The organism is Thauera sp. 27, assembly GCF_000310125.2.
GTDB lineage: Bacteria > Pseudomonadota > Gammaproteobacteria > Burkholderiales > Rhodocyclaceae > Thauera > Thauera mechernichensis.
In genome coordinates this window covers 57672-114478 of record NZ_AMXB01000009.1, presented here as the reverse complement: position 1 = coordinate 114478, position 56807 = coordinate 57672, and the positions used below count along the sequence as shown (strand labels likewise).

52 protein-coding genes and 2 riboswitches (2 of these 54 cut by a window edge) are annotated in these 56807 nt (G+C 65.7%); of the genes, 29 read left to right on the top strand and 23 right to left on the bottom strand.

The features are described from left to right. Positions 1 to 1331, bottom strand: the 5' portion of a protein-coding gene (gene putA / locus B447_RS06840) for a trifunctional transcriptional regulator/proline dehydrogenase/L-glutamate gamma-semialdehyde dehydrogenase (protein WP_002938026.1). 2395 nt of this gene lie to the left of the window's left edge; the window shows 1331 of its 3726 coding nt (coding positions 1-1331); it begins with the start codon at positions 1329 to 1331; its stop codon lies beyond the left edge, outside the window. Between the two features lie 176 nt (positions 1332 to 1507). Here putA and B447_RS06835 point away from each other — a divergent pair, with 176 nt between their 5' ends. Next, the gene (locus B447_RS06835; RefSeq protein ID WP_002938024.1) at positions 1508 to 1975 is read left to right on the top strand and encodes an Lrp/AsnC ligand binding domain-containing protein; all 468 of its coding nucleotides are present in this window, start codon (positions 1508 to 1510) and stop codon (positions 1973 to 1975) included. A 106-nt stretch (positions 1976 to 2081) separates the two neighbouring features. On the opposite strand, the gene B447_RS22120 is transcribed toward B447_RS06835, so the two are convergent. After that, complete coding sequence (locus B447_RS22120) at positions 2082 to 3509, bottom strand: aminotransferase-like domain-containing protein (protein WP_198291754.1); 1428 nt, start codon at positions 3507 to 3509, stop codon at positions 2082 to 2084. Between the two features lie 195 nt (positions 3510 to 3704). Between B447_RS22120 and B447_RS22115 the strand changes: the two genes are divergently transcribed. The 10 genes from B447_RS22115 (at position 3705) to B447_RS06790 (ending at position 13666) form a co-directional block, all read left to right on the top strand. Continuing rightward, positions 3705 to 4781: a hypothetical protein gene (locus B447_RS22115; RefSeq protein ID WP_002938021.1), complete on the top strand. Its 1077-nt coding sequence runs from the start codon at positions 3705 to 3707 to the stop codon at positions 4779 to 4781. 105 nt (positions 4782 to 4886) lie between these two features. After that, positions 4887 to 5669: a TSUP family transporter gene (locus B447_RS06830; RefSeq protein ID WP_002938019.1), complete on the top strand. Its 783-nt coding sequence runs from the start codon at positions 4887 to 4889 to the stop codon at positions 5667 to 5669. Next, on the top strand, positions 5666 to 6517 hold the full coding sequence (locus B447_RS22110) for an alpha/beta hydrolase (protein WP_269745237.1): 852 nt from the start codon (positions 5666 to 5668) through the stop codon (positions 6515 to 6517). Before B447_RS06830 ends, B447_RS22110 begins: the two co-directional genes overlap by 4 nt. A gap of 198 nt (positions 6518 to 6715) precedes the next feature. After that, positions 6716 to 8014 (top strand): glutamate--cysteine ligase, encoded by a 1299-nt coding sequence (gene gshA, locus B447_RS06820; RefSeq protein WP_002938015.1) that lies wholly within the window; start codon positions 6716 to 6718, stop codon positions 8012 to 8014. 192 nt (positions 8015 to 8206) lie between these two features. Beyond that, a complete protein-coding gene (gshB, locus tag B447_RS06815; RefSeq protein WP_002931186.1) occupies positions 8207 to 9166 on the top strand; it encodes a glutathione synthase in 960 nt (319 codons plus the stop codon). Positions 9167 to 9246: 80 nt separating this feature from the next. Further along, on the top strand, positions 9247 to 10245 hold the full coding sequence (locus B447_RS06810) for an FAD:protein FMN transferase (RefSeq protein WP_002938012.1): 999 nt from the start codon (positions 9247 to 9249) through the stop codon (positions 10243 to 10245). 25 nt (positions 10246 to 10270) lie between these two features. Next, the gene (locus B447_RS06805) at positions 10271 to 11029 is read left to right on the top strand and encodes a YhcB family protein (protein WP_002938005.1); all 759 of its coding nucleotides are present in this window, start codon (positions 10271 to 10273) and stop codon (positions 11027 to 11029) included. Between the two features lie 131 nt (positions 11030 to 11160). Then, positions 11161 to 12033 (top strand): DUF6279 family lipoprotein, encoded by an 873-nt coding sequence (locus B447_RS06800; RefSeq protein WP_002937999.1) that lies wholly within the window; start codon positions 11161 to 11163, stop codon positions 12031 to 12033. Between the two features lie 103 nt (positions 12034 to 12136). Next, positions 12137 to 13021, top strand: coding sequence for a DMT family transporter (locus B447_RS06795; RefSeq protein ID WP_002937994.1), 885 nt, complete (start codon positions 12137 to 12139; stop codon positions 13019 to 13021). Positions 13022 to 13060: 39 nt separating this feature from the next. Continuing rightward, a complete protein-coding gene (locus tag B447_RS06790; RefSeq protein WP_002931175.1) occupies positions 13061 to 13666 on the top strand; it encodes a 2-hydroxychromene-2-carboxylate isomerase in 606 nt (201 codons plus the stop codon). 8 nt (positions 13667 to 13674) lie between these two features. Here the strand turns inward: B447_RS06790 and B447_RS06785 are convergent, their stop codons facing one another. Beyond that, positions 13675 to 14397 carry a hypothetical protein gene (locus B447_RS06785; RefSeq protein ID WP_002937989.1) on the bottom strand — a complete coding sequence of 241 codons (723 nt, stop codon included), beginning with the start codon at positions 14395 to 14397 and terminating at the stop codon, positions 13675 to 13677. An 86-nt stretch (positions 14398 to 14483) separates the two neighbouring features. On the opposite strand from B447_RS06785, the gene B447_RS06780 reads away from it, so the two are divergent. Beyond that, positions 14484 to 16415, top strand: coding sequence for an ATP-binding cassette domain-containing protein (locus tag B447_RS06780; RefSeq protein ID WP_002937988.1), 1932 nt, complete (start codon positions 14484 to 14486; stop codon positions 16413 to 16415). Between the two features lie 13 nt (positions 16416 to 16428). Here the strand turns inward: B447_RS06780 and B447_RS06775 are convergent, their stop codons facing one another. Next, positions 16429 to 17640, bottom strand: a complete 1212-nt coding sequence (locus B447_RS06775; RefSeq protein WP_037982526.1) for an HD-GYP domain-containing protein — start codon at positions 17638 to 17640, stop codon at positions 16429 to 16431. 199 nt (positions 17641 to 17839) lie between these two features. On the opposite strand from B447_RS06775, the gene thrH reads away from it, so the two are divergent. From thrH to B447_RS06745, 6 genes are all read left to right on the top strand, one after another. Continuing rightward, complete coding sequence (gene thrH, locus B447_RS06770) at positions 17840 to 18451, top strand: bifunctional phosphoserine phosphatase/homoserine phosphotransferase ThrH (RefSeq protein WP_002928719.1); 612 nt, start codon at positions 17840 to 17842, stop codon at positions 18449 to 18451. A gap of 14 nt (positions 18452 to 18465) precedes the next feature. Further along, positions 18466 to 19341 carry a formyltetrahydrofolate deformylase gene (gene purU / locus B447_RS06765; protein WP_002928722.1) on the top strand — a complete coding sequence of 292 codons (876 nt, stop codon included), beginning with the start codon at positions 18466 to 18468 and terminating at the stop codon, positions 19339 to 19341. Between the two features lie 110 nt (positions 19342 to 19451). Next, on the top strand, positions 19452 to 20873 hold the full coding sequence (locus B447_RS06760; protein WP_002937986.1) for an aspartate kinase: 1422 nt from the start codon (positions 19452 to 19454) through the stop codon (positions 20871 to 20873). A gap of 228 nt (positions 20874 to 21101) precedes the next feature. Next, positions 21102 to 22898, top strand: coding sequence for an acyl-CoA dehydrogenase C-terminal domain-containing protein (locus tag B447_RS06755; protein WP_002937983.1), 1797 nt, complete (start codon positions 21102 to 21104; stop codon positions 22896 to 22898). A gap of 63 nt (positions 22899 to 22961) precedes the next feature. Continuing rightward, complete coding sequence (locus tag B447_RS06750) at positions 22962 to 23453, top strand: thioesterase family protein (RefSeq protein ID WP_002937980.1); 492 nt, start codon at positions 22962 to 22964, stop codon at positions 23451 to 23453. 8 nt (positions 23454 to 23461) lie between these two features. Further along, on the top strand, positions 23462 to 23806 hold the full coding sequence (locus B447_RS06745; RefSeq protein WP_002937971.1) for a cupin domain-containing protein: 345 nt from the start codon (positions 23462 to 23464) through the stop codon (positions 23804 to 23806). A 72-nt stretch (positions 23807 to 23878) separates the two neighbouring features. Here the strand turns inward: B447_RS06745 and atzF are convergent, their stop codons facing one another. From atzF to B447_RS06685, 12 genes are all read right to left on the bottom strand, one after another. Beyond that, the gene (gene atzF, locus B447_RS06740) at positions 23879 to 25738 is read right to left on the bottom strand and encodes an allophanate hydrolase (protein WP_002937966.1); all 1860 of its coding nucleotides are present in this window, start codon (positions 25736 to 25738) and stop codon (positions 23879 to 23881) included. Next, complete coding sequence (uca, locus tag B447_RS06735) at positions 25735 to 29337, bottom strand: urea carboxylase (protein ID WP_002937965.1); 3603 nt, start codon at positions 29335 to 29337, stop codon at positions 25735 to 25737. The genes atzF and uca overlap by 4 nt, the downstream gene beginning before the upstream one ends. A gap of 95 nt (positions 29338 to 29432) precedes the next feature. Next, positions 29433 to 30083, bottom strand: coding sequence for an urea amidolyase associated protein UAAP2 (locus B447_RS06730; RefSeq protein WP_002937962.1), 651 nt, complete (start codon positions 30081 to 30083; stop codon positions 29433 to 29435). Positions 30084 to 30094: 11 nt separating this feature from the next. Further along, positions 30095 to 30838: an urea amidolyase associated protein UAAP1 gene (locus tag B447_RS06725; protein WP_002937961.1), complete on the bottom strand. Its 744-nt coding sequence runs from the start codon at positions 30836 to 30838 to the stop codon at positions 30095 to 30097. 10 nt (positions 30839 to 30848) lie between these two features. Then, positions 30849 to 31637, bottom strand: coding sequence for an ABC transporter ATP-binding protein (locus B447_RS06720; protein ID WP_002937960.1), 789 nt, complete (start codon positions 31635 to 31637; stop codon positions 30849 to 30851). Continuing rightward, a complete protein-coding gene (locus tag B447_RS06715) occupies positions 31634 to 32449 on the bottom strand; it encodes an ABC transporter permease (protein ID WP_002937959.1) in 816 nt (271 codons plus the stop codon). Before B447_RS06715 ends, B447_RS06720 begins: the two co-directional genes overlap by 4 nt. Before the next feature lie 97 nt (positions 32450 to 32546). Continuing rightward, positions 32547 to 33623 carry a putative urea ABC transporter substrate-binding protein gene (locus tag B447_RS06710; protein WP_002937958.1) on the bottom strand — a complete coding sequence of 359 codons (1077 nt, stop codon included), beginning with the start codon at positions 33621 to 33623 and terminating at the stop codon, positions 32547 to 32549. Between the two features lie 59 nt (positions 33624 to 33682). After that, positions 33683 to 33782, bottom strand: a riboswitch (guanidine-I (ykkC/yxkD leader). A gap of 351 nt (positions 33783 to 34133) precedes the next feature. After that, positions 34134 to 35360, bottom strand: coding sequence for an ammonium transporter (locus B447_RS06705; protein WP_002928755.1), 1227 nt, complete (start codon positions 35358 to 35360; stop codon positions 34134 to 34136). 117 nt (positions 35361 to 35477) lie between these two features. After that, on the bottom strand, positions 35478 to 35816 hold the full coding sequence (gene glnK, locus B447_RS06700; protein WP_002928757.1) for a P-II family nitrogen regulator: 339 nt from the start codon (positions 35814 to 35816) through the stop codon (positions 35478 to 35480). A gap of 98 nt (positions 35817 to 35914) precedes the next feature. Further along, positions 35915 to 37264 carry an ammonium transporter gene (locus B447_RS06695; protein ID WP_002928761.1) on the bottom strand — a complete coding sequence of 450 codons (1350 nt, stop codon included), beginning with the start codon at positions 37262 to 37264 and terminating at the stop codon, positions 35915 to 35917. Between the two features lie 13 nt (positions 37265 to 37277). Next, positions 37278 to 37616, bottom strand: a complete 339-nt coding sequence (gene glnK / locus B447_RS06690) for a P-II family nitrogen regulator (RefSeq protein WP_002928762.1) — start codon at positions 37614 to 37616, stop codon at positions 37278 to 37280. 63 nt (positions 37617 to 37679) lie between these two features. Next, positions 37680 to 38441, bottom strand: a complete 762-nt coding sequence (locus B447_RS06685; protein ID WP_002928768.1) for a TorF family putative porin — start codon at positions 38439 to 38441, stop codon at positions 37680 to 37682. Between the two features lie 271 nt (positions 38442 to 38712). On the opposite strand from B447_RS06685, the gene B447_RS06680 reads away from it, so the two are divergent. The 3 genes from B447_RS06680 to B447_RS06670 all read left to right on the top strand — a co-directional run bounded on the left by B447_RS06680 (position 38713) and on the right by B447_RS06670 (position 41881). Beyond that, positions 38713 to 38970: an accessory factor UbiK family protein gene (locus tag B447_RS06680; protein ID WP_002928770.1), complete on the top strand. Its 258-nt coding sequence runs from the start codon at positions 38713 to 38715 to the stop codon at positions 38968 to 38970. 89 nt (positions 38971 to 39059) lie between these two features. Continuing rightward, positions 39060 to 40562: a YifB family Mg chelatase-like AAA ATPase gene (locus B447_RS06675; RefSeq protein ID WP_002928771.1), complete on the top strand. Its 1503-nt coding sequence runs from the start codon at positions 39060 to 39062 to the stop codon at positions 40560 to 40562. A 125-nt stretch (positions 40563 to 40687) separates the two neighbouring features. Further along, a complete protein-coding gene (locus B447_RS06670) occupies positions 40688 to 41881 on the top strand; it encodes a multidrug effflux MFS transporter (protein ID WP_002937953.1) in 1194 nt (397 codons plus the stop codon). A 15-nt stretch (positions 41882 to 41896) separates the two neighbouring features. Here B447_RS06670 and B447_RS06665 read toward each other — a convergent pair whose 3' ends face one another. From B447_RS06665 to B447_RS06655, 3 genes are all read right to left on the bottom strand, one after another. Beyond that, on the bottom strand, positions 41897 to 42289 hold the full coding sequence (locus tag B447_RS06665) for a rhodanese-like domain-containing protein (protein ID WP_002928773.1): 393 nt from the start codon (positions 42287 to 42289) through the stop codon (positions 41897 to 41899). Between the two features lie 78 nt (positions 42290 to 42367). Next, positions 42368 to 43093 carry an ABC transporter ATP-binding protein gene (locus B447_RS06660; RefSeq protein ID WP_002937950.1) on the bottom strand — a complete coding sequence of 242 codons (726 nt, stop codon included), beginning with the start codon at positions 43091 to 43093 and terminating at the stop codon, positions 42368 to 42370. Further along, positions 43083 to 43850 carry an ABC transporter ATP-binding protein gene (locus B447_RS06655; RefSeq protein WP_002937946.1) on the bottom strand — a complete coding sequence of 256 codons (768 nt, stop codon included), beginning with the start codon at positions 43848 to 43850 and terminating at the stop codon, positions 43083 to 43085. The genes B447_RS06660 and B447_RS06655 overlap by 11 nt, the downstream gene beginning before the upstream one ends. 322 nt (positions 43851 to 44172) lie before the next feature. Between B447_RS06655 and B447_RS06650 the strand changes: the two genes are divergently transcribed. The 5 genes from B447_RS06650 to B447_RS06630 all read left to right on the top strand — a co-directional run bounded on the left by B447_RS06650 (position 44173) and on the right by B447_RS06630 (position 48870). Continuing rightward, a complete protein-coding gene (locus B447_RS06650; RefSeq protein ID WP_232431560.1) occupies positions 44173 to 45018 on the top strand; it encodes an ABC transporter ATP-binding protein in 846 nt (281 codons plus the stop codon). Then, positions 45018 to 45722 carry an ABC transporter ATP-binding protein gene (locus B447_RS06645; RefSeq protein ID WP_002937942.1) on the top strand — a complete coding sequence of 235 codons (705 nt, stop codon included), beginning with the start codon at positions 45018 to 45020 and terminating at the stop codon, positions 45720 to 45722. Before B447_RS06650 ends, B447_RS06645 begins: the two co-directional genes overlap by 1 nt. 11 nt (positions 45723 to 45733) lie before the next feature. Further along, positions 45734 to 46603: a branched-chain amino acid ABC transporter permease gene (locus B447_RS06640; protein ID WP_002937940.1), complete on the top strand. Its 870-nt coding sequence runs from the start codon at positions 45734 to 45736 to the stop codon at positions 46601 to 46603. Then, positions 46603 to 47550, top strand: a complete 948-nt coding sequence (locus B447_RS06635) for a branched-chain amino acid ABC transporter permease (protein ID WP_002937937.1) — start codon at positions 46603 to 46605, stop codon at positions 47548 to 47550. The genes B447_RS06640 and B447_RS06635 overlap by 1 nt, the downstream gene beginning before the upstream one ends. A 114-nt stretch (positions 47551 to 47664) precedes the next feature. Next, a complete protein-coding gene (locus B447_RS06630; RefSeq protein WP_002928780.1) occupies positions 47665 to 48870 on the top strand; it encodes an ABC transporter substrate-binding protein in 1206 nt (401 codons plus the stop codon). Between the two features lie 95 nt (positions 48871 to 48965). Here the strand turns inward: B447_RS06630 and B447_RS06625 are convergent, their stop codons facing one another. From B447_RS06625 to B447_RS06610, 4 genes are all read right to left on the bottom strand, one after another. After that, entirely contained in the window at positions 48966 to 49694 is a 729-nt protein-coding gene (locus tag B447_RS06625) for an amino acid ABC transporter ATP-binding protein (protein ID WP_002928783.1), read from the bottom strand. Positions 49695 to 49748: 54 nt separating this feature from the next. Then, entirely contained in the window at positions 49749 to 50846 is a 1098-nt protein-coding gene (locus B447_RS06620) for an amino acid ABC transporter permease (RefSeq protein WP_002928785.1), read from the bottom strand. A gap of 15 nt (positions 50847 to 50861) precedes the next feature. Continuing rightward, complete coding sequence (locus B447_RS06615) at positions 50862 to 52046, bottom strand: amino acid ABC transporter permease (RefSeq protein WP_037982510.1); 1185 nt, start codon at positions 52044 to 52046, stop codon at positions 50862 to 50864. Positions 52047 to 52135: 89 nt separating this feature from the next. Beyond that, on the bottom strand, positions 52136 to 53164 hold the full coding sequence (locus B447_RS06610) for an amino acid ABC transporter substrate-binding protein (RefSeq protein WP_002928790.1): 1029 nt from the start codon (positions 53162 to 53164) through the stop codon (positions 52136 to 52138). 509 nt (positions 53165 to 53673) lie between these two features. Between B447_RS06610 and B447_RS06605 the strand changes: the two genes are divergently transcribed. The 3 genes from B447_RS06605 to metH all read left to right on the top strand — a co-directional run. Then, on the top strand, positions 53674 to 54168 hold the full coding sequence (locus tag B447_RS06605; RefSeq protein ID WP_002928792.1) for a hypothetical protein: 495 nt from the start codon (positions 53674 to 53676) through the stop codon (positions 54166 to 54168). A gap of 18 nt (positions 54169 to 54186) precedes the next feature. Continuing rightward, positions 54187 to 54843: a hypothetical protein gene (locus tag B447_RS06600; RefSeq protein ID WP_002937927.1), complete on the top strand. Its 657-nt coding sequence runs from the start codon at positions 54187 to 54189 to the stop codon at positions 54841 to 54843. Between the two features lie 198 nt (positions 54844 to 55041). After that, positions 55042 to 55116, top strand: a riboswitch (S-adenosyl-L-homocysteine riboswitch). Positions 55117 to 55192: 76 nt separating this feature from the next. Then, a protein-coding gene (gene metH / locus B447_RS06595; RefSeq protein ID WP_002937924.1) for a methionine synthase crosses the window boundary here: on the top strand, positions 55193 to 56807 show its beginning. Its footprint extends 2135 nt past the window's final position; 1615 of the gene's 3750 nt are visible here — the first part of the coding sequence; it begins with the start codon at positions 55193 to 55195; the stop codon falls past the right edge of the window.

Genomic DNA, 56807 nt, shown 5'->3' with positions numbered 1-56807 from the left:
CCGGGTTGCCAGGCACGGCCGTCGGCGGCGGCGAGGTGAAAGATGGCCGCCAGCGAGTGGGCATTGTGGGTGGCGAACTGAGGGTAGATCGCGTCGCGCGCGGCGAGCAGCTTCTGCGCGCAGGCGAGGTAGGCGACGTCGGTGTAGACCTTGCGCGTATAGACCGGGTAGCCGGCCAGGCCGTCGATCTGCGCGCGCTTGATCTCGGCGTCCCAGTAAGCGCCCTTGACCAGGCGCACCATCATGCGCTGGCCGCTGCGCCGTGCGAGGTCGATCACGAAGTCGAGCACGAAGGGCGCGCGCTTCTGGTAGGCCTGCACGACGAAGCCCAGCCCGCTCCAGCCGGCGAGTGCGTCGTCGGTAGCAAGCGCTTCGAGCAGGTCGAGCGAGATGTCCAGGCGCTCGGCCTCCTCGGCGTCGATGTTGAGGCCGATTTCGTAGCCTTTGGCGAGCAGGCACAGCGCCTTCAGCCGGGGCAGCAGTTCGCCCAGCACGCGTTCGCGTTGCGACCAGGTGTAGCGCGGATGCAGGGCGGAGAGCTTGACCGAGATGCCGTTGCCGTCGACCACGCCTCGGCCCTTGGAGGCCTGGCCGATGGCATGGATGGCGCGCTCGTAGTCCTTGAAGTAGCGCTCGGCGTCGGCGGCCGTCATGGCGGCCTCGCCCAGCATGTCGAAGGAGTAGCGGTAGCCCTGTTTCTCGTGTTCGCGGCCGCGCTTCAAGGCCTCGTCGATGTCGCGGCCGGTGACGAACTGTTCGCCCAGCATGCGCATCGCCAGGTCCATGCCCTTGCGGATCAGTGGCTCGCCGCCGCGCGCCACCAGGCGGGTGAGCGCTGCGGACAGACCTTGCTCGCTGCTGGTCGATACCAGCCGGCCTGTGATCAGCAGGCCCCAGGTCGCGGCATTGACGAACAGCGAGGGGCTGTTGCCAATGTGCGCGCGCCAGTCGCCGTCGGCGAGCTTGTCGCGGATCAGGCGGTCGGCGGTGGCCTTGTCGGGCACGCGCAGCAGGGCTTCGGCCAGGCACATCAGTGCCACGCCTTCCTGGCTGGAGAGCGAGAACTCCTTCATCAGGGCGTCGACGCCGGACGAGCGCGTACGCGTGGCGCGCAGGCCGGTGACGAGGTCGTGGGCGAGCGTATGCACCGGCTCGCGCAGCGCGTCGGGGAGACGTGCGGCGGCGATCAGGGCAGGCACGCAGATCGGTTCCGGCTGGCGCCAGGCGGCATCGATCCGTTCGCGCAGCGCACTGCGCCGGGTCGCGGGCAGGGCCGCGGCAGCGCACGATTCGGGAGCCAGCTGGGGGGGCGACGAGGGCAGCGAGGTCACGGCCGGATACTCCTGGGAAGGCGTCCGTATGGGGTGGGGAGGGGCGTTCGGGAGCCCGTTGAGCTGGAGCGAATTTTTTGCCAAAAACAAAAGTTAATGGCTCCAAAATTCGCGTTTATAAAGTCATAATTCCCGTTTCAACCAGCCGATGCAGGCGAATAGTCTGCTGCACTGCAATGGATCGTATCGATCAGAAGATCCTCGTCGAACTGCAGGCCGATGCGCGCCTGTCGATCGTCGAGCTGTCACGCCGCGTGGGGCTGACGAAGACGCCTTGTGCCGAGCGCGTGCGCAGGCTGGAGAAGGCGGGGGTGATCCGCGGCTACCACGCCGACCTCGACCCCGATGCGGTGGGTGCTGGCCATATAGTCGTTGTCCAGGTCCTGTTGACCAGCACCGCCGAGCTGGATCTGCGCCGCTTCAACGACGCGGTCCGGCGCATTCCGGAGATCGAGTCCTGCCACATGATCGCGGGCGATTTCGACTACCTGCTCAAGGTGCGCACCCGCGACATCAACGAATACCGCCGGGTGATGGGCGACCAGATCTCGGGGCTGCCGTGCGTCAAGCAGACGCATACCTACGTGGTGATGGAGGTGGTGAAGGACGAGCGCAACCTGCCGGTACGCCCTTCGGCTGTGTGAGCATCAGGGCGGCCGGTATTTTGGTGGTGAGGTGAGAGCTCTATCTATCCGAGTGGCTCTCTCTGGATTGCATGCTGAACTTCCGAGCCCCATCTGGCACCGATGTTCAGCAATCTTGACAAAGCTGTCCAACCTTCGATATTGCCCTTCTACGCTCGTCATCTAGCGGCCAGCCGCATCCGAGCCGGATGTATGAGTCGAAATACGTAGATGAAGAGAAAATGGCGCCCGGCAGTACTCTGATACGGTTTTCGAGCGCTCTCCGAAAAAGACGGCGAGAGGAGACGCTGGCAGGCAACTTCACCCACATCGACAATCCGGCTCGCGTGTCGTGGACGTAAGTGCCATCCGGAAATGCATCTTTGACAAGTGCGGCAACCGTTTGGCGTTGGCGCCAGATATTCTCGCGGACGTGCTGAATATGGCGGTCATATGAGCCGCTCTCAAGAAATCTTGCGACAACTCGTTGCTGTAGCTCCTCTTTTGGGCGTGACTGCACCATGCTAAGGGCCTCTATAGTCGCATGCCAGCGCCCCCCCAGCATCCACCCTAACCTGAAGCCAGGTGATAGTGTTTTATTGAAAGAACTGCAATAGATAACGATGCCATTGCGATCCCAGTATTTCTGTGGTCTTAATTTCAGTACGTTAGGGTGCAGATCGGCATACACATCGTCTTCGATTAGTGCGATATTATGTGATTCGCATAGTGAGACCAGTCGTTCACGGGCTTCGTTTGGCATTGTACTGCCCGTGGGGTTGTGCAATGTGGGCATATTGACAACGGCAACCACTCGCGATGTTTCGCGCAATGCGAACTCGACTGCCTCGACGACGAGGCCACACTGGGCGCTGGTTGGCAGTTCGACTGAGCGAACCCCAAACGTCTCTAGCAATTGTCGGATGCCATAGTATGTTGGTGACTCAAGCAGAACCGCATCTCCAGGACGCGCAACTGCGCGCAAGGCAAGTGCCAGTCCCTCGCTCGCGCCATGATTGACGATCACGCTTTGCGGAGACACTTGAACACCTCGCTTGAGCATCCGGTGAGCAACTGCCTGTCGAAAGGCGAGGTTCCCTAACGGATGAGCGGACGATGCAAGGATATCTGGTGCCCCCCGCATAACGGCCACCGCGAGCTTACGAAGCTCGCTCGCGGGATAGAGGTGAGGGGCGCAGCTTGCAGCCGAGAGATCGACGTCGACCTTACTGTGCCGCGCAGCAGCCAGAATTGCATCGATCGAGAGAAGTTCATCGAGCTGATCGGTCCGCTCAGTCCCGAGCCCAAGTTCATGAGTCTGATGATGTCCCGCATGGGCAGTGTTGCGGACAAAATTTCCAGATCGCGCGCGGGCCTCAAGCCAGCCTGTTTCTTCAAGAGCCCGACAAGCCTGCACAGCGGTGGACAACGAAATCCCGTGCGCTCGCGTCATCTCCCTCAGCGAGGGAAGTCTCTGTCCCGGTTTGAGTGCGCCAGATTCGATAGCCTCTTGATAGTGGGAAGCAATCTTCTGGTAGAGCGGTTTTTGGTTCATTCTCGTCCTCTGCGTACTGCCCCTGGTCACCCATAACAGATGTGGCCAGACTCGTGCAGTACAGAGCTTGCTGTATCTGCGTGCTGCTGCAATTGTATTGCAATGTGCATATTTCGCGATCGGGATGAGTGAATAATAATTCGCCTTGAGTTCACAACGAGCCTGCGCAGTGGCCATAAACAAGAGCGAAATGTAATGAAAGCTACGAATAACCTCGCTGCCTATGAAGCAGAAATCTCAGAAGCGGAGCACTTGACAGTCAGTTTCAGTGAAGAGCAGGCGGCGCTTCTGAGTCGGTTGTCAAGTGAGATATCCGAGATCGGCGGTATTCAGTCGCCAGGCGCTAAAGAGATCTCGATTCGAGGTGCGAGACAGCTGGCCTCCTGCCTTGATGACGAGCAGAGTAGTCATATTGAGAGGTACAAACAGGGGAGGCTTTCGTCTTTGGCGTTCGAAGGACTGTGTGATGTGAGGCTGTCGCACGCTCCTTCGGTGTTGCCGTCGCCGACAGAACTTAAAACTCATCCATCCGTTCTGATGCTTGGGGCAAGAAACCAGATCCTGCTCAATATTCTGGATCATCGGTCATTCTCATATGATATTGACAATGACGGGGAGCAACTCCGGCTTGTTGCGAATTTCAAGGGAGGTGGGGTGGCAAGGTTGAGCCAAGAAGGCGAGTTTGTGGAGCAAAGTTCTCACTCCGGCCTGTCGCTCGGCCCTCATACTGAAGCTCCGTATTGGTGCTCGAGTAGTGCACAGGGCGGCCACTCTCCGGCCCCGTCAGCTTTGATTCTCAGTGCAATGTGGAATCCTGGAAATGAGCCTACAACAGTTATTCCTGTTGCTCCGATTCTGAGTAATATTGGGCCTACCAATACTCTTTGTCTTACGTCAAGAAGCTTTAATTTCACACGCAGCGATTCGTTTAATGCCGGACAGGGTGAGGGAGGGGGTGGTATATCAATTCTTGAGCTTGATCAGAATCATGGTTTCTCTATTAGATTCAATAGTTACCGCTTCTCTGTTGATGACAGCGCGTCTGGTCTTGTCCAGAGGGCTTACATGGAGTTCTGCAGCGCTGTATCGAGATCGGCCGGATATAAATATGTATTGTCTCAGCAGTCTGCGTTAGTCATAAATAATCTTAGGGCGCTGCACTGCAGGGATGTTGTTAAGGATAATAGGCGATTGCTGGTCAGGGTCTTTGGTTATTCAAAGTATGTAAATCCAATTGTTATAAGGGATGATCCGCTTCTGGTGAAGGGGTAGATTAAAGCAGGATTTGCGGTGGGGGCGGCGAAAATGACCTGAATCTCACTTCGTCACAGTTTTGACTGGTTCTTTGGTTTGTGGTGGGAAAGAAGTCTGCAGAAAATGACATTCGAAATTTTTGTAGTTCTGGGCTTGGTGGCGTTTCTTGCTGGTCTCTTTGATGCCATAGCGGGGGGTGGTGGTTTGATAACACTGCCGGCACTTTTCGTCGCCGGTCTTGATCCGGTGTCCGCCCTCGCAACCAATAAGCTACAGGCGACAGCTGCCACTGTCTCCGCAACTGCAGCCTATTCGCGCAAAGGCTTGATCGATTGGAGATTGGGTAGATGGGTTACTGTCATTCCAATGATTGGAGGTGCTGCGGGGGCCCTGATGGTCAATGCAATCGAAAAAAGATGGGTAGAGGCGGGAATTCCTTTCTTGCTCATTGCAGTGGCTATCTATTTTGCAGTTGCTCCTAGTGGAGAGCGGCTTAAGCGAGTTGCTTACCTTTCTATTCCTGTATTTGCCATAACGATCTCTCCGTTGCTAGGGTTCTATGATGGGTTCTTCGGTCCCGGGATCGGGTCCTTCTTTATGATTGGTCTGATGGCCTTGTGTGGTCTTAACACCATGCAAGCGGTAGGTCTTACAAAAGTCGGCAATGCGTCCTGTAATGTCGGATCGCTAATGGTATTTGTGGCAGGTGGGGCTGTGATTTGGCCTTTGGCTGCCATCATGGCCGCTGGGGCGTTTGTGGGGGCGCAGCTTGGAGCGCGATGTGCCGTATTTGTGGGGCCAAGGCTGGTGAAGCCCATGATCGTTATGGTCTGCTGTGGCATGGCATTCAAGCTATTGAACGCACAGTTCAGTTCACTGTATGCCGCTATTCGGGGCTTGATGTGAGATCGTTGGCTATTGATCCGGGTGCCTGGTCCTCGGTCTCGCGTAGTGTTTCTGAGCCACTCCCACGGGGTGAGACATCATTCTCGCTACGGTGTGGCGAATACTGGTTGCGCGGAAGATTCCTTGATGGGGGGTGTCATCGTATTCGGTCGGTACTGTTCGCTATTCATGGCGCGTGTTCTGATCTCGCTGCGCTTGATCCGATCTTGTATCCTCTTCAGGCTATGGGTGTTTCGAGCCTGACATGTAATCTCAGTGGTCATAACGCTGCGTCACCCATTGCGCTGGAGCAGAGTTGTTTATCGAAGAATTTGAAGGAAGTACTGAAGTTCTATCAGGCTATGTCGGGTTTGAGTGCGGTATGTGGAGTCAGTATGGGGGGGGCTCTTGCTCTCAAGCTTGCTGAAGCACACCAAGATAAGATTGAGAAGATCATCTTGGTGTGCCCGGCGATTTATCCGGAATGTGCCTATGGACCGGCATTTGGTGAGCCATTCCGTCATGCCATAGCCGTGCCATATGGATTCATGGACTCGTCTTCGTTGCTGTTTCTAAGGCGCTTCAGTGGCGCTGTCTTGTTGATTGTAGGTGAGTACGACGGCCTGCGTTCGAGCGACTTCGGACGCGAGCCTGGTCGCTCCGCAGGCCATGTCTTGATAAATGAGAGGCGCGCCTATAGCGCGATTCCATGCGAAGTGATCCGGGCGATCGAAGAAGCTGTACCCCATGGGGGGCTAGAAAAGGTCATATTGCCAGACTGTGACCATGGCATCTCGACATGGCTTGGCTCTGATGAAACGAGACAGAGATGGCTGGCAGAGCAGGTTGTAGATTTTCTGGAGGCGTGATTCGTGGGATGAACGGCGATCTTGGGGGATAGGGTGCCGGGCGGCCTGTGCTGCAGTGGCGGTCTGGTGCCGATGGATTGTCCTTGATGTGTAATGGAGTCACCGGCCGACTAATTGGCGTGGACCATGGTGTAACATTCTGGCCAAACCATTCGCCGCCTGCCGGTCGGTAGCGGCACTTCCAGAGACAGATAATCCATGGTCCCGCACCTCACCACCGCACTCACCGGCCCTCTGCTCGAGCTCGAGCGCCAGTTCCTCGACAATGCCTGCGACATCGAGAAGTGGTTCCGTACCCAGTGGCAGGATCACATGCCCCCGTTCTACGGCTCCACCGACCTGCGCAACTCCGGCTTCAAGCTCGCGCCGGTCGACCTCAACCTGTTTCCGGGTGGCTTCAACAACCTCAACAATGCCTTCATGCCCTTGTGCGTGCAGGCGGCGCAGGCCGCGATCGAGCGTATCTGCCCGGATGCAGGCAAGCTGCTGCTGATCCCCGAGAACCACACCCGCAACCAGTTCTACCTGCAGAATGTCGCCAAGCTGGTGTCCATCCTGCGCCTGACAGGGCTCGATGTGCGCATTGGCAGTCTGCTGCCCGAGATCGCAGAGCCGACCGTGCTCGAGCTGACCAATGGCGCCACCCTGACGCTGGAGCCGCTGCGTCGCCGTGGCGGCCGCGTTGGCCTGGATAACTTCGAACCGTGCGCGGTGCTGCTCAACAATGACCTGTCGGCCGGTGTCCCCGACGTGCTCAAGGGGCTCGACGAGCAGTGGCTGATCCCGCCGCTGCACGCAGGCTGGCACTCGCGCCGCAAGTCCAGGCATGCAGCCGCCTATGACCGTGTGGCGCGCGCCTTCGCGGAAGAGATCGGCATCGACCCCTGGCGCATCAACCCCGAGTTCGGCGTGTGCGGGCAGATCAACTTCCAGGAGCGTACCGGCGAGGAGTGCCTGGCGGCCCAGGTCGATTCGCTGCTCACCCGCATCCGCGCCAAGTACAAGGAATATGGCGTGACCGACCAGCCCTTCGTGGTCGTCAAGGCCGATGCCGGCACCTACGGCATGGGCGTGATGACGGTGAAGGATGCGTCCGAAGTCGTTGGCCTCAACCGCCGCCAGCGCAACAAGATGGCGGTGGTCAAGGAGGGGCTGCAGGTGCACGAGGTGATCATCCAGGAGGGCGTGCACACCTTCGAGACGGTGGAGGACGGGGTCGCCGAGCCGGTGGTCTACATGATGGACCACTACGTGGTGGGCGGCTTCTACAGGGTGCATACGGAGCGCGGCCGCGACGAGAACCTCAACGCCCCTGGGATGCACTTCAAGCCGTTGGCGTTCGAGACCTGCTGCACCCTGCCCGACGCTGCCCAGGGACCTGACGCTCCGCCGAATCGTTTTTATGCCTACGGCGTGGTCGCCCGCCTGGCGCTGCTGGCTGCCTCGGTGGAGATCGAGGAGACCGCGCCGGTGGAGGAGGAAGTGCTGGCCGTGTGATGCTCGCTGGCCCTGTAGGAGCGGCGCCAGCCGCGAGCCTTTTGGCCTGGCTCCGGCTGGCCGCGTCGCCTTCAGAACCTCGCGGCTTGTGCCGCTCCTACAGGGGGCGAACCGACTGTCGCGCAATCGATCGCGGCGCTTGCCGCATCTGCAGCCCGTCGATGGGCAGTGAATGGAACCTGTGATCAAGTCATGACCCGCAAGCTCAAGCTCCTCTTCATCCTCGACCCGCTCGAGGGTCTCAAGGCCTACAAGGATTCCAGCGTTGCGATGATGCGCGCAGCGGCCAGCCGTGGGCACGAGGTGTGGTCCGTGCAGCGCGCCGGACTGGCCTGGCGCGACGGCGTGGTGCTCGGCACCGGCTGCGTGCCGCTCGAAGTCTTCGAGGACGATGCCGCCTGGTACCGCGCCGGGCCGGCCAGGGCACTGCCGCTGGCCGCCTTCGATGCGGTGATGATGCGCCAGGACCCGCCCTTCGACTTCGAGTACGTCACCGCCACCTGGTTGCTGGAGGATGCGATGCAGGCTGGTGTGCGCGTCTTCAACAACCCGCGCGCGATCCGTGACCATTCCGAGAAGCTGGCGATCACCGAGTTCACCCAGTTCATGGCGACTTCGCTGGTCGCGCGCGATGCAGCGGACATCAACGCCTTCATCGACGAGCTCGGCGATGTCATCCTGAAACCGCTCGATGGCATGGGGGGAAGCCAGATCTTCCGCGTGCGCAAGGACGACCCCAACCGCAACGTCATCATCGAGACGCTGACCGGGAACGGTGCGCGCACCATCATGGCGCAGCGCTACCTGGCGCAGATCGCCGATGGTGACAAGCGCGTGCTGATCATCGGCGGCGAGGTTGTGCCCTTTGCGCTGGCGCGCATCCCGCAGGCAGGGGAGACGCGCGGCAATCTTGCCGCGGGCGGACGCGGAGTGGCGATGGCGCTCACCGCGCGCGAGCGTGAGATTGCCGAGTACCTGGCACCGATCCTGTGGCAGCGCGGCCTGCTTATCGTCGGCCTGGATGTCATCGGCGGCCACCTCACCGAGATCAACGTCACCAGCCCGACCTGCATGGTCGAGATTGCCGCCCAGCAGGGCTTCGACGTTGCCGGACTGGTTATCGACAAGCTGGAGCAGGCGTGCGCTTCCTGATCTCGGGAAATAGGGGACAGACCCCAATTTTGAGGAAATTGGGGTCTGTCCCCTATTTCCCTCTTGCATGCGCGCTGCTGGTGCTGCTGTCGCTGGCCGCTTGTTCGCGGTCGGAGGTGTTCCGCCACGAGGCTTTCGTGTTCGGCACGCGGGTCGATGTCGCGGTGTATGGCAAGGACCAGGCCGAGGCCGACGCGGCGGCGGCGGCGGTGCTGCGCGAGTTCGACCGCCTGCATCGTGCCTACCACGCCTGGGAGCCGTCGGAGCTCACGGCGCTCAACGCAGCCATTGCGCGCGGCGAGGCGGCGGAGGTGTCGGACGAACTGGCCGCGCTGCTCAAGGACGCGCAGCACATCGCTGCCGTGGGTGACGAGTTGTTCGATCCCGCGCTTGGCGCGCTGGTCGCGCTGTGGGGCTTCCATACCGACACCTTCGTGCCTACGCGTCCCGATCCGGACAAGCTGCAGGCCCTGCTTGCGGCGCGGCCGCGCATGGCCGACCTGGTGATCGAAGGCAATCGCGTCGAGAGCCGCAATCCGGCGGTGCAGATCGACCTCGGCGGCTATGCCAAGGGCTATGCGCTCGACCGCGCGGCGGCCATCCTGCGCGAAAAGGGCGTGGCCAATGCGCTCATCAACATCGGCGGCAACGTGATGGCACTCGGGCGCAAGGGTGACCAGCCGTGGCGCGTCGGCATCCAGCATCCGCGCGAACCGGCGCCGATCGCGACCTTGCCGCTCTACGACGGCGAGGCGGTGGGCACCTCGGGCGACTACCAGCGCTTCTTCGAACTCGACGGCGAGCGTTATGCTCATCTGCTCGACCCGCGCACTGGCCAGCCTGCGCGTGGCACGCAGTCGCTCACCATCCTGATCACGGCGCAGCCCAATGCCGGCACGCTCTCCGACGGGCCGAGCAAGCCTGCCTATCTCGCTGGCGACCAATGGCGAGAACATACGCGCCGTTTTGGTATCGAACACGTGCTGCGCATCACCGAGGACGGCAGCGTCGAGGTAACGCGGGCATTGCGCGCCCGCTTGCAGTTCGTCGGTTCGGTGGCGCCAAAGCTCATCGATTGAACCAAGAAGAGGGGAGGGAAGAAAAATGACTGCACAAACCGCATGGCTGGTCGCCATCTTTGCCGTGGTGATCACGGGCGTCGTCGGCTTCTTCGTCGGCCGCCAGTTCGGCGCCGGCAAGGCGCGTATCGAGGAGCTCGAGTCCGAGGTCGCGCGTCAGAAGGGCGAGATCGAGGCCTACCGCCAGGAGGTCGCCACCCATTTCGACAAGACGGCGACCCTGTTCGTGTCGATGGCGGGCTCCTACAAGGAATTGTTCGAGCACCTGTCCTCGGGCTACGAGAAGCTGTCCTCGGGTTCGGCGCGCGAGCTGTTCCAGCAGCGCGTGGACGCATTGCTGGTGGGCAATGACCGTGACGGTGGCAGCGACAAGCTGCTGGCTGCTACCGGCCTGGCCGCGGCGGCCGGTGCTGCAGGTGTGGCAGCGGCCAGTGTGCAGACAGGCGAGGCGGCATCGGCCGCGCCTGACGAGGGCTCCGCCCCGGGTGCAGCCGTTGCCGAAGATGCCGCTGCCGAGCCGGTGCCGGTCACCGACGGTGCTGACGAGCTTGTAACTCCGGACCCGAGCGTGCAGCCCGCTGCGGCGGCGTCGCCCGCGGGCGAGCGCGCTGACGACGGCGTGCCGATGGTGGCGGTCGATGTACCTGCCGAGTCGGCGGAGACGGACACGACGGCGGAAGCAAAGCCGGACGCGCAGGCCGAAGCGCCTGCACTCGCCGACGATCCGCTCGCCGAGGAGGTCGTCGGTCATCATGCCGAGCTGCGGCGCGAGGACGTGAAGTAGCCGAGGATCGAGTACGCCCACGCAGGGGCAAGGGCGCGGGCTGGCCCTGTCCCTGCCCCTGAGTGGGCGCGTGGCACCCAGCGCGAGTTGCCGGCCGTGAACTTTGGCGGCGCCCTTGCGTCTGAGCGCACATGCTGTCACTTGCGCGCATCCTGCTTGCCGGACTGTTCGCCGCCTTCGTGCTGGGCGGCTGCAGCGTTCGCATGGCGTATTCCCAGCTCGACTGGCTGGTGCCCTGGTACCTGCGCGACTATGTGATGCTTGATGCCGGCCAGCGCAACCTGCTCGACCGCCAACTGTCGGCGCGTCTCGACTGGCATTGCCGCACCCATCTCGCTGAGTACGCCGCCACGCTGCGCGAGGCGCAAACCACGCTGGCTGCAGACCGTATTGGCAGCAGCGACCTGTTGCCCTATCTCGAGCGTGGCGAGGGGTGGTGGCGGGAGATCCTTGCCGCGCTCGAGGACGATGCCCGCGTGCTGCTGCCGGCGCTGTCCGACGAGCAGGTCGATGAGTTGCAGCAGGCCTTCGAGCGTCGTCAGCGCGAGGCGCGCAAGGCGTTCCTCGGCGGTGACGACTCCGCCCAGCGCGAGGCTCGCATCGCACGCATGGAGAAGCGCTTGCAGCGCTGGTTCGGGCGCCTGACCACCGAGCAGCGCGTGCTGATCGGCGTCTGGAGCGATGCCCTCGAGCCGACGACCGAGGCCTGGCTGGACGAGCGTGCGCGCTGGCAGGCGGACGTGCTCGACGCGCTCCGCGTACGGGCAGATGGGGCAGCGTTCGCTCCACGGGTCGCCGCCTTCATGGCGCCCGTGCAGGACGAGCCCACGCCAGGTTATCGCGCGCGACAGGCGCACAACCGGGATCGCAGCCTCGTCTTGCTTGCCGAGGTGTTCAATACGGCCACGCCGGCTCAGCGCCAGCGGCTGCAGCGTGAGCTCGAAGGGCTTGCGGCGCAGTTCGAGCGCCTGGCATGCGCAGCGCCGCAGGCCGCCGCGGGTTGAGCCGAGCGCGGCGCGCGCCCTCGAAAAGCTCGCGGCTGGCGCCGCGCTCGCCTTTCGAGATCGCCCGGTCGATAATCGCGGGTTCTCATCCTGGCGACTACGCATGCAAAAGACCGAACTCGACCGTCTCGCCATTGGCATGATGGTGCTGTTCTGCACCATCTGGGGTGTGCAGCAGGTGGCGATCAAGCTCGCCAGCACGGGCATCTCACCGGTATGGCAGGCCGGACTGCGCTCGATCGGGGCGACGGTGGTCGTGCTGTTGTGGGCCCACCTGCGCGGGGTGCGACTGGGGGAGCGGGACGGCACGCTGGTGCCGGGTGTGCTCGCCGGACTGCTGTTCGCCGCCGAGTTTGCGTTGATTTTCCTCGGGCTGGAGTACACAACGGCCTCGCGCGGGGTCATCTTCCTCTACACAGCACCCTTCTTCGTCGCCCTCGGCGCGGTCTGGCTGCTGCCGCAGGAACACATGCGCCGGGCGCAGTGGGTGGGCATGGCGCTGGCGTTCGGCGGTATCCTGGTGCTGTTCGGCGAACATCTGTTCATGCCCACCGACCGCGCCTGGATCGGTGACCTGATGATCATGCTGGCGGCGGTGTTCTGGGCCGCGACCACGTTGACCGTCAAGGCCAGTGCATTGGCGCGGGTGTCGGCTGAAAAGACCCTGCTGTACCAGCTTGCGGTGTCGGCGCTGGTGCTGCCGCTGCTTTCGGTCGCGCTCGGCGAGCCCGGCGTGTTCGCGCCAACGCCGCTGGTGTGGGCGAGCCTGTTCTTCCAGACCTTCATCGTTGCCGGGATGTCCTACCTGGGCTGGTTCTGGCTGGTGCGCCAGTATCCGGCAACGCGGCTGTCGTCCTTTTCCTTCCTGACGCCGGTGATGGGCGTGCTCGCGGGCGGGCTGCTGCTGGGCGAGGCGATGACACCAGCCGTGTTCGGTGCGCTTTTCCTCGTGGGGGCGGGCATCTGGGTGGCGAACCGGCCACGTTGATGTTCTATAGTGGCGGAGCCAATCAACGGAGTCAGCGCCATGCCCCGCCCCGCCGTCGAGTTCTGGTTCGAGTTCGCCAGCACCTATTCCTACTTGTCTGTGATGCGCATCGAGCGTGTGGCCGAGGCCGCTGGCGTGGAGGTGGCATGGAAGCCCTTCCTGCTCGGGCCGGTGTTTCTCGCCCTGGGCTGGAACGATTCGCCCTTCAATATCTACCCCCCCAAGGGGCGCTACATGTGGCGCGACCTCGAACGGCTGGCGATGAAGGAGGGCTTGCCCTTCCATCGCCCCAGCCGTTTCCCGCGCAATGGCCTGCTGGCGGCGCGGGTCGCGCTGGTCGGGGTCGAGGCCGGCTGGGTCGCGCCTTTCGCACGCGCAGTGATGACGGCCAATTTCGCCGAGGACCGCGAGATCGGCGAAGCGGCCGTGATCGAGGACATCCTGCGCGCGCTCGGCCTGCCAGCCGATGAAGTCATGGCGCGAGCCCAGGCCGATGCCAACAAGCTGGCGCTGCGTTGCCAGACCGAGCGCGCGGCCGAACTGGGCTTGTTTGGTGCGCCGAGCTTTCGCGTCGGCGAGGAGCTGTTCTGGGGCAACGACCGCCTCGAGGACGCGCTGGCATGGGCGTGCGCCGGAGCGGCCTGAGGTACTTGCTACTTCTTCTTCTGCGCCTGTTCTTCCTCGTAACGCCGCTGGCGTTCCTCGTAGCGGTCGCGGTCGCGTTCGGCTTGCTGCGCGCGGCGGGAGGCCTCCTCGGTAGCGCGCTGGCGCGCTGCATCGCGTTCGGCATCGGCGGCAGCGCGTCGGCGGACCGCGTCGGCCGCAGCCTCCTCGCTGCGCGTCTCGCGCTCGGCGCGAATGCGTTCGCTCTCCGGCGACGGGGCGATGCGGGCATCCGGGCTGGGTGGGGTGGGCTGGAGCGCCGGCAGTTGCGGCAGCGCTGTCGGCGCTTCGGGCGATTGCATGCTGCCGACGGCAGTCGGCCGCGCGCCTTCGGCAAGCAGCGCTTCTGCCGTGCGCTGGCGTTCGGCCAGGGTCAGGCGGCGTGCCTCGGCTTCTACGGCGCGGGCGCGCTGGATGGTCTCGAGGCGCTCCTTGCGCGCCTGGTCGATGCAGCGATTGACCAGAAAACGCTCGTAGCAGGCCGCCTCGGCGGTGGCGAAGCGGGCTTCGGCCTCTGCGCGCAGGGCCTTGCCTTCTGCCTCCAGGGCGCCGATGCGGGCGCGGTCGGCGGTGCGCCGGGCATCGTCGGCCGGCGTCTGGGCGAGGGCGGACAGGGTGGTGGTGCCGAGCAGAGCGGCGAACAGGGCTCGGCGGAGGGTGGAGCGGAGCTCGGGCTTGAGCGTGCAGCGAGCGGGCAGGGTGAGGTGAGTCATGCGCACGGTGTTCCTGAGAGGATTCGGCTGGCGCGTAGAATAGCGCCTTTGCAACTGCCCGCGGCCCCGAAGCCGTGTATCCGTTCGTGATCAGTCTTCGCAATCTGCGCCTCGCTCGCGGCGCCAAGGTCCTCATCGAGGCCGCTACGCTGCAGATCCACCCCGGCTGGAAGGTCGGCCTCACCGGCGCCAATGGCAGCGGTAAATCCAGCCTGTTCGCCATGCTGCGCGACCAGCTCCACCCCGACCAGGGCGACCTCGACATGCCGCCGGGCTGGGTGATCGCCCACGTCGCGCAGGAGACGCCCGGTCTTGCACAGCCGGCAATCGACTACGTGCTCGATGGCGACGCCGAATTGCGGCGGATCGAGGCCGAGTTGGCCGCGGCCGAGGCGGCCCACGACGGGTCGCATATCGGTGAGCTGCATGCGCGCTTGCACGAGATCGGGGGCTATTCGGCGCGCGCGCGCGCGGCGGCGCTGCTCGATGGCCTGGGTTTCCTGCAGTCCGATATCGAGCGTCCGGTCGCGGACTTCTCCGGCGGCTGGCGCATGCGTCTTAACCTGGCGCAGGCGCTGATGTGCCGCTCCGACCTGCTGCTGCTCGACGAGCCCACCAACCACCTCGACCTCGATGCCGTGATCTGGCTGGAGGCGTGGTTGCGCGATTACCGCGGTACCTTGCTGCTCATTTCTCATGATCGCGAGTTCCTCGACGCCTGCGTCACCCATATCGCCCACATCGAACAGCAGAAGCTCGCGCTCTACACCGGCGGCTACTCCGACTTCGAGCGCCAGCGCGGCGAGCGCCTGATCCAGCAGCAGGCGATGTTCGAGAAGCAGCAGCGCGACATCGCGCATATGGAGGACTACATCCGCCGTTTCCGCGCCAAGGCCACCAAGGCGCGCCAGGCGCAGAGCCGGATCAAGGCGCTGGAGCGCATGGAGCGCATCGCCGCGGCGCATGTGGACACGCCCTTCAGCTTTGCCTTCCGTGACGCGCCGCCGGCGCCCGATCCGCTGCTGCAGATCGAGGACGGTGCGGTGGGCTACGGCGACAAGACCGTGCTTGAGCGCATCACGCTGACCCTGCGCCCGGGCGAGCGCGTCGGTCTGCTGGGGCGCAACGGTGCGGGCAAGTCGACCCTGATCAAGCTGCTGGCGCATGAACTGCAACTGGCCCGTGGCCGCCGCCTGGAGGGCAAAGGCCTCGCTACCGGCTACTTCGCCCAGCATCAACTGGAAACGCTGCGCCCGGACGAGTCGGCGCTGCAGCACATGGTCCGCCTCGATCCGCAGACGCGCGAGCAGGAGTTGCGCGACTACCTCGGCGGTTTCGACTTCCGCGGCGATGGTGTGGGCGGGACCTCCACCCCGGCGACCACGCCTTGCGGCCCGTTTTCGGGCGGCGAGAAATCAAGACTCGCGCTCGCGCTGCTGATCTGGCAGCGCCCCAACCTGCTGCTGCTCGACGAGCCCACCAACCATCTCGACCTCGAGATGCGCCACGCGCTGACCATGGCGCTGCAGGACTATGAGGGGGCGATGGTGCTGGTCTCGCACGACCGTGCGCTGCTGCGCGCCACCTGCGACCGCTTCCTGCTGGTCGATGGCGGATGCATCCAGCCCTTCGACGGCGACCTCGACGACTACCGCGACTGGCTCGCAAGCCGTCGCGCCGAGGTTGCCGCCGCAGCGGCTTGTCCCGACCAGGCCGCCGACAAAGCGGCGCGCAAGGCCGACCGCGCGCAGGCTGCGGCCGACCGCCAGGCGCGGCTGGCGGCGCGCCGCCCGCTGGTAAAGGAAGTGGAGCAGATCGACAAGCGCCTGACCGCCTGGAACAAGGAAAAGGCGGAGATCGATGCGAAGCTTGCCGATCCGGCGCTCTACACCGGCCCGCAGGCAGGCGAGGTGCCGGCCCTCAACAAGCGTCAGGCGGAGCTTGCCGAGCGCATCGAGGAGGCCGAGCTGCGCTGGCTGGAGCTCAACGAGGCCCTGGAGGCGATCCCGGCCGATTGAGGCGCGGCGCCGATCATTGCGGCAACCAGCGTACCGGGTCGATCTGCCAGCTTTCGAAGTCCTCGTGGCCGACAATGCGGTCCTGCGAACGGCGCAGGTCGATGTTCTGCGGCTTGAGGTAGTGTCCGGCGGTGTGAAAGATCACCTTGACCACAGGCTGCATCGGCTTGTCGTCGTTCTGCGACTGAACCACCGCCAGGCGGCGGCTCTCCAGCCGCACCAGGGCGCCGGTGGGATAGATGCCGACCGAGCGGATGAAGGCCTTGACCATGTCGGGCTTGAAGTGGCCGTCGGTCCAGGTCAGCAGCTTGCGCAGCGCCTCGGTGGGCGCCATGCCCTTGTGATAGACGCGGTTCGAGGTGATGGCGTCGTACACATCCACGATCGAACCCATCTGGCCATAGAGGCTGATCTCGTCGCCGCGCAGCTTGTTCGGGTAGCCGCTGCCGTCGAAGCGCTCGTGGTGCTGGGCAGCGACGTCGAGGGCGATCTGGCTGATGCCGGGCGAGGCCTGCAGGATGATCTTGCTCTGCACGACGTGGCTCTTCATCTTGTCGAATTCGGCGTCGGTGAGCTTTGCCGGTTTGTTGAGGATCTCGTCGGGCACCTTGGCCTTGCCCACGTCGTGCAGCAGGGCGCCGATCGCGATCTCCCGGATTGTCGGGCGATCGAGTCCGAGGGTGCGGGCGAATGCGACCATCAGCGCACACACCGAGACCGAGTGCTGGAAGGTGTAGGCGTCGTGTTCCTTGAGGCGGGCCAGAGGCGCGAGGGCGTCGGGCTCGCAGAAGATGGAGTCGACGATGCGCTCGACCAGCGGCTCGATCTTCTCGAGCTCGATCTGCTTGCCGAGGCGGATGTCGGTCATCATGTCGCGCACGATGAGGTTGGCTTCGCCCTTGAGCGCGCGTGCGCGTTCGAACTCGCTGCCGGACTTGCGTGCGGCGACGACGACGGCAGGGGCGGCCTCTGGTTGCGGTGCTTCAGGCCTTGCAGGGGCCGCTTCGACAGCCGGTGGTTCGACCGCGACGACCGCTTCGGGGTCAATGCCGCGCTTGATGTCGATGAGGATTTCCTGGACGCCGGTCTCGCGCACGCGGCGTACCGTCTCCTCGTCGCCGACGAGAAAACTGTTGCGCAGGAAATTGTGCTCCAGCCAGCTGCACTTGAGGTCGTGGATGTACACGCCCGGCTTCAGGCTGGAGATGGGGATAGGCTTGATCACGTCATCGCGTCCGCGCGAGTTCTTGTGTCCCAGATTATCCAATACGGGCATGCGTTATGGCACTGGTCCGCAGGGCCCCGATCGAGGAGTATTGCACGGATGCCTTGCGGTCGGCTTGCGATTCGTGACCGGCCGACGTCCCCGTGGCCACACACTGCTAGAATCCCGGATTTCCCGAACCTGTTAGCTGGAGTGCGTGGTGCGTATCGTCTGTCTCGACCTCGAAGGTGTGCTCGTCCCCGAAATCTGGATCGAATTCGCCGAACGTACCGGCATCCCCGAGTTGCGCCGTACGACTCGCGATGAGCCCAACTACGACACCTTGATGAAGTACCGCCTGGACATCCTGGCGCAGAAGAAGCTCGGCCTGCCCGATATCCAGGAGGTCATCGCCAGCATGGGGCCGATGGAGGGGGCGCGTGCCTTTCTCGACGACCTGCGTGACGCCTATCAGGTGGTGATCCTGTCCGACACCTTCTACGAGTTTGCCAAGCCGCTGATGAAGCAGCTCGGCCTGCCCACGCTGTTCTGCCACAGCTTGGAGGCCAACGCCGAGGGCATCCTGGTGAACTACCACCTGCGCATGCCGGACCAGAAGCGCGAGGCGGTCAAGCGCTTCAAGGAGCTCAACTTCAAGGTCGTCGCTGCAGGCGACTCGTACAACGATACCGCGATGCTTGGCGAAGCCCATGGCGGCATCCTGTTCCATCCGCCCGAGAACGTGGTGCGCGAGTTCCCGCAGTACCCGGTGGTGCGCGATTACGCTGCACTGCGCACCGAGATCGACCGCGCATTTGCCCGCGCTGGCTGAGCGTGTTGCCCGATATGCACCGCGAACGCTTCTACACCCTCTCCGCCTCCTGCCCCGACCGTGTCGGTATCGTCGCCCGGGTTTCCGGCTTCATTGCCGAGCACCAGGGCTGGATCCTCGAGACCTCGCTGCATGCGGAGCCGCCGCTGGAGGCGGGTGAGGTTGGGCGCTACTTCATGCGCATCGAGATCAAGGCCGACTCCCTGCCCTTCCATCTTGCCGAATTCCGAGAGCGCTTCCGCCCGCTTGCCGAAGAACTCGAGATGGAATGGAAGATCTCCGATTCGGCGGTCAAGAAGCGGGTCGTGGTGCTGGTGAGCAAGCAGGAGCACTGCCTGTACGACCTGCTCGCGCGCTGGCAATCGAAGGAGCTCGACATCGAGATTGCGTGCGTGGTCTCCAATCACGACACCTTCCGCGGCTTCGTCGAGTGGCACGGCATTCCCTTCCATCATGTGCCGGTGACGGCCGACAACAAGTCGAACGCCTACGCCGAGGTGCGGCGCATCTTCGAAGAGGTGCGTGGCGACACCATGGTGCTGGCGCGCTACATGCAGATCCTGTCGCCCGAGCTGTGTGCAGCCTATCCGGGACGCATCATCAACATCCACCACAGTTTCCTGCCCAGCTTCGTCGGTGCCAAGCCCTATCACCAGGCTTACGCAAAGGGCGTCAAGCTGATCGGTGCCACCTGCCACTACGTCACTGCCGACCTCGACCAGGGGCCGATCATCGAACAGGACGTGATCCGCATCGACCACTCCGATGCGGTCGAGGACATGGTGCGCTACGGCAAGGACATCGAGAAGACCGTGCTCGCCCGCGGCCTGCGCTACCACCTCGAGGACCGGGTGCTGGTGCACGGCAACAAGACCATCGTGTTCCGTTGAAACCTGCGCGCTGTTCGCACCGAGCCCCGCGCGGGGCCTGTCCTTTATTGCGCTGAAACAATACGATAACGGGTTTGGATCGGCCCGCAACCAGAACTGGAACTCACCTCATGCAAAGCCCTGGCAATCAGATGATCTCGGTGGAGAAGATCGGCGGCACCTCGATGTCCGCATTCGGCGACGTGCTGCGCCACATCATGCTCTACGACAGCGCCCGGATCTATGGCCGCATCTTCGTGGTGTCGGCTTACTCGGGTGTGACCAACCAGCTTCTGGAGCACAAGAAGACCGGCCAGCCCGGCATCTACGCCCTCTTTGCCGACGGCGCTGACTACCATGCCGCGCTCGACGGCCTGGCCTTCAGCCTCAAGCAGCTCAACGCCGGCTTTGCCGAGCTGGGCCTGCCGCTCGACGTGGCCGATGCCTTCGTCGATGAGCGCATCGGCGAGGTCAAGAAGTACCTCGACGCGATGCACCATGTGCTCGCCAGCGGCTACATCCGTCGCGAGGACGTGCTGCTGGCCGCGCGCGAGGTGCTGGCCTCCATCGGCGAGTCGCACAGCGCCTTCAACAGCGTCGAGATGCTCAAGGCCAAGGGGATCAAGGCCATCCTGCTCGACCTCGCCGGCTTCCATGACGACGAGGCGTGGACCATCGACGAGCGCATCCACAACAGCTTCAAGGGCCTGGACATCGCCGGCAACGTGATTGTCGCCACTGGCTACACCAAGGGCACGGAAGGCATCATGCGCGAGTTCGACCGCGGCTACTCCGAGGTCACCTTCAGCAAGATCGCGGTCGAGGTGCGCCCGGCAGAAGCCGTCATCCACAAGGAGTTCCACCTGTCCTCGGCCGACCCCAACATTGTCGGCCTGGAGAACGCGGTGGTCGTGGGCGCCACCAACTACGACGTCGCCGATCAGCTCGCCGATGTCGGCATGGAGGCGATCCACCCCAAGGCGGCCAAGCCGATGGAACTTGCCGGTATTCCCATCCGCCTCAAGAACACCTTCGAGCCCGAGCATCCCGGTACGCTGATCACCAAGGACTACGTCGGCGAGCGCGCCCGCGTCGAGATGGTGACCGGCAGCGACAAGGTCACCCTGGTCGAGATTCACGATCCGAGCATGGTGGGCACGGTCGGCTTTGACCTGGGCATCATGGAGATCTTCTGCCGGCACGGCATCTCCTACATCCTCAAGGCCACCAATGCCAACTCCATTGCCCATGTGCTGTGGGAAAGCTCGGTGACGCCGGCGCTGGTCGCCGAACTCGAGGCGCGCTACGAGGTGGTCACCGTCAAGCCGAGCGCGATCGTGTGCGCGATCGGTTCGAACATCAGCATTCCGGGCGTGCTCGCGCGCGCCGCCCAGGCCCTGGCCGATGCACAGGTGAACGTGAACTGCGTGTCGCAGACGCTGCGCCAGGTGAACATGCAGTTCATCATCGAGCGCAGTGACTACAAGAACGCGATCATCGCCCTCAACCACACGCTGTGTGTCAGCCCCGGAGTGCCGGTCCCGCGTGCTTGAACCCCGCACTGCAGCCTGGACTGCAGTGGCAAAGCGGCATGATCGAGGCGACCTGCGGGTCGCCTCGATCGTTTCCGGGGGCGGAGAGTGCAGAGGCAGGCCACAGAGGCGGCAGAGTTCAAACGATCGTTTGACTCGGGCTTATGTACGTATAAAATAAAACGAACGTTTGATTGAGTCTGCCCTCGTGCAGGCCGGTCGCCCGACACCACCCGGAGGAGATACGCAATGCCCCAGTACGCCCCGCCCTTGCGCGACATGCAGTTCGTGCTGCACGAGGTCATCGACGCCGTCGGCCAGCTCCAGGCCTGCCCGCCGCACGCCGAGCTCGATGTCGACACCTTCAACGCCGTGCTCGAGGAGGCGGGGAAGTTCGCCGCCGAGGTGACCTTTCCGCTCAACGTCGGAGGCGACAGCGAAGGTTGCAAGCTCGATCGTGCCACGCACGAGGTGCGCGCACCCGCCGGTTTCAAGGAGGCCTACGCGCAGTACGTCGCCGGCGGCTGGCCTTCGCTGGCCTGCGATCCCGAGCACGGCGGCCAGGGCCTGCCCCTGGTCCTCAACCAGTGCCTGTACGAGATGCTCAACAGCGCCAACCAGGCCTGGACGATGTATCCCGGCCTGTCGCACGGCGCCTACGAGGCCTTGCACGCGCATGGCTCGCCCGCCCAGAAGGCGCTGTACCTGCCGAAGCTGACCAGCGGCGAATGGACCGGCACCATGTGCCTGACCGAGCCACATTGCGGTACCGATCTCGGGCTGTTGCGCACCAAGGCCGAGCCGCAGGGTGACGGCACCTACCGCATCAGCGGCGAGAAGATCTTCATCAGCGCGGGCGAGCACGATCTCGCCGCCAACATCGTCCATCTGGTGCTGGCCCGCCTGCCCGACGCGCCGGTAGGCAGCAAGGGCATCTCGCTCTTCATCGTGCCCAAGTACCTGATCAACGGCGACAGCTCCCTCGGCGCGCGCAACGGCATCTTCTGCGGCGGCCTCGAGCACAAGATGGGCATCCACGGCAATGCCACCTGCCAGATGGTGCTCGAGAACGCGATCGGAACGCTGGTGGGCGAGCCCAACAAGGGCTTGCAGGCCATGTTCGTGATGATGAACGCCGCCCGCCTGGGCGTAGGCAACCAGAGCCTGGGGCTGACCGAGGTTGCCTTCCAGAACGCGCTTGCCTACGCCAGGGAGCGCATCCAGATGCGCAGCCTCACCGGCCCCAAGGCCACCGACAAGCCGGCAGACCCGATCATCGTGCATCCCGATGTACGCCGCATGCTGCTTACCGCCAAGGCCTATGCCGAAGGTGCGCGCGCGCTGCTGTGCTTCTGCGCGGTGCTGTCGGACAAGGAACTGCACCACCCTGACGAACAAGTGCGCCAGGACAGCGCCGAGCTGCTTGCGCTGCTGACCCCTATCGCCAAGGCCTTCGTCACCGACAACGGCTTTGCCGCCACCAACGAGTGCATGCAGGTCTTCGGTGGCCACGGCTACATCAAGGAGTGGGGCATGGAGCAGTTCGTGCGCGATGCCCGCATCAACATGATCTACGAGGGTACCAACACCGTGCAGAGCCTGGACCTGCTCGGACGCAAGGTGCTTGGCAACAACGGCGCCACACTGCAGAAGTTCGGCCGCATGGTGGGCGCGCTGCTGCGCGAAGAGGGGGGCAATGAAAAGATGTCGGAGTTCATCAGCCCGCTCGCGCAACTTGCCGAGCAGATGATCAAGTTCACCACCGAGATCGGCGCCAAGGCCTTGCAGGACCCGGATGAGGCGGGAGCCGCCGCGGTGCCTTACCTGCGCGTGGCTGGGCACCTGGTGTTCGGCTACTTCTTTGCGCTGATGGCCGCGGTCGCGCTCAAGAAGCTCGCCGCCGGCAGCACCGACCCGTTCTACACTGCCAAGCTGCAGACCGCACGCTTCTACTTCGCCCGCCTGTTCCCGGAGACGGCGATGCTGATGCGTGCTGCGCGTGCGGGCAGCGCGGCGCTGATGGATACGGATGCCGCACTGGCCTGATGCCGGGTAACCGGGGGGCATCCGCCCTCCGGCCCGCAGCACTCGAGGAGAGATGGCTTACAGATGTCGAAGAGCACGAGTACAAACGAAAGCCCGGTTCAGTTCGAGCCCGGGTTCATCGCCGGTGTGCGCGAGATTTTCGAGCGCAATATCGCATTCAATGCGCTGATGGGCCTGCGCATCGAGGACATCGATGGCGTACGTGCCACCGGGCGCATCGAGATGCGCCCGGAACTGGTGGGACACTATCTGCACAACCGCATCCACGGCGGGGTCATATCGGCCTGCCTCGACGCCATGGGCGGCCTGGCGGTGATGGGGGCGATCGGCGCCCGTCATCTGGACGAGCCGGTTCTGCAGCGCCTGCACCGTTTCTCCCGTCTTGGAACCATCGACCTGCGGGTCGATTACCTGCGCCCCGGTATCGGTGAGTCCTTCCGCATGGAGGCCGAGGTGCTGCGCCTGGGGTCGCGCGTCGCCTCGACGCGGATGGGCTTTCTCGCCGCCGATGGCAAGCTGCTCGCCACCGGCTCGGCGGCCTACATCGTGTCGTGAGCGGTGCGATGAGTGCGCCTGTTGCCACCATCCAGCGCGGCAAGCTCGCTGCCGCGCTGCCGCCGCCCGCCGGCGGCGAGATCTTCCAGACCCTGTTCGCCAACCCGGCCTGCCGGATCGAGCGCATTGTCTCCCACGGCCATGCAAGCGCCTCCGGCGAGTGGTACGACCAGGCCTGGGACGAGTGGGTAGCGCTGCTCGCTGGCGAGGCTGTGCTCGAGTTCGACGGCGGCGACACGATCGCACTCACCGCAGGCGACTGGCTTGCCTTGCCTGCGCACTGCCGGCACAGGGTGGCGTCAACCAGTGCGGATGCGCTATGGCTGGCGGTGCATTGCACAGCATCGGGCTGAGTCGCGCAGCCCGTTGGGGGGCGGAGCGACGCCGGCCGTCTCCGAGGCCGAGACGGCTCGCTGCATCTCTCCTTACCGGCTTGCCAGGTAACCACGCCAGCCACCGAAGTGGCTGATCTCGGTCGCACCGGCGATGCCTGAGGGCTCGCAGATGAAGCCGATCTCCCAGCGGCCGTCCGCCAGTTCGACCTTGCCGAGCCCGAGCGGGCTCGGGATGCCGGCCAGGAAGCTGCCGAACTCGGCAGCGGGAAGTTCCCACACCTCCACCTCGATGGCGCACCCGTCTTCGGCCACCCTGACCATCCCGGGGCGCAGCGGTGGGCCGCCGGCCAGCGCGTAGAGCCGGTAGTGCGGACTGCTGACAGTGCGTTCGAGCAGCCGTGCCCCGCGTGTGGTGAGCTGGTGGTTCAGCGGCAGGCCTTGCAGGTGGGCGCCGCACACGACGATGGCGAGCCGGTCGTGCTGGGCGCGGCCGACGGGGCGGGGGGTGTCGAACGCGTGCCCCCCGGTGAGCGGCAGCTCGGCCTGGATGCGCTGGAAAGCGTCGGCGAGCGAGAGCAGGTATTGGTCGGTGAAGGCGCGGCCGAACAGGGTAACGCCCCAGGGCAGCGCGTTCTTCATCACTGCGCTGGGCACGGCCACGGCCGCGTAGTCGAGCAGGTTCATGAAGTTCGTGTAATGGCCGAGGTCGCTGTTGCGCAGCACCGGTTCGGCTGCGAGCTCGGCCAGTGTCACCGGGCGACCGATGGTGGGTGTGAGCACGCAGTCGAGCTCGGCGAGCAGTGCGTCACAGCGTGCCTTGTAGGCCTGCAGGCGGTACTGGGCCTCGAAGGTCTGGACTGCGGTCGCGCCTGGTGCCTTGGCGAGCACAGCCCGGATCACCGGTAGCACCGCGTCCGGCGTGCGCTCCATGAGAGGACCGACCACACTGTAGCGCTCGGCCACCCAGGGGCCCTCGTAGAGCAGGCGGGCAGCCTCGAGGAAGGGCGTGAAGTCGATCTCCACGGCCTCGCCGCCGATTGCGCGCAGCCGCTCGATGGCGCTGGCGAACAGCGCCGGCCCCTCCGTGCAGCCGAAGAACTCGAGGTCCGCGGGGCGCGGCACGCCGAAGCGGAAGGGCAGCGGCGTGCCGAAGGCGGTGACGTGGTTCCAGGACGGGTTGTGGCGGCTGTAGGGGTCGAGCGCATCAAGGCCAGCGCACAGACCCAGCAGGCGGGACGCCTCGCTGGCGGTGGCGGTGAAGAAGGTGACGCAGTCCAGTGTGCGGCAGGCCGGCACGACGCCGGCGGTCGACAGCAGGCCGCGCGAGGGCTTGGTGCCGACCAGGTTGTTGAAGGCGGCCGGCACCCGGCCGGAGCCCGCGGTGTCGGTGCCGAGCGCAAAACTCGCGACGCCAAGGGCAACGGCCAGCGCCGAACCGGCACTCGAGCCACCCGCGGGGTAGTCGGGCAGCAGCGCATTGCGGCAGGCACCATAGGGTGAGCGGGTGCCGTTGAGCCCGGTGGCGAACTGGTCGAGGTTGGCCTTGCCGATGGGGATGGCGCCGAGCGCGACGAGGCGCTCGACCACGGTCGCCGAGCGTGCCGGCGTGTAGGCGAACGCCGGGCAGGCGGCGGTGGTCGGGATGCCGGCAAGGTCGATGTTGTCCTTGATGGCGAAGGGGATGCCGAACAGGGGCAAGTCGGCTGGCGACTGATGCTCGAGCGCGGCGAGATAGGGCTCGAGTTCGGCTTCGTCGAGCACGTGGATGAACAGCCGGTACTCCGCGTTGAGCGCGAGCGCGCGGGTGCGCAGCGCGCCGATCAGGCCGCGCGGCTCGATGCGGCCGTCGCGATAGGCGGCAAGCAGGGCGTCGAGACGCAGGTCGAAGGGGTGGCTGAGGGAATGGCCGAAGGGATCGCCGAGGGCTTGGTCGAGCTGCGGGGTGTTCATGCTTCCTCCAGGATCAGGACGCGTTGGCCGGCGCGTACCGGCGAGCCGGGCTGCACACGGACCTCTTTGACGATGCCGTCGCGTGGCGCGGTGAGGGGGATCTCCATCTTCATCGACTCGAGCACGACCAGCGTGTCGCCTGCGCTGACGCGCTGGCCGGCCTCTACCCGGACCTGCCACAGGTTGCCGGCGATGTGGCTCTCGATGCCGTGCTCGCCGTGGCCGAGTGCCGCATCCTCGCCCAGGTCGGGGGCGACGTCCTCAGCCTCGAAATGGGCCTGGCCGCTGGCGATCCAGCGTTCGCGCTCGGCGTCGAAGGCGGCGCGCTGCTGGGCGCGGAAGGCGGCGATGCCGTCGGCTTCGCGGGCGAGGAAGGCCTGGTAGTCGGAAAGGCGCAGCGTGCTCGGCTCGATCTCGATCGCGTGGCGGCCGAGCGGGAAGTCGTGGCGGATGCGCAGCAGCGCCTCGGCCGACACCGGGTGGAAGCGGATCTGGTCGAAGAAGCGCAACAGCCAGGGCTTGCCGTCGAAGGCGGCCACGGCGCGGTAGCGGTTCCACATCTGCAGCGTGCGGCCGACGAACTGATAGCCGCCCGGCCCTTCCATGCCGTAGATGCATAGATAGGCGCCACCGATGCCGACCGAGTTCTCGGCGGTCCAGGTGCGCGCCGGGTTGTACTTGGTGGTGACCAGGCGGTGACGCGGGTCGAGCGGCGTGGCCACCGGCGCACCCAGGTAGACGTCGCCCAGGCCCATCACCAGGTAGCTCGCCTCGAACACCGTGCGCTGCACCGCGTCGAGATCGGGCAGGTCGTTGATGCGGCGGATGAACTCCAGATTGCTCGGGCACCAGGGGGCGTCCTTGCGCACCGTGGTCATGTATTTCTCGATCGCCAGGCGGCAGGCGGGGTCGTCCCAGGACAGCGGCAGATGCACGATGCGCGAGGGCACTTCCAGGTCGTCCTGGGCGCAAACGCCTGTCCACAGGGCTGCGATGCGTTCGAGCAGTTCGGCCAGCGGCAGGGTCTCCGGCCGGTAGTGCAGTTGCAGTGAGCGGATGCCGGGGGTGAGATCGACCAGGCCGTCCAGCCCAAGGGCCTCGATCGCCTGCATCAGCGCGTGGGCGCGGAAGCGCAGCACGAGGTCGAGTTCGGCCGGGCCGATCTCCAGCAGCAGGTGGGTGTCGCCGGAAAGGCGCGCCACCAGCCGGGTGTCGGCTTCGCCGAGTTCGAGCACGATGGGCGAAGCGGGCGTGATGGGCGCGCTATATGCCGGGTAGGGCTGGGCGAGGGTGTGCGCCTCGGCCTGCCGGGCACCCGCGAGCTCACGAGCAGTAGCGAGTGCCACCGGCACGAAGCGCAGCTTGTCGCCGGCCTTCAGCTGGCCGAGCTGCCACAGGTCGGCCTCGATCACCGTCACCGGGCAGACGAAGCCGCCCAGGCTGGGGCCGTCGGGGCCGAGGATGACCGGCATGTCGCCGGTGAAGTCCACCGCGCCGACCGCGTAGGGGTTGTCGTGGATGTTGGACGGGTGCAGCCCGGCCTCGCCGCCGCTGTCGCGTGCCCATTCCGGCTTGGGGCCGATCAGGCGCACGCCGGTGCGGCTGGAGTTGAAATGCACCTCCCAGTCGGTGGCGAAGAAGCGCTCGATGTAGGCCGGGCTGAAGTACTCGGGCGCGCCGTGCGGACCGTAGATCACGCGTAGCTCGCGTACGGCCGGCAGGGCCGGGGTCAGCGTGGCGGGCAGGCTGCTGCCGGCGGCGGACTCGCTCAGCGGGAACAGGTGCAGTACGTCACCGCCGCGCAGCGCGCGGCCGCCATGGCCGCCGAACTGGCCGAGGGTGAAGGTGCTTTGGCTACCCAGATAAGCCGGCACGTCGAGGCCACCGCGCACGCACAGGTAGCTGCGGGTGCCGCTGCCGGCGATGGTGCCGAAGACCAGGCGGCTGCCGGCCGGAATGAAGATGGCCGTGTTCATCGGTTGCGGCTGGTCATCGAGGGCGAGCGGAATGTCCGCGCCGGTGACTGCCACCACGGCATCGCAGTTGAAGCGCAGCACCGGCCCACTCATGGTGATTTCGAGCGCCGCGGCGCCTTCCGGATTGCCAAGCAGGCGGTTACCCAGGCGCAGGGCGCGGTCGTCCATCGGACCGGAGGGAGGCACACCCACGGCCCAGTAGCCCAGCCGCCCCGGCCAGTCCTGCACGGTGGTCTGGGTGCCGGCAGTGATGAACTCGATGCTGTGGCTGCGGTAGCGCAGGCCCTCCAGGCAGCGCGTCCACGGCTGGCCGCTGGCGAAAGGCGCATCGGCGAGGATCTGGCGCAGGTAGTCGCGGTTTGTCTCGACACCGTACAGGCGGCTGGAGGCGAGTGCCTCATCCAGGCCAGCGATGGCCGCCTTGCGGTCGTCGGCGTGGGTGATCAGCTTGGCGATCATGGGATCGAAGTACGGCGGGATCTCGCAGCCGGCCTCCACCCAGGTGTCGATGCGCAGCGCCTGGCCGTCGGCGGGCGGAAAGTCCACCGCCGTCAGCAGGCCGGGGCAGGGCTGAAAGTCGCGACCCGGGTCTTCGGCGTACAGTCGCGCCTGGATGGCGTGGCCGCGCGGCCGCAGGCCGGCCGCAAGCTCGGCCAGCGGCGGCAGTTCGCCGGCGGCGAGTTGCACCATCCACGCCACCAGGTCTACACCCCAGACTTGCTCGGTGACGCCATGTTCCACCTGCAGGCGGGTGTTCACCTCGAGGAAGTAGAAGGCGCCGGCCGCGCTGTCGTACACGAATTCCACCGTGCCGGCTGAGCGATAGTTCACCGCGCGTGCCAGTCGCACCGCGGCTTCGCACAGCGCCTCGGCCGTGCCTGCAGGCAGGTTCGGCGCCGGTGTTTCTTCCAGCACCTTCTGGTTGCGGCGTTGCACCGAGCAGTCGCGAACGCCGAGCGCGATCACTTCGCCAGCGCCGTCGCCGAACACCTGCACCTCCAGGTGGCGGGCGCGTTCGATGTATTTCTCGATGAAAACTCCGGCGTCGGAGAAGTTGTTCTCGCCCAGGCGGCGCACCGCGTCGAACTGCTGCGCGAGTTCAGCGGCGTCCCAGCACACGCGCATGCCGATGCCACCGCCGCCCGCGGTGCTCTTGAGCATGACCGGGTAGCCGACGGTGGCGGCGGCGGCGAGGGCCTCGTCCACCGAGGCGAGCAGCCCGGTGCCTTCGAGCATGGGCACGCCATGGGTCTTGGCCAGCGCGCGTGCGGTGTGCTTGAGGCCGAACACCCGCAGTTGTTCGGGGGTGGGGCCGATGAAGGCGATGCCGGCGGCCTCGCAGCGTTCGGCGAAGGCGGCGTTCTCTGACAGAAAGCCGTAGCCGGGGTGGATGGCGCCGACGCCGCGCTCAAGGGCGATGGCGAGGAGCTTGTCCACCGCAAGATAGGTCTGCGCCGCCGCGCCTTCACCCAGGCTGTGGGCCTCGTCGGCTTCGATCAGATGGCGGCTGGCGGCGTCGGCTTCGGAATACACCGCCACCCCGGTCGTGCCCAGGGCCTTGAGGGTGCGCAGGATGCGGCAGGCAATCGCGCCGCGGTTGGCGATCAGGACTTTGTCGAACATGGATTCACCCGATGGAGTCGAGCTGCGGCGGGTCGTCCCGCCCGGATCGGTGCCGCGGGGGTCGTCCCCCGTGGGGCTGCAGGCAGCCAGGGGTGTCAGCGCGCGGCGGCGTCCCAGATCAGGACTTCGGCCGGGGTGGGGTTGTAGCCGTTGCACGGGTTGTTCAACTGCGGGCAGTTGGAAATCAGCACGATCACGTCCATTTCGGCGCGCAGTTCCACATACTTGCCCGCGGCGGAGATGCCGTCTTCGAAGCTCAGCCCGCCTTCCGGCGTGACCGGCACGTTCATGAAGAAGTTGATGTTGGCACCGATGTCGCCCTTGTCCAGACGACCGTCGTGCAGGCAGCCGCACAGGAAGTTGTCGCGGCAGGCGTGCATGTGCAGCTTGTCGAGCGCGTAGCGCACGGTGTTGCTCTCCTGCGCGCAGGCGCCACCCAGGGTGTCGTGGCGACCGCAGGTGTCGGCGACGATGGTCAGCAGCGGGTTGCCCAGGTTGGAGTACAGCACTGTGCCGGTACTCAGGTAGATGCTGGCCTGGCGGCGCAGGGTGCGCTGGGGGTCGTAGCGCTCGCGCGGGTTGGCTGCGCTGTAGAACAAGGTGTCGACGGCCTGGTTGCCCTCCAGATCGAGCAGGCGGACGGTCTGGCCGGCCTTGACTTCGCCCACCCAGGGCTCGCCGGCAGGGATCACGTGACGGGCGACGGCGGTTTCGGGCGCGAGTGCGCTGGCGGTGAGTGTGCTCATGGTGGCGGCCCTCACAGGTAGAGGTTTTCGGTGTTGATGAAGCCGCGCACGTTCTCCGGGCGCGAGGTCCGGCAGTGTTCGGCGATGGATGGGTCGGCCTGCATCCAGCTCAGGCGCACCGGCTTGGGCGCGTAGTCTGGCGACGGATCCATCGGATGCTGCAGGGCGGTCATCACCACCAGCGTGTCCATCGGGGCATACAGCTCGATATGGTCGCCGGGCTTGCTGTTGCCGGGCACGAAGTGCATGCCGCCCGCCGCATCCACGCTGACGCGGGAGAACAGGTTGAGCACCATCAGCAGGTCCTCCAGCCCCATGCCCCACTTGCCCAGCTCCACCAGCAGGTTGTCGGTGCCGTTGCGGTGGCAGGCGTTGCGCAGCCTCTGGTAGGGGCCGTCGCCGTACTTCGCGCGCACTTCGTCGGCATTCAACACGCCGCCCAGGCTGTCGCTCCAGCCCGTGGTGTCGGCAGTGATGGCCGCCAGCACGCGGCCCATGTCCGAATACAGGCAATGGCCACGGGTGAGCCTGGCGGTGTGCTGGCACTTGAGCGAGTCGGGCAGGTTCAGGCGTTCGGTTTTCTCGAAAGCGTTGAACAGCAGCATGCTGACGTTGGCGCCGCCCTCGATATCGGTGAGGCGCAGCAGCCGGCCGCGGCGCAGGATGAAGGAGCGGTGGCCGCCACCGGGCAGCACTTCCTCGTGCAGCGCAGGGTAGGGCAGCGGGGTGGCGTGGGGCGTGAGCGTGTTGGTCATGGGGAACTCGTCATGCGGTCTTGAGCGCGCCAGTCACATGGGCGGGCAGCGCGGCGACGGCCTCGCGGGTGGCGCGGCGGTCGAGGTTGAGGGGGAGGTCGTAGGTGATGCGGGCGCCGTAGGCGCCGGGTGCCTGCGGGTCGTTGCGCACCTTGTCGAACACCAGCAGGCGGGTGCCGAGGGTGAAGCCCTCGGACAGGTCATGGGTGACCATCAGCACGGTGAGCCCCGTCTCCTGCCAGAGCTCTAGCAGCAGCGCGTGCATGTCCTTGCGGATGCCGGGGTCGAGCGCCCCGAAGGGCTCGTCCAGCAGCAGCATGCGCGGCTTCATGATCAGCGCCTGGGCAATGGCCAGGCGCTGCTGCATGCCGCCGGACAGCTGGCTGGGGTACTTGTCGAGCGCGTGGTCGAGGCCGACGCGGCGCAGCAGCTGCGCGGCCTGCGTGCGCGCCTCGGCCTTGGCGCGGCCGAACAGGCGACCAAGCAAGGGGGCGCGCGGCAACTCCAGCCCGAGGGCGACGTTGTCGAGCACGCTCAGGTGCGGCAGGACCGAGTAGCGCTGGAAGACGATGCCGCGGCTGGGGTCGGGTTCGGCCACCAGGGGCTTGCCGTCGAGCAGGATCTCGCCCCTGTGCGGGCGCTCCTGGCCGAGCAGCATGCGCAGGAAGGTGGACTTGCCGCAGCCGGAGGCACCGACCAGGGCGCAGAACTCGCCCTGGTCGATGTCCAGGCGCAGATTTTCGAGCACCGTCTGGTCGCCATACTGCTGCCAGACATTGCGCACCTGGATGAAGCTCATGCTCGACCTCCTTCGTACCAGGGGAAGGCGACACGGGTCAGACGCTTGAGGCCGAGATCCATCAGCCAGGCGAGCAGCGTGATCCATGCCACGTAGGGCAGGATCACGTCCATGGCCAGGTAGCGGCGGACGAGGAAGATGCGGTAGCCGAGGCCGTCGGTGGAGGCGATCGCCTCGGCGGCGATCAGGAACAGCCAGGCAGAACCGAGCGCCAGCTGCAGCGCGATCAGCAGGCGCGGCAGCAACTGCGGTAGCACCACGCGCAGGATCAGCGTCCAGGTGTTGGCGCCCAGGGTCTGGGCCTTGATCAGCAGTTCGGCGGGGATCTCTCGCGCACGCTGTTCGAGGTCGCGGGCGATCACCGGGGTGATGCCGAGCACGATCAGCATTACCTTGGATAGCTCATCCAGGCCGAACACAATGAACAGCACCGGCAGGATGGCCAGCGGTGGAATCATGGACACCACGGTGAGCAGCGGCGAAAGCGCGGCGCCGAACAGCGGCAGGCTGCCGGCGAGGATGCCCAGGCTGAGGCCGAGTGCCGCAGCAATGGCCAGCCCCATGGCGAGCCGCTTCAGGCTCGCGGCCGTGTCGTCCCACAGCAGGTAGCGGCCGCTGCGCGGATCCTCCTTGAAGGCCATGCGCTCGACGGCGTCGGCCATCTGCACCACGCTGGGCAGCAGCTTGTCCTGCGGGTTCTCGGCCAGGCGTGCGGCCGAGCCGGCGAGGTAGGCGACCAGCAGCAGGGCGAAGGGCAGCATCGCCAGGCTGAGCCGCCAGCTGGGGCCGGGTTTTCGGTTGATCAGGCGCATCGGGGGCTCCGTGGCTCCAAGGCTAGGGGGCGGCCGCCGCCTGCGCCATGCAGCCGGGGCTGCAGGCGCGCGGGGCAAGCGTGCCGGGGCGGAAGCGTTAGTCGAGCTTGCCGTCGGCGGCCATCCGCATGTAGGTCGGGTCGAAGCGCAGCTTCACGTTGGCGGCGTTGCCGGTGGTGCCGCCGGGGAAGCTCATGCCCACTGCGTCGGCGCTGCGTGCGCCCTCGCCGAGCAGGCCGTGCTTGAAGCTGAACTCGGCGACCTTGGTCATGGTTGCCGGCAGCGCCGCGCTTTCGGTGAAGGCCAGCGCCTCGGCGGCGGAGTAGAACATGCGGGTGGCGGCGAGTTGGGCTTCATAGCCGACGAGGTCGGTGCCCGCCGCTGCGGCCATATGGGTGCGCGCCGCCTCCCCGGCGGGGGTGTCGGCACTCATGACCGACATGACCTCGTACCAGGCGCCGGCCAATGCCTTGCCAAGAGCCGGGTTGTCGCCCAGGGTGCGGGTATTGACCACCATCAGATCGATGATCTCGCCGGGGATCTGGCCGGAGTCGAACACCTTGCTGACCTTGGGCATGGCAGTGACCTCGGCGAGCAACGGGTTCCAGGTCGCCACCGCCTGTACCCCCGAGGTGGCGAAGGCGGCTACCAGGTCGGCATCGGAGGTGTTGACCACCTTGATGTCGCGCTCGCTCAGCCCGACGGACTCGAGCCCGCGGGCGAGCAGGTAGTGAGAGACCGAGAGCTCGACCAGGTTGACCGGCAGGCCCTTCAGATCGGCCAGTGTCTTGCCCTCGCCCTTGAGCACGATGCCATCGTTGCCGTTGGAGAAGTCGCCGACGATCAGCGCGGTGGAGTCGACGCCGCCTGCGGCCGGGATCGTCAGCGCATCCATGTTGGTCATGGCGCAAGCGTCGAAGCCGCCCGCGGTGTACTGGTTGATCGACTCGATGTAGTCGTTGACCTGCACGACGTCGACCTTGATGCCGTACTTGTCCGCCCACTTGGCCACGATGCCGCTCGAGGCCGCGTATTCCCAGGGCATCCAGCCAGCGTAGATCGTCCAGCACACCTTGAAGCTGGATTTGGGCGCGGCCTGGGCGGGCGTGGCCACGGCGAGGGACAGCGTAAGCGCAGCCGCTGCGGCTGCTGCAAGGGTGCGGAACTGGGTCATGAGAACCTCCGTGCGGTTATCGGGTCGGGCGGGAGCGGCACATCACCGGTGACGGTGCGTTCTCCCGGGCTTTTATCCCGCCGTGTAACCTCGCCAGAGGTCGATGACTCTCGGACCAGCCACCCGCTCGCGCGGGCCGGAACCCTAGTCATCCATTCCAGATTGTGCTGTGCGACGTCCGTGCTTAGGCGCCGCTCCTGCATGGTCAACATAAAGCGAGGATCGTGCCAGCTCCCAATGCCCTGTGTTTGCGGGGCGTTTCGTGGCTAACATCGGTCCAGATCAATACTGGATGCACTGATTTGGTGCATCGTGCTCGAGCATGGTGCCGGCTGGCGTCTGCACCACGCCGGGATCTGCCCGCATCGAGGTGTACCTTGCGCATGCCGGGTGTCGCAGCCGGCAACTCGGCGAGTGCAGGGGGAGGAAAAAAGCGGCGCCCCGCAGGGCGCCGCTCGAAACAGGACCGGAGGAGAGCGGTCCCGCAGGTGAAGTGCTCGGCCTTGCGGCTCAACTGCGATAAGCGGACTCCCCGTGCGCCGTGATGTCCAGGCCCTCGCGCTCCTCTTCTTCGGGCACGCGCAGGCCGACCAGGATGTCCGCGATCTTGTAGGCGATGAAGGCGACCACTGCCGACCACACGATGGTGACGATCACGCTCCAGGTCTGGATCCACACCTGGGCGCCCATGGCGAAGTCCTCGCCGCCGGTGCCGCCCAGGGCGGGCGCAGCGAACACGCCGGTGAGAATCGCGCCGACGATGCCGCCCACGCCATGCACGCCAAACACGTCGAGGGCGTCATCGGCACCCAGCATGTGCTTGAGGCCATTGACGCCCCACAGGCAGATGAAGCCGGACAGCGTGCCGATCACGATCGCGCCCATCGGACCCACCGAGCCGCAGGCCGGGGTGATGGCGACCAGGCCGGCGACCGCGCCCGAGGCCGCGCCCAGCATCGAGGGCTTGCCCTTGAGCAGGGCCTCGGCCAGCGACCACGCCAGCACCGCGGCGGCGGTGGCGAACAAGGTGTTGATGAAGGCGAGCGCCGCGCCCGAGGTGGCCTCGAGGTTGGAGCCGGCATTGAAGCCGAACCAGCCCACCCACAGCAGCGAAGCGCCGACCATCGTCAGCGTCAGGCTGTGCGGTGCCATCGATTCGCGACCGAAGCCGATGCGCTTGCCGACCATGTAGGCGCCCACCAGGCCAGCGATACCGGCGTTGATGTGCACCACCGTGCCGCCGGCAAAGTCGAGCGCACCGTCCTCCAGGAGGTAGCCGCCCGGACCCCACACCATGTGGCAGATCGGCAGGTAGCAGAAGGTGAACCAGATCACCGAGAAGATCAGCACCGCCGAGAACTTCATGCGCTCGGCGAAGGCGCCGACGACGAGTGCGCCGGTGATGCCGGCAAAGGTGGCCTGGAAGGCGATGAAAGCGAATTCGGGCAGCTTCACGTTGTCGGTGAAGGTGTCGGCGAGCGAGTCGATGGTGACGCCGGACAGGAAGACCTTGTCGAGCGAGCCGATGAAGGGGGTGCCCTCGGTGAAGGCCAGGCTGTAGCCATAGACGGCGAACAGCAGTGCGTTGAGCGAGAACACGGTCATCACCTGCATCAGCACCGACAGCATGTTCTTTGCGCGCACCAGGCCGCCATAGAACAGCGCCAGGCCGGGCAGGGCCATCATCAGCACGAGAAGCGTCGCGGTCATGATCCAGGCGACATCGCCCTTGTGCACCTCGACGGCGGCTTCGGCCGCCTCCTGGGCGAGGGCGCCGCCGGAGACGGCGGGCAGGCCGACAAGAAGGCTTGCAGACAGCAGCGTATGGATTGTTTTCATTTTGGGTGTGCTCGCTTACAGGGCATCGGTACCGGTCTCGCCGGTGCGGATGCGGATGACCTGCTCGAGATCGAAGACAAAGATCTTGCCGTCGCCGATCTTGCCGGTGGCAGCGGACTTCTCGATGGCTTCCAGAGCCTGGTCGAGCACGTTGTCGTCGACTGCTGCCTCGACCTTCACCTTGGGCAGGAAGTCGACGACGTACTCGGCGCCACGGTAGAGCTCGGTATGGCCCTTCTGGCGGCCGAAACCCTTGACCTCGGTGACGGTGATGCCCTGCACGCCGATGGCCGACAGTGCTTCGCGGACTTCGTCGAGCTTGAAGGGCTTGATGATCGCGGTGATGAACTTCATGGTCTTCTCCGGTGCGCGGGCGGGGCGCCGTAGCGCCCCGCCCTGCGGTTTGCGAGCCGGCAGGCGACGCCTGCCGGGTGAGGCTTGCTGGCTGATGCTTACTTCGTCACGAACTCGGGGTAGGCTTCCTGACCGCACTCGGTGAGGTCGGTGCCTTCGTACTCTTCCTCGGCCGTGACGCGAATACCCATCACCGCCTTGAGCACGCTCCACACGATCAGGCTGCACACGAAGACCCACACGAAGATGGTCAGGGCACCGACGATCTGGCCGATGAAGCTGACATCGCCGTTGGTGACCGGCACCAGCAGCAGACCGAGCAGGCCGCAGCTGCCGTGCACCGAGATGGCACCGACGGGGTCGTCGATCTTGAGCTTGTCGAGGAAGGTGATCGACAGCACCACCAGCACGCCGCCTGCGGCGCCGAACAGGGTTGCCACCAGCGGGGTCGGGGTCGAAGGCTCGGCGGTGATCACCACCAGGCCGGCGAGCGCGCCGTTGAGCAGCATGGTCAAGTCACCCTTGCCGAACATCAGCTTGGAGACGATCAGTGCGGCTACCGCACCACCGGCTGCGGCAGTGTTGGTGTTGAGGAACACCATGGCCACCGAGTTGGCGTTGGCGATGTCGCCCAGCTTCAGCACCGAACCGCCGTTGAAGCCGAACCAGCCCATCCACAGGATGAAGGTGCCGAGCGTGGCCAGCGGCAGGTTGGCGCCGGGGATGGCGCGTACCTCGCCGTTGGGGCCGTACTTGCCCTTGCGGGCGCCGAGCAGCATCACACCGGCGAGCGCGGCAGCCGCACCGGCCATATGCACGATGCCCGAGCCGGCGAAGTCCGAGAAGCCGAGGTCGCCCAGGTTGTACAGGCCGAGGACGTCATTCTCGCCCCAGGTCCAGGAGCCTTCCATCGGGTAGATGAAGCCGGTCATGACGATCGCGAAGGCCAGGAAGGCCCACAGCTTCATGCGTTCGGCAACGGCGCCGGAGACGATCGACATCGCGGTGGCGACGAACACGACCTGGAAGAAGAAGTCGGACGCGCCGGAGTAGATCGAGTCGCCGCCGAAGCCGTCCTCGCGTTCTGCGAAGGCCTGGAAGGCTTCATCGACGAGCTTGTCACCGCCGTCGATACCTGACAGGAAGATGCCGCCGCCATACATGATCGCGTAGCCGCAGATCAGGTACATGATGCAGGAGATGGCGAACAGGGCGACGTTCTTGGTGAGGATCTCGACGGTGTTCTTCGAGCGCACCAGGCCGGCCTCGAGCATCGAAAAACCCGCTGCCATCCACATCACGAGGGCGCCGCACACCAGGAAGTAGAAGGTGTCCATGGCGTACTGCAGCTCGAAGACGTGCTTGAGTACCTCTGATTCGCTGGCCACCGCGGGGCCGGCAAGGCTGGCGGTCGTGGCCACCAGCAGGGGGGTCAGGATTCGCTTCATTGCATGTTCTCCCTTAGAGCGCATCTGTGCCGGACTCGCCGGTGCGGATGCGAATGGCCTGTTCGAGATCGAAGACGAAGATCTTGCCGTCGCCGATCTTGCCGGTGGCGGCGGACTTCTCGATGGCTTCCAGCACCTGGTCGAGGATGTCGTCGGTAACCGCGACCTCGACCTTGACCTTGGGCAGGAAGTCGACGACGTACTCGGCGCCACGGTAGAGCTCGGTGTGGCCCTTCTGGCGGCCGAAGCCCTTGACCTCGGTGACCGTGATGCCTTGCACGCCGATGGCCGAGAGTGCTTCGCGCACTTCGTCGAGCTTGAACGGCTTGATGATGGCAGCGATGAGTTTCATGGGGCTTGCCTCTGTCATGGTTCTCGCAAACGGCCCGGAAGCGGGTGTCCGGGCCGCGAGGGATCAGAATTCCTTCGTGAAGGACAGCACGTAGCGGTCGCCGGCCGCGTTCTTGCCATTGCTGCCGAAGCAGTAGGGCTGACCAAGTGCGCAGCTGCCATTGGCGTCGGAGTCCGAATAGCTGAATGCAACGGTGCCGAAGCCGACGTCCTTGCTGATGCCCAGGCCCCAGTCGGTATAGGTCGCATCGCTGTTCTTGCGGATGCGCTGGTGGCCGACGTGCGCCGACAAGGTCCAGGTCGGGGCGACCTCGTACTCGGCGTTGAGCTCCAGATAGTTGCTGTTGCGGGTCTTCTCGCCATTCGTGCCCGTCCACCCGAACAGGTGCTTGGAGACGGCGTGCGAGTACTTCAGCTCGAGGAACTGCCAGCCCAGCGACAGGTAGACCTCGGTCGAGTCCGGCGACGGCGTGCCGGCGATCTTGTCGCCCGGGTAGTAGTACTGGATCACGCCGACGTCGTAAGACAAGGGGCCTGCTTCGCCCGCATAGCCGACGTAGAGGTCGAGCTCGAGGCTGTTGTTGGTCTTGGCGATGTCGTCGACCCAACCGACGTTCGAGCCCCAGGTGCCGATGTAGAGCCCGCTCTCGTGCGCGTAGTCGAAGCCGCCCTGCAGTGCAGGCTTGCCCTGCGACTGGGTGATGCCGCGGAAGACGTAGTCCGTGGTGATGGTCAGGTTGGCGCTGATGGGGCCGTCGCCGGCATGGGCGACGCCTGCGAAGGGCAGTGCGGCAAGAAGGGCGGTGGTGAGAAGGGACTTGCGCATGATGAACTCCTGAGCGGGTTTCGGGTTTTGACGCTGATCCCAAAGCACGGCGTGTGCCAGCAAATTGAAGTGATTGTTAAATATGAAGTTATCAGGATGATTGGGGGGGCGCAGCCGTTGTTCTGCTGCGCTGCCGCACGGATTCATGCACGAGAATGGCTCGGTATGCACCGACTTGGTGCGTCGAGCCGGGTCGTGACTGCCAGCTTCTGGTGCATCGCGGGCGGCGTGCTAGACTTCGCGCCATTCCTCACGTTTCAGGCAGGCCACCATGAGCACTCCCCGCATCCTTGACGAAATCGGCGCCAAGCTCTCCGAGCTCGCCGCCAACAGCCCGGTTCGCGACATCGAGAAGAACGCCAAGGCGCTCATCGGCAGCGCGTTCGGCAAGCTGGAACTGGTGACGCGGGAGGAGTTCGAGGTGCAGCGCGAGATGCTCGCCCACAGCCGCCAGAAGCTCGCCGAACTTGAACAGCGGGTGGCAGAGCTCGAGCGTCTGCTTGCCGCAGAGGCTGACCGCAGCGTTTGACCACACTCCGGATCGATCTGTCTGGAATAGTTTTTTGTCATTTTTTGCTTCTCCGCTAGACTGGCGCTCCGTCCAGTCCGGAGAACCGCATGTCCCTTGCGCTGGTGCGCAGTCGAGCGCTCGACGGCCTCGAAGCCCACGAGGTCATGGTCGAGGTGCACCTGGCCAACGGCCTGCCGGCATTCAACCTCGTCGGTCTGCCCGATACCGAGGTGCGCGAGGCGCGTGATCGTGTGCGCGCCGCGATCCAGACCTCGCAGTTCGAATTCCCACAACGCCGGATCACCGTCAATCTCGCGCCTGCCGACCTGCCAAAGGAGGGCGGGCGCTTCGATCTCGCCATTGCCGTTGGCATCCTGGCCGCGTCCGGTCAGGTGGCTGATGGGAGCCTTGACGGCATCGAGTTCTGTGGCGAGCTGTCGCTGACCGGCGGCCTGCGCGGGGTGCGTGGCGTGCTGGCGGTGGCGCTGGCCGCAGCACGTGCGCGCCGTAAGCTGGTGCTGCCGGCCGACAATGCTGCCGAGGCCGTGCTCGCCCAGGATGCCTTCGTGCTGGGGGCTGCCAGCCTGCTTGAGGTGTGCGCTCACCTCAATGGCCATACCGTGCTGCAGCGTGCGGCATCACGGCCTCCCGAGACAGCGTTACGCGACGGCATGCCCGACCTCGCCGACGTGCGTGGTCAGTTGCAGGCGCGTCGCGCGCTTGAGGTGGCAGCAGCAGGTGCGCACTCGATCCTGCTTTTCGGCCCGCCCGGCACGGGCAAGTCGATGCTCGCTCAGCGTCTGCCGGGGCTGTTGCCGGTGATGACCGAGGCGGAGGCGGTCGAGAGCGCCGCGCTGTTCTCGCTCGAAGGGAGCTTCGATCCCGCGCGCTGGCGCCAGCGGCCCTTCAGGGCGCCCCACCACACCGCATCGGCTGCCGCGCTCGTTGGCGGTGGGGCGATGCCGCGGCCAGGCGAGATCTCGCTGGCAAACCACGGCGTGCTCTTCCTCGATGAGCTGCCGGAGTTCGATCGCCGTGTGCTCGAGGCTTTGCGCGAGCCGCTCGAGAGCGGCACGGTGACGGTGTCGCGTGCGCGCAAGCGCGCTGAGTTTCCGGCCCGCTTTCAGCTCGTGGCCGCGATGAATCCGTGCCCCTGCGGCTATGCCGGCCATCCGCATCGCGCCTGCGTGTGTACGCCTGAGCAGGTGGCGCGCTATCGCGCGCGCATCTCCGGCCCGCTGCTCGACCGCATCGACCTCAGCGTTGAAGTGCCTGCGATCGCGCACGATGAGCTTGCCAGCGCCAGCCCGGGGGAGGATTCGGCCGCGGTGCGCGCACGCGTGGCGACGGCGCGCTCGCGTCAGTTCGAACGCCAGGGCACGGTCAATGCCCGCCTCGAACCGGGGCAGGTGGAGCGCTGGTGCACACCGGACGCCGCCGGGGCGAGCCTGCTCAAGCAGGCAATGAGCCGCCTCAACCTGTCCGCACGTGCCTATCACCGCATCCTGCGCGTCGCGCGCACGCTCGCCGACCTGGCTGGCCTGGCTCAGCCCGGATCCGCGCAGGTGGCCGAGGCCATCCAGTACCGGCGCAGCGTCGATGGGCGCTGATTGCGGGCGCCCGCCCCCGCACTGGGTTAAGCTGGTGTCCTTGTTCCCGAACCGACCTGGATGCCGTACGCGCACCGCCTCACACGGGCTGTGTGCCTCCTTCCCGCATCCGGCTGACTCCTTCCATGCCTGCCAACGCACTCTGGTTGCCCTGGCTGCTCGCGGCATTGTCCGCGATCGGCCCATTTTCGATCGACACCTACCTGCCTGCCTTTCCGCGGATCGGCGCCGATCTCGAGGCGACAGCGATCCAGGTTCAGCAGACCCTGAGCGCCTACATGCTGGGGCTGGCGGGCATGGTGCTGTGGCACGGTGCGCTGGCCGACCGCTATGGGCGCCGGCATGTGCTGCTCGTGCTGACCGCGGTGTTCGCCCTGGCCTCGATACTGTGTGCCGTCGCGCCCAGCATCGAGTGGCTGTGGCTGGGGCGCGTCCTGCAGGGCGTATGCGGCGGCGCTGGCGTTGTCGTGGGCCGTGCCGTGGTGCGCGATGTTCATGAGGGGGCGCAGGCGCAACGTCTGATGGCGAGGGTGATGCTCATCTTCGCCCTTGCGCCGGCGATCGCGCCTTTGGTGGGCGCTGCCCTCCTTGCGCTCGCCGGCTGGCGCTCGATCTTCATCTTCCTGGCCGTGTTCGGTATCGCGCTCACGCTGGCGACCTGGCGCCTGCTGCCCGAGACCTTGCCGGTGGCGGAGCGCCAGTCGCTGCACCCGGCGCAACTGTTGCGCGGCTACCGGGCGGTCTTCGGCAGCCCGGCCTTCGTGCTGCTCGGCTTGACTGCCGCACTCAATTTCTGCGGCTTTTTCCTCTACGTCATGTCCGCGCCCGTGTTCATCCTTGAGCACCTTGGCCTGGGTACGACGGGGTTCATCTGGCTGTTCGGCCCCGCAGTGGGCGGGATGATGCTCGGCTCGCTGCTCTCGGAGCGCATGGCCGGGGTCTGGCGGCCGGGGCGCACCGTTGGGGCGGGGTTTGCCCTCATGTTCGTGGCCGTGCTGGCAAACCTGCTCGTGTCCGCGGGCTTGCCTGGGGCGGAGCGTTGGATCGTGCTTGCGGTCGGCCTCTATTGCTGCGGCATGTCGATTGCCACGCCGACACTGAACATCCTCGCCCTGGATCTGTTTCCGGCGCGTCGCGGCATGGCGTCGAGCTGCCAGAGCTTCATGCAGATCGGCATCAATGCGCTGCTGGCGGGCGTGGTGGCGCCATTGCTGTGGACGAGTACGCTCAGTCTTGCCACAGGCATGGCGCTGTTCGTGGGGCTCGGTGTGTCGTGCTGGCTGCTGTGGATGTGGCGGAGGCGCCAGGCGACGCCGTGAGTGCGGGCCGTGCGCTCAGCACTGCGCCCAGGGCAGGCCATCGAAGCGCCAGCCATTGACCGAGTTGCGGTGGTGGTTGGCGTCGAGTTCGCCTTCGAAGCCATGGCTGACGTTGTAGACGGTGGTGAAGCCCGCCTGTTCGAGCGCCTCGCCCGCGACTTCTGAGCGATTGCCGGAGCGGCAGATGAGCAGGATCGGGCGGTGGCCGCCGTTGCCGGCGAGTTTCTTGACCTCGCCCACGAAGTTCGGATTCACCTCCCAGTCCGGGCCGTCGTTCCACGACACATGGATGGCGCCCACCGGATGGCCGACGAAGAGGTATTCGATCTCGCTGCGGACGTCGATGAGCAGTGCGTCCGGCCTGGACTGCAGCAGCGCATGGGCTTCCTTCGGCGTGATGTGTTGCATGTGCAGGGCTCCGGCTCCGTGGGTGAAGGATTATATTCTGAACAACGGATGCGGGTCGCGGCGCATCCACGTCCTGCACTAGTCGCCGCCGAGGTAGGCGCGACGTACGCGCGTGTCCTCGAGCAGGGACGGGCTGCGCCCGCTGAGGACGATGCGGCCGTTCTCCATCACGTGCCCCTGCGCGGCGAATTCGAGCGCGAGGCGGGCATTCTGCTCGACGAGCAGGATCCCCAGTCCGGCTGTCGACACCGAGTCCAGCACCTCGAACACGGTGTCGACGATGCGTGGCGCCAGCCCCATTGAAGGCTCGTCGAGCAGCAGCAGGCGCGGGCGCGACATGAGTGCACGGGCGATGGCGAGCATCTGCTGCTCGCCGCCGGAGAGTGTGCCGGCGGTCTGGTGCAGGCGCTCGTGAATCCGCGGCAGCATGGTGAAGACCTTGTCGAGGTCGGCCTCGATGCCGTGGCGATCGTTACGCGCATAGGCGCCCAGGCGCAGGTTCTCGGCCACCGTCAGGCGCGCGAACAGCCCTCTCCCCTCGGGCACCAGGGCGATGCCGCGGCGCACGCGCGCATGGGCTTCCAGCTTGTCTATGTCTTCGCCCGCAAAGCGCAGCCTCCCTGCAGCCAGCGGCGTGGCCCCGGCAATGGCGGCCAGGGTGGAACTCTTGCCCGCGCCATTGGCGCCGATCAGGCAGTGGCGATCGCCTTCGCCGATGGTGAATGAGACCCCTTTCACCGCCTCTATGCCGCCGTAGGCGACGGTCAGCGCGTCGACCTGCAGCAGCGCGCGGTCACCTTGCATGACTGCCTCCCAGGTAGGCGGCAATTACGACGGGGTCGTGCCGCACCGCTGCGGGTGTGCCTTGCGCGATCAGCCGACCGAAGTCGAGTACGGCAATGCGGTCGCACGCTGCCATGACCAGGCTCATGTCATGCTCGATCAGGACGATGGTGACGCCGTCGGCCCTGATGCGTTCGAGCAGGCGTTTCAGTACGCCCGTCTCGGTGGCGTTCATGCCCGCTGCGGGTTCATCGAGCGCGAGCAGGCGTGGCTGGCCGGCGAGCGCACGGGCGATCTCCAGCCGGCGTTGGTCGCCATAGGACAGCGTGCCGGCAGCGGCGTCGGCAAGGTGCGCGATGCCCACATAGTCGAGCCAGCGCAGGGCGCTGGCGCGGCAGGCCGCCTCCTCGGCACGCGCCGCGCGCGTCCCCGCCAGAGTGGCCCATAACCCGGTGCGCGCTCGGGCGTCGGCGGCGACCATGGCGTTCTCGAGCACGCTCAGCTCGCGGAACAGGCGGGTGTTCTGGAAGCTGCGGGCGATGCCGCAGCGTGCAACGGCATGCGGCGGGCCTGCAGGCAGGCGCTCGCCGCCAAGCATGAAGTGGCCATTGTCGGCACGTTCACTGCCGGTGAGCAGGTTGAACAGGGTGGTCTTGCCTGCGCCGTTGGGGCCGATCAGCCCGAAGATCTCACCCTGTTCGACTTCGAACGAGATGTCGTCCAGCGCTTGCAGGCCGCCGTAGCGCTTGCTGACCTTGCACGCGTGCAGCAGGCTCATGCGTCGCGACTCCGCGGTGGGCGCAGGCAGGTCGCAAGGGGGCGGCATGCGCCGGGCTTGCCCGTGGTGGTGGTGCGCATGGCGGTCGGCAAGAATGGAAGCGGCATCGAGGTGGCCAGCGTTCAGGGGCGTGGGGCGTGCGGATGCACGGGTCTGGCAGCGGCATCCTCTTGCGGTTGGCCCTGACTTCTCGCCCCCTGGGGCTTGTTGTAGAGTCGTGAATCGTAACTGGATGGTAAAAAGACTTTGCCGTCGTGACCAGCGTGAGCAGTCGCAGCGGCCCTTCGCCGCCCCATCGGGGCGAGCTACGCGCAAGCAAGGAATGCTTATGCTTGAAGTGGATGGGTTGGTCAAAGCCTTCGGCGGCTTTCGTGCCGTCGACGGCTGTACGATGAGGGTGAACGAGGGCGAGATCCTTGGTCTCATCGGCCCCAATGGCGCTGGCAAGACGACCCTGTTCAACCTCATCGCCGGCGCCTTGCAGCCCACGGCCGGCACGATCCGCTTCCTGGGCGAGGATGTCACCCCGCTGTCGACCGACGCGCTCTTCCACAAGGGCCTGGTGCGTACCTTCCAGATCCCGCACGAGTTCGGCCGTCTCACTGCGCGCGAGAACCTGATGATGGTGCCGCCCGCGCAACCGGGGGAGGATCTGTTCGCCAACTGGCTGTCCTGGGGCAAGGTGCAGCGCGTCGAGGAGGCCGTGCGCCGCAAGGCAGACGAGACGCTCGCCTTCCTCGAACTCAGCCATGTCGCCGACGAGCGTGCGGGCAACCTGTCCGGCGGCCAGAAGAAGCTGCTCGAGCTGGGGCGCACGATGATGACCGACGCCAAATTGGTGCTGCTCGACGAGCCTGCTGCGGGCGTCAATCGCACCCTGCTGCGCAAGCTCGAGGAGAAGATCCTCATCCTCAACCGCGACTGGGGTTACACCTTCATCCTCATCGAGCACGACATGGAGATGATCGAGAAGCTGTGCCAGCCGGTGGTGTGCATGGCCGAAGGCAAGGTGCTGATCCAGGGCGACTTCCATACCGTGCGCTCGGACGCCCGCGTGCTCGAGGCCTATCTCGGCGAGACGCCCTCGGCCATCGAGCGCAATGAGTTCGAGCACGACCCCAAGGTCGAGCAACTGCGCGAGCAGGAACTCCACAAGGAGGACCTGTGATGCCCTTGCTCGACATGAAGGACGTGCGTGGCGGCTATGGCGACGCCGACATCCTGCAGGGCGTGTCGATCGCGGTGGCCGAGCGCGAGATCGTCGTCATCGTCGGTCCCAACGGGGCCGGTAAATCCACCGCCATGAAGGCCGTCTTCGGGCTGCTCAACGTGCGTGGCGGGGCGATCGTGTTCGACGGCGAGGACATCACCGGCTGGGCGCCCAACCGCATCGTGCAGCGCGGGGTGTGCTACGTGCCGCAGGTGGACAACGTGTTCCGCGAGATGACGGTGCACGAGAACTTCGAAATGGGTGCCTTCCTGCGCGGGGGCGACCTCTCGGCCGCCTACGACCGCGTCTATGGCCTCTTCCCAGACCTCAAGGCCAAACGCAGGAACCTGGCGGGGGACCTCTCCGGCGGCCAGCGCCAGATGGTGGCAATGGGGCGCGCGCTGATGCTCGACCCCAAGCTGCTGCTGCTCGACGAGCCCACCGCCGGCCTCTCGCCCAAATACATGGAGCAGATCTTCCAGATCACCCGCGACGTACGCGACGCCGGCGTGTCCATCCTGCTGGTCGAGCAGCACGCCAAGCAGGCGCTGGCCTTCTGCGACCGCGGCTACGTGCTGGCGACCGGCGCCAACCGCCACGAGGGCACGGGCCAGGCCCTGCTCGCCGATCGTGAAGTGGCCGAGATGTTCCTCGGCGGCTGACAGGACGAATCATGCCCCTGCTCGATTTCCTCAACTTCTACCTGGTGCCGGGCATCGTCCTCGGCTCCATCTACGCGGTCGGCGCCATCGGCATCACGCTGGTGTTCGGCATCCTGCGCTTCGCCCACTTCGCCCATGGCGACATGGCCACGCTGGGCGCCTTCATCGCGCTCGCCCTCGTCGCCGGTGGCATGGACCCATGGACGGCGCTGCCGGTGGCGATGGCGGCAACCGCGGTCGTGGCCATCGGCGTGGACAAGGCCTTCTACGACTACCTCAAGGCGCGGCCCAAGATCGTTACCGTGATGGCCTCGCTGGGCGTGGCGCTGATGCTGCGCTCGGTGGTGCAGGTGGTGTGGGGCGTGGATCCCAAGACCTACGCCACCGGCATCGTACGACCGGATTCCTACTTCGGCATCCTGCTGCGTCCGCGTGAGCTCTACACCCTGGCCTCGGTGGTGCTGATCGTGGTCGGCCTCGCGCTCTTCCTGCGTCACTCCAAGTGGGGCAAGGCGATGCGAGCGATGTCCGACAACCCCGATCTGGCCCGTCTGTCCGGGGTGGACAACCGCAAGGTGACGATGCTGACCTGGGCCATCGTCGGCGCGCTGTGCGCGGCCTCGGGCTTCATGCTCGGCATCAACACCGAGCTGCACTCGATGATGGGCTGGCAGCTGCTGCTACCGATGTTCGCCGCCGCCATCGTCGGCGGGGTGGGGCGGGTCGAGGGCGCGGTGCTCGGAGGCCTGGTGGTGGGCATCGCCGAGGAGCTGTCGATCTTCATCCTGCCGGCGCAGTACAAGGCGGCAACCGCCTTTGCGCTGCTGTTGCTCATCCTGCTCGTCCGCCCGCGCGGCCTGCTCAACGGCAAGGTGCTCTGATGGATCTGCTCGGTCTCGCCAACTACGCGGTCTTCATGGCCATCCTCATCGGCATCTACGCCCTGCTCGCGCTCGGGCTCAACATCCAGTGGGGCTTCACCGGCCTGTTCAATGCCGGCATCGCCGGTTTCTTCGCCATCGGTGCCTACACTTCGGCCATCCTCACCAGCCTGCCGGCCGCGCACCGCCTGGGCGGCTTCGAGCTGCCGATGGTGCTGGGCTGGGTGGCAGCGATGCTTGTCGCTGCCGCCATCGCCTGGCCGATCGGCAAGATCTGCCTGCGCTTCCGCTCCGACTATCTGGCGATTGCCACCATCGGCATCGCCGAGATCATTCGCCTGGTGATCCGTACCGAAGGTTGGCTCACCGGCGGCGTGCGCGGCATCACCGGAATCCCGCGGCCCTTCGGCGAGCTGCCCTACATGCAGTCGCAGCTGGCCTTCCTGGCGATCGTGGTGGTGCTGGTGCTGCTTGCCTACATGCTCGTCGAGCGCCAGGTCAATGCGCCCTGGGGCCGCATGATGCGGGCCATCCGCGATAACGAGAACGCCGCTGCTGCCATGGGCAAGCGGGTGGCGGACCGCCGCCTGCAGGCCTTCGTCTTCGGTTCGGCGCTGATGGGCCTGGCGGGCGCGTTGTTCGTGCATTTCAATCGCTCGATCACGCCCGAGGCGATCGACCCGATGATTGCCACCTTCCTGATCTGGATCATGCTCATCCTCGGCGGCTCCGGGAACAACCGCGGCGCCATCCTTGGCGCGGCGGCGATCTGGATCATCTGGTCGGTGTCCGAACTGCTCACCGACCGTCTGCCCACCGAGGTAGCGATCCAGGCCAAGTACGCACGCGTGTTCATCATCGGCCTGACGCTGCAGCTGGTGCTGCGTTTCCGGCCGGAGGGCATCCTGCCCGAGCGCCAGGCTGGTGCTGCATCGTCCCGACGATGAAGCCCGCCTGGCCCTGGTGCCTGACCGCTTTGCTGTGACCCCTTCCCTGACCGGGGCCGCGCTGCGCCCCATTCAGACAACCCGTGCCCCCGGCACATTCTGGAGGTGACCCTAGTGAACAAGAAGACGCTCGCAACCCTCGTCGGCTCGCTGCTCGGTGCGGCCGTGCTGGCAAGCCCCGCGCACGCGCAGAACGTCAAGATCGGCCTGCTCGGCGGCATCTCGGGCCCGATCGCGGCAATGGCGCCGTCCATGCTCGACGCCTCGCGCCTGGCCATCGCCCAGGTCAACGAACAGGGCGGCATCCTCAACGGCGGCAAGCTCGATGTCGTGGTCGGCGACAGCGCCTGCAACCCGCAGAACGCCACCGACGCCGCCACCAAGGCGGTCAACATCGACCGCGTCATCGCCACCGTCGGTCCGCACTGCTCGGGCGCGGTGCTGGCCGCGGCCAACTCGGTCACGGTGCCGGCAGGCGTGCTGATGGTGACGCCTTCGGGGACCTCGCCCGAGATCACCAAGATCAACGACAAGGACCTCGTCTATCGTACCGTGCCGTCCGACGACTACCAGGGCCGTGCACTCGCGCGCACCCTCAAGGCGCGCGGCATCGACAAGGTGGCGGTGGCCTACCTCAACAACGACTACGGCAAGGGCCTGGCCGAGTCCTTCAAGGCCGAGTACGAAGCCAATGGCGGCACCATCGCCGGCTACTCCGGGCATGAGGACGGCAAGGCTTCCTACCGCTCCGACCTTGCCCAGCTCGCCCGCGGCGGTGCCGACACCCTGGTCATCTTCGACTACGGCGATGGCACCGGTCTCACCATCCTGCGCCAGGCCCTGGAGAACAACTTCTTCAAGACCTTCATCGGTGCCGACGGCATGAAGTCCGAGGCCGTCATCCGTTCGCTCGGCGAGCAGAACCTGGGCGGCTTCTTCGCCTCGGCGCCGGTGGGCGAGGCCTCGGCCTCGCTCGATGCCTTCCGCGCCGCGTTCTCGGCCGCCGGTGGCAACCCCGACGCGATCTTCACCACCACCTCGTACGACGCCGCCTTCCTGGTTGCGCTCGCGATCGAGAAGGCCGGTGGCGACAAGGCCAAGCTCGCCGAGTCGCTGCGCGCCGTGGCGTCGGCGCCGGGCGAGCCGATCATGGCCGGCGAGTGGGCCAAGGCCAAGCAGCTGATCGCCGAAGGCAAGGACATCGACTACAAGGGCGCCGCCGGCGACCACGAATTCGATGCCGCCGGCGACGTGCCGGGCAACTACGCCTTCTTCAAGGTCAGCGGCAGCACCTACGAGGCGATCGCCGACATGAAGTAAGCCAGCATCCGTCGAAGGATGTGCGAAGGCCGGCCGGGGTAACCCGGGCCGGCCTTCTTGTTGGGCTGCCGGTGTCGATCGATAGCTGGTCCGGCTCAGTGATTGAGGATCTGGCCTAGGAAGGTCTTGGTGCGCTCGTTCTGCGGGTTGGAGAAGAAGGTCTCGGGCGGCGCCTGTTCGATGATCTCGCCGCGGTCCATGAAGATGACGCGGTCGGCCACGGTGCGCGCGAAGCCCATCTCATGCGTCACGCACAGCATGGTCATGCCGCTGTCGGCGAGCTGGATCATGGTGTCGAGCACCTCCTTCACCATCTCCGGGTCGAGCGCGGAGGTGGGTTCGTCGAACAGCATGATCTTGGGCTTCATGCACAGCGCGCGCGCGATCGCGACCCGCTGCTGCTGGCCGCCGGAGAGCTGGCCGGGGTACTTGCCGGCCTGCTCGGGGATGCGAACGCGCTCGAGGTAGTGCATCGCCACCTCTTCGGCTTCGCGCTTGGGCATGTTGCGCACCCACATCGGCGCCAGCGTGCAGTTCTGCAGCACGGTGAGGTGCGGGAACAGGTTGAAGTGCTGGAACACCATGCCCACCTCACGGCGGATGGCCTCGATGTGCTTGAGGTCCGAGGTCAGCTCGACGCCGTCGACGACGATGCGGCCCTTCTGGTGTTCCTCCAGGCGGTTGATGCAGCGGATGGTGGTCGACTTGCCCGAGCCGGACGGCCCGCACAGCACGATGCGCTCGCCCTGCCTGACGGCGAGGTCGATGTCCTTGAGGACGTGGAATTCGCCGTACCACTTGTTCACGCCCTCCATGCGGATCATGATGTCCTCGCCGGGGGTGCGCGTGTTCGTCTTTTCGGTCATGACGGGGCGGTCCTATCGTTTGTGTCCGGTATGCAGGCGTCGTTCAAGATGCATCGAATAGCGCGACATGCCGAAGCAGAAGATCCAGTACACCGCAGCGGCGAAGACGTAGCCCTCGGTCGAGAAGCCCAGCCAGGCGGGGTCGACCGTGGCCTGATGGATGCTGTTGAAGAGGTCGAACAGGCCGATGATGATGACCAGGCTGGTGTCCTTGAAGAGCGCGATGAAGGTGTTGACGATGCCCGGAATCACCAGCTTCAGCGCCTGCGGCAGGATCACCAGCCCCATCAGCCGCCAGTAGCCGAGGCCGAGCGCCCGGCCGGCCTCGTACTGGCCCTTCGGGATGGCCTGCAGGCCGCCGCGCACCACTTCGGCGATGTAGGCGGCCTCGAACAGCGTCACCGCGATGAGTGCGCGCAGCAGCTTGTCGATGCTGACCTGCTCGGGCAGGAACAAGGGCAGCATCACCGAGGACATGAACAGCACGGTGATGAGCGGCACGCCGCGCCAGAACTCGATGAAGGTGACACAGATCACCCGGATTGCCGGCATCTCCGAGCGCCGGCCGAGCGCGAGCAGGATTCCGATCGGCATCGCCCCGGCGATGCCGACCACCGCGATCACCAGGGTCAGCATCAGCCCGCCCCATTGGCTGGTCTCGACGACGTCGAGCCCGGGGCCGCCATAGAGCAGCCAGAACGCCAGCCAGGGGTAGACGAGCAGGTAGCCCACTCCGTACACCCACTTCTTCGGCATCGCGCGGAAGAACAGTGGGGCGGCACCGATGATGGCAAGGATCACCGTGAGGTCGACCCGCCAGCGCAGCTCCGCCGGGTAGAAGCCGTACATGAACTGGCTGAAGCGGCTCTGGATGAAGACCCAGCATGCGCCGCCGGCGCTGCAGTCGCTGCGGCTGGAGCCGCTCCAGGTCGCGTCGAACAAGGCCCAGTTCAGCACCGGTGGCAGCGTCAGCCAGAGCAACCAGATCGAGGCGAGCGTGAGCAGGGTGTTGAAGGGGCTGGAGAACAGGTTGGCACGCAGCCAGCCGATGGCGCCGACCGACATCGCTGGCGGTGGCAGGCTGGGCTTGAAGTGGTGTGTGGTGCTCATCGGCGTGTCGCTCCCTCAGCGTTCGACCAGCGCGATGCGCTTGTTGTAGATGTTCATCAGGATCGAGATCGCAAGGCTGATTGCGAGATAGACGGACATCGTGATGGCGATGGTCTCGATCGCCTGTCCGGTCTGGTTGAGCGCGGTGCCGGCGAACACCGAGACGAGGTCGGGGTAGCCGATCGCAGCGGCCAGAGACGAGTTCTTGACCAGGTTGAGGTACTGGCTGGTGAGCGGCGGGATGATCACCCGCATCGCCTGCGGCAGGATGACGAGGCGCAGCGTCGGCCCTGGACGCAGTCCCAGCGAGCGCGCAGCCTCGGTCTGGCCGTGACTGACGGCCTGGATGCCGGAGCGCACGATTTCGGCGATGAAGGCGGCGGTGTAGATCGAAAGTGCCACAGTGAGCGCCACGAGCTCGGGGATCACCACCCAGCCGCCACGGAAGTTGAAACCGGTCAGCACCGGTACGCTCCAATGCAGCGGTGTTCCGGCAAGGCCGATGGCGGCCGCGGGCACGACGACCAGCAGCGCGATGCAGGCCGCGAGCAGCGGGAAGGCCTGGCCCGTTGCTTCCCGCCTGGCCTTGGCCCAGCGTGCCAGCACGACGCAGGCGAGGATGGCAAGCGCCAGCGCGGTGACGAAGGCCCAGAACCCATCGGCTGCGCTCGGCGAAGGCAGATAGAGCCCACGGATGTTGAGGAAGATCGCGTCGCCGACCGCATGGCTGTCGCGTGGCGGTGGCATGGCTCGCAACACCGCGAAATACCAGAAGAAGATCTGCAGCAATGGCGGGATGTTGCGGAAGATCTCGATGTAGATGGCAGCCAGCCGGCTGATCAGCCAGTTGGGTGACAGACGCGCGATGCCGACGATGAAACCGATCATCGTGGCCAGTACGATGCCGAGCACGGCGACGAGCAGGGTGTTGAGCAGGCCGACGAGGAAGACGCGGCCGTAGGTGTCGCTCTCGGTGTAGGGGATGAGGGCCTGCAGGATGCCGAAGCCGGCCGAGCGATCGAGGAAGTCGAAGCCCGAGGTGATGCCGCGCTGGGCCAGGTTGGTCTGGGTATTGTCGAACAGGTACCAGCCGATCGCGATCACCGTTGCAATCGCGAGGACCTGGAACACCAGGCCCCGGACCTTGGGGTCGTTGAGCATGGAGGCCCGCGGCGGCGGGCTGCTTGCCGGAGTATGCATGCGACGCTCGGTTGGTGAAGGTTGGGCTGCAGTCGAGGCCCGGGCGCCGCTGCCGCGGCGTCCGGGTCATGAGGCATCAGCTGAGGCGTTCAGCGTACCGGCGGTGCGTACTGGAGGCCGCCGGCGTTCCACAGCGCGTTCTGGCCGCGTGCGATCTTGAGCTCGCTGCCCATGCCGACGTTGCGCTCGAACATCTCGCCGTAGTTGCCGACCTGCTTGACCATGTTGACCACCCAGTCCTTCGAGACCTTCAGGTCCTTGCCGTAGTCACCGTCGGCGCCGAGCAGGCGACGGACGTCGGGGTTGGTCGAGCTGGCGGCTTCCTTTTCGACGTTGGCAGAGGAGATGCCTGCCTCTTCGGCGTTGAGCAGGGCGAACAGCGTCCAGCGCACGATGTTGAACCACTCGTCGTCACCCTGGCGGACCAGCGGCCCGAGCGGCTCCTTGGAGATCACCTCGGGCAGCACCACGTAGTCTTCCGGGTTGGCGAGCTTGATGCGCTGGGCGTAGAGCTGGGACTGGTCGGAGGTCAGCACGTCGCAGCGGCCGGCCTCGAGCGCGACGATGGTCTCGTCGGACTTGTCGTAGGTGATCGGGGTGTATTTCATGCCGCTGCTGCGGAAGTAGTCGGCGAGGTTGAGCTCGGTCGTGGTGCCGGCCTGGATGCACACCGCAGCGCCGTCGAGTTCCTTGGCACTCTTGACGCCGAGTTTCTTGTTCACCAGAAAACCCTGGCCGTCGTAGTAGGTGACACCGGCGAAATGCAGGCCCATCCCGGAATCCCGCGAGCTGGTCCAGGTGGTGTTGCGCGACAGTACGTCGACCTCGCCGGACTGCAGGGCCGTGAAGCGTTCCTTGGCAGTCAGCGGGGTGAAGCGCACCTTGCTGGCATCGCCGAACACGGCTGCGGCGACGGCACGGCAGACGTCCACGTCGATGCCCTTGTAGTTGCCCTGCGCGTCGGTGAAGGAAAAACCGGGAAGACCGTCGCTGACACCGCACTGGACGTAGCCTTTCTTCATGACTGCGTCGAGCGTGGTGCCGGCGCTGGCATGAGAAGACAGGCCGAGCGTCGTTGCGGCGAGGATGGAAAGAGCTGCAGTTCTTACAGGCTTCATCAAACACCTCCTGAAGGGATGGGGTACCGACTGAGCAAGGACACTCCCGGCCGCCTTGGGCGTGTTGATTCCGGGGGGTGTTTCAAAGTATTTCGCGTGCAGTCGGGCTTCCGCAAGATGGCTAGGGAAACTACGGATACAGGCCAGGACTGGGCCGCGTGACGTCCTTTGCAGGAATTGTGCCGAATCTTGTGCAATGCAATAAGTCTTTGATATGGCGTTGATATTACGATTGGGAATGTCGTGCCTGGAGCTCTTGAGCCCCTTCGTGGCGCATGGACAGGGTTCGCCGCACCATTGCTGGGCACGTCTCACGGCGGCCCGCAGGTCAGCGCTACGCTTCGGGTCGCACGTGCACGCAGTGCGGTGCAAAATGCCGATCGAGAGTGCGTTGTGAAGATCCGCAGGCAAGTGCGCTTCCCGCCTGCATGCATCGTCCGAGGGGGCGGATCTGGGTGGCGAGTGCGCGGTAACATGGCGGTTCCGCTGCCTTGCCAACCGGAGCCACCATGAAACGCCTGCTCGCCTGGATCTGCGGCCTGTTGTCCGCCATCGGCATCACCGCCTGCGACTACATCAACGTCAAGGAGCTCAAGCCCGGCGTGTCGACCGCGGTGGAGGTGCGCGAGCGCTTCGGTCCACCGCACATGGAGTGGCGCAACGAGGACGGCTCGCTGACCTGGGAATACAGCCGTCAGCCCGAGGGAATCGAGTGTTTCATGATCACCATCGGCCCGGACCAGATCCTGCGCAGCATCGATCAGGTGCTGAACGAAGGCACCTTTGCCAGGGTCGAACGCGGCATGAACGCGGATCAGGTTCGCCGCCTGCTCGGCAAGGCGGCCTCCAGTCAGTTCTTCGCGCTCAAGCAGGAGACGGTGTGGGAATGGAAGATTGACCATGGCGAGGCCAGCGGCGGCGATGCGGTCTTCTTCACCGTCTCCTTCAACACCGACGGACGGGTGACGGGAACGGGGCGATACACGCGCTACCGCGGCCGCTGACGAAGCAGGGAGGCAAGGATGGCAAACAGCAATGGCGGGGCAACCGGCATCGGTGGCAGTCCCCTCTCGGCGTGGCCCTGGCCGGTGGCGCGCGCCCTGGCCTGGGCGATACTGGCCGTGCTTGTGATGCAGCTGGCCGGTTGCGCCGCATTCGCGCCACCGCGCCCATACACGACCGAGGCCGAAGCGCTGGCCGAGCGTGGGGAGCCGACGCGGCGCTGGTCCAACGAGGACGGCACAACCACACTGGAGTATGCGACTCAGCCCAATGGCTGGTCCTGCCTGATGGTCGAGGTGGACGCGGGCGGTGTCGTGCTGCGCCAGTGGGATGCGCTCGCGCCCGAGAACCTGGCACGCGTCGAGCGCGGCATGGACAAGGAGCAGGTCTCGCGCCTGCTCGGCACGCATCGCTCCGAGCAGCGTTTCCGCAACTCCGGCGAAGAGGTGTGGGACTGGAACGTCCGCAATGACGGTCCGGGCATTGCGACCCTGTTCAACGTGCACTTCATCGACGACAAGGTCGTGCGCACCAGCCAGACCTATGTGTACCCGCGCGACGGTGTGCTCTTCGGCGGCTGGGCAGGCTACTACGGCCACCCCTGGGGGTGGGGCATGGGCTGGGGGTATCCGCGCCCGTTCTACCGCCATCCATTTGCGCATCCCTGGTACTGGTAGGGGCGGCGGCGTGTGAGCGTGCTGGTTCCTGCCGATTCCCGCGCGACAGGGTCCCGGGAATTCTCCGAAGAGCTCGCGGCGGGTGCCGCTCCCACGGTGAGCACCCCACCGCTTTCGCGCCAGCATGTCGGCAGCGGCGACCACCCGGTCGCGCTTGCCTCCTTGGCAGTGCCGCGGCACTGCGGCTAGAATCGCAGCCTTGCCGAGGAGCGCTGCGACCCACCGAACCTGTGCGGGCCAGGCTCGGCAACCGATCAACGGCGCTCACAAACCTTCAGCCGGTTTGTGGCGCCGTTCGCTTTTGTGCGTGGCGTTGCCCGGCGACCGTCGAACGACCGAGGACCGACCCATGCAAGCCGATCGCAGTACCGAACTCCGCCAGCTTCTCGCCGACCGCATCCTGATCCTGGATGGCGCGATGGGCACCATGATCCAGCAGGAAAAGCTGGGCGAGGCGGACTACCGCGGCGATCGCTTCCTCGACCACCCGAAGGACCTCAAGGGCAACAACGACCTGCTGGTGCTCACGCGCCCGGACGTGATCGCAGGCATCCACCGCGCCTATCTCGAGGCCGGCGCGGACATCATCGAGACCAACACCTTCAACGCCACCCGCGTGTCGCAGGCCGAATACGGGCTGGAGGCGCTGGCCTACGAACTCAACGTCGAGGGTGCGCGCCTGGTGCGCGAGCTGTGCGACGAATACACCGCGAACAACCCCGCCAAGCCGCGCTACTGTGCCGGCGTGCTCGGGCCGACCTCGCGCACGCTGTCGATCTCGCCGGACGTGAACGATCCCGGCTTCCGCAACATCAGCTTCGATGCGCTTGTCGACGACTACTACGACTCGGCCAAGGCCCTGCTCGAAGGCGGCGCCGACATCCTGCTGATCGAGACGGTGTTCGACACGCTCAACGCCAAGGCCGCGGTGTTCGCGATCGAGAAGCTCTTCGACGATCTCGGCAAGCGCTGGCCGGTGATGATCTCCGGGACCATCACCGATGCCTCCGGCCGCACGCTGTCGGGCCAGACCGCGGAGGCGTTCTGGAATTCGCTCAGCCACGCGCAGCCGATCAGCTTCGGCCTCAACTGCGCGCTCGGCGCCGACCAGCTGCGCCAGTACGTCGAGGAACTGTCCAACGCCTGCGACACCCACGTGTCCGCCCACCCCAACGCCGGCCTGCCCAACCCGCTGTCGCCCACCGGCTACGACGAGACGCCCGAGCACCTCGCCAGCCAGATTCGCGAGTGGGCGCAGAGTGGCCTGGTGAACATCGTCGGCGGCTGCTGCGGCACCACGCCGGCGCACATCGCGGCGATTGCCGAAGCCGTTTCAGGCCTCGCGCCGCGCGTCGTGCCCACCATCGAGAAGAAGCTGCGCCTGTCGGGCCTCGAGCCCTTCAACGTCGGCGGCGACGCCCTGTTCGTCAACGTCGGCGAGCGCACCAACGTTACCGGCTCCAAGGCCTTCGCGCGCATGATCCTCGAAGGCCGCTTCGACGACGCGCTCGCGGTGGCGCGCCAGCAGGTCGAGAACGGCGCCCAGGTCATCGACATCAACATGGACGAGGCGATGCTCGATTCGGTCGCCGCCATGGAGCGCTTCTGCAAGCTCATCGCTACCGAGCCCGACATCTCGCGCGTGCCGATCATGCTCGATTCGTCGAAGTGGTCGGTCATCGAGACCGGCCTCAAGTGCATACAGGGCAAGGGCGTGGTCAACTCGATCTCGATGAAGGAGGGCGAGGCCGAGTTCCTGCGCCAGGCGCGGCTCGCGCGCCGCTATGGCGCCGCGGTGATCGTGATGGCCTTCGACGAGCAGGGCCAGGCCGACACCTTCCGCCGCAAGACGGAGATCTGCGAGCGTGCCTACAAGCTGCTGGTCAAGCCCGTTGCCGAAGGCGGCGCCGGCTTCCCGGCCGAAGACATCATCTTCGACCCCAACATCTTCGCCATCGCCACCG

Excerpts from the sequence above, each read along its gene's own strand:
- B447_RS06835 (WP_002938024.1), top strand. The coding sequence starts at position 1,508 with ATGGATCGTATCGATCAGAAGATCCTCGTCGAACTGCAGGCCGATGCG.
- B447_RS22120 (WP_198291754.1), bottom strand. The coding sequence starts at position 3,509 with ATGAACCAAAAACCGCTCTACCAGAAGATTGCTTCCCACTATCAAGAG.
- B447_RS22115 (WP_002938021.1), top strand. The coding sequence starts at position 3,705 with ATGAAAGCTACGAATAACCTCGCTGCCTATGAAGCAGAAATCTCAGAA.
- B447_RS06830 (WP_002938019.1), top strand. The coding sequence starts at position 4,887 with ATGACATTCGAAATTTTTGTAGTTCTGGGCTTGGTGGCGTTTCTTGCT.
- gshA (WP_002938015.1), top strand. The coding sequence starts at position 6,716 with ATGGTCCCGCACCTCACCACCGCACTCACCGGCCCTCTGCTCGAGCTC.
- gshB (WP_002931186.1), top strand. The coding sequence starts at position 8,207 with ATGACCCGCAAGCTCAAGCTCCTCTTCATCCTCGACCCGCTCGAGGGT.
- B447_RS06805 (WP_002938005.1), top strand. The coding sequence starts at position 10,271 with ATGACTGCACAAACCGCATGGCTGGTCGCCATCTTTGCCGTGGTGATC.
- B447_RS06800 (WP_002937999.1), top strand. The coding sequence starts at position 11,161 with ATGCTGTCACTTGCGCGCATCCTGCTTGCCGGACTGTTCGCCGCCTTC.
- B447_RS06795 (WP_002937994.1), top strand. The coding sequence starts at position 12,137 with ATGCAAAAGACCGAACTCGACCGTCTCGCCATTGGCATGATGGTGCTG.
- B447_RS06790 (WP_002931175.1), top strand. The coding sequence starts at position 13,061 with ATGCCCCGCCCCGCCGTCGAGTTCTGGTTCGAGTTCGCCAGCACCTAT.
- B447_RS06785 (WP_002937989.1), bottom strand. The coding sequence starts at position 14,397 with ATGACTCACCTCACCCTGCCCGCTCGCTGCACGCTCAAGCCCGAGCTC.
- purU (WP_002928722.1), top strand. The coding sequence starts at position 18,466 with ATGCACCGCGAACGCTTCTACACCCTCTCCGCCTCCTGCCCCGACCGT.
- B447_RS06760 (WP_002937986.1), top strand. The coding sequence starts at position 19,452 with ATGCAAAGCCCTGGCAATCAGATGATCTCGGTGGAGAAGATCGGCGGC.
- B447_RS06755 (WP_002937983.1), top strand. The coding sequence starts at position 21,102 with ATGCCCCAGTACGCCCCGCCCTTGCGCGACATGCAGTTCGTGCTGCAC.
- B447_RS06750 (WP_002937980.1), top strand. The coding sequence starts at position 22,962 with ATGTCGAAGAGCACGAGTACAAACGAAAGCCCGGTTCAGTTCGAGCCC.
- B447_RS06745 (WP_002937971.1), top strand. The coding sequence starts at position 23,462 with ATGAGTGCGCCTGTTGCCACCATCCAGCGCGGCAAGCTCGCTGCCGCG.
- atzF (WP_002937966.1), bottom strand. The coding sequence starts at position 25,738 with ATGAACACCCCGCAGCTCGACCAAGCCCTCGGCGATCCCTTCGGCCAT.
- uca (WP_002937965.1), bottom strand. The coding sequence starts at position 29,337 with ATGTTCGACAAAGTCCTGATCGCCAACCGCGGCGCGATTGCCTGCCGC.
- B447_RS06730 (WP_002937962.1), bottom strand. The coding sequence starts at position 30,083 with ATGAGCACACTCACCGCCAGCGCACTCGCGCCCGAAACCGCCGTCGCC.
- B447_RS06725 (WP_002937961.1), bottom strand. The coding sequence starts at position 30,838 with ATGACCAACACGCTCACGCCCCACGCCACCCCGCTGCCCTACCCTGCG.
- B447_RS06720 (WP_002937960.1), bottom strand. The coding sequence starts at position 31,637 with ATGAGCTTCATCCAGGTGCGCAATGTCTGGCAGCAGTATGGCGACCAG.
- B447_RS06715 (WP_002937959.1), bottom strand. The coding sequence starts at position 32,449 with ATGCGCCTGATCAACCGAAAACCCGGCCCCAGCTGGCGGCTCAGCCTG.
- B447_RS06710 (WP_002937958.1), bottom strand. The coding sequence starts at position 33,623 with ATGACCCAGTTCCGCACCCTTGCAGCAGCCGCAGCGGCTGCGCTTACG.
- glnK (WP_002928757.1), bottom strand. The coding sequence starts at position 35,816 with ATGAAGTTCATCACCGCGATCATCAAGCCCTTCAAGCTCGACGAAGTC.
- B447_RS06695 (WP_002928761.1), bottom strand. The coding sequence starts at position 37,264 with ATGAAGCGAATCCTGACCCCCCTGCTGGTGGCCACGACCGCCAGCCTT.
- glnK (WP_002928762.1), bottom strand. The coding sequence starts at position 37,616 with ATGAAACTCATCGCTGCCATCATCAAGCCGTTCAAGCTCGACGAAGTG.
- B447_RS06685 (WP_002928768.1), bottom strand. The coding sequence starts at position 38,441 with ATGCGCAAGTCCCTTCTCACCACCGCCCTTCTTGCCGCACTGCCCTTC.
- B447_RS06680 (WP_002928770.1), top strand. The coding sequence starts at position 38,713 with ATGAGCACTCCCCGCATCCTTGACGAAATCGGCGCCAAGCTCTCCGAG.
- B447_RS06675 (WP_002928771.1), top strand. The coding sequence starts at position 39,060 with ATGTCCCTTGCGCTGGTGCGCAGTCGAGCGCTCGACGGCCTCGAAGCC.
- B447_RS06670 (WP_002937953.1), top strand. The coding sequence starts at position 40,688 with ATGCCTGCCAACGCACTCTGGTTGCCCTGGCTGCTCGCGGCATTGTCC.
- B447_RS06665 (WP_002928773.1), bottom strand. The coding sequence starts at position 42,289 with ATGCAACACATCACGCCGAAGGAAGCCCATGCGCTGCTGCAGTCCAGG.
- B447_RS06660 (WP_002937950.1), bottom strand. The coding sequence starts at position 43,093 with ATGCAAGGTGACCGCGCGCTGCTGCAGGTCGACGCGCTGACCGTCGCC.
- B447_RS06655 (WP_002937946.1), bottom strand. The coding sequence starts at position 43,850 with ATGAGCCTGCTGCACGCGTGCAAGGTCAGCAAGCGCTACGGCGGCCTG.
- B447_RS06650 (WP_232431560.1), top strand. The coding sequence starts at position 44,173 with ATGCTTATGCTTGAAGTGGATGGGTTGGTCAAAGCCTTCGGCGGCTTT.
- B447_RS06645 (WP_002937942.1), top strand. The coding sequence starts at position 45,018 with ATGCCCTTGCTCGACATGAAGGACGTGCGTGGCGGCTATGGCGACGCC.
- B447_RS06640 (WP_002937940.1), top strand. The coding sequence starts at position 45,734 with ATGCCCCTGCTCGATTTCCTCAACTTCTACCTGGTGCCGGGCATCGTC.
- B447_RS06635 (WP_002937937.1), top strand. The coding sequence starts at position 46,603 with ATGGATCTGCTCGGTCTCGCCAACTACGCGGTCTTCATGGCCATCCTC.
- B447_RS06625 (WP_002928783.1), bottom strand. The coding sequence starts at position 49,694 with ATGATCCGCATGGAGGGCGTGAACAAGTGGTACGGCGAATTCCACGTC.
- B447_RS06620 (WP_002928785.1), bottom strand. The coding sequence starts at position 50,846 with ATGAGCACCACACACCACTTCAAGCCCAGCCTGCCACCGCCAGCGATG.
- B447_RS06615 (WP_037982510.1), bottom strand. The coding sequence starts at position 52,046 with ATGCATACTCCGGCAAGCAGCCCGCCGCCGCGGGCCTCCATGCTCAAC.
- B447_RS06610 (WP_002928790.1), bottom strand. The coding sequence starts at position 53,164 with ATGAAGCCTGTAAGAACTGCAGCTCTTTCCATCCTCGCCGCAACGACG.
- B447_RS06605 (WP_002928792.1), top strand. The coding sequence starts at position 53,674 with ATGAAACGCCTGCTCGCCTGGATCTGCGGCCTGTTGTCCGCCATCGGC.
- B447_RS06600 (WP_002937927.1), top strand. The coding sequence starts at position 54,187 with ATGGCAAACAGCAATGGCGGGGCAACCGGCATCGGTGGCAGTCCCCTC.